At 69.7% G+C, this 57,671-nt stretch carries 52 protein-coding genes and 3 tRNA genes (2 of these 55 only partly in view); 42 read left to right on the forward strand and 13 right to left on the reverse strand.

The window, feature by feature from the left end:
- Positions 1–167, forward strand: the 3' end of a protein-coding gene (locus RIN46_RS04035) for a tyrosine-type recombinase/integrase (RefSeq protein WP_309079860.1). Its footprint begins 250 nt before the window's first position; only the last 167 of its 417 coding nucleotides appear in the window; its start codon lies beyond the left edge, outside the window; its stop codon occupies positions 165–167.
- A 67-nt stretch (positions 168–234) separates the two neighbouring features.
- On the opposite strand, the gene RIN46_RS04040 is transcribed toward RIN46_RS04035, so the two are convergent.
- Positions 235–1,284: an XRE family transcriptional regulator gene (locus RIN46_RS04040; RefSeq protein WP_309079859.1), complete on the reverse strand. Its 1,050-nt coding sequence runs from the start codon at positions 1,282–1,284 to the stop codon at positions 235–237.
- A complete protein-coding gene (locus tag RIN46_RS04045) occupies positions 1,281–1,901 on the reverse strand; it encodes a hypothetical protein (protein WP_309079858.1) in 621 nt (206 codons plus the stop codon). Before RIN46_RS04045 ends, RIN46_RS04040 begins: the two co-directional genes overlap by 4 nt.
- 504 nt (positions 1,902–2,405) lie before the next feature.
- Here RIN46_RS04045 and RIN46_RS04050 point away from each other — a divergent pair.
- Together RIN46_RS04050 and ettA are read left to right on the forward strand one after the other, a co-directional pair.
- Entirely contained in the window at positions 2,406–3,062 is a 657-nt protein-coding gene (locus tag RIN46_RS04050; RefSeq protein WP_309079857.1) for a single-stranded DNA-binding protein, read from the forward strand.
- Positions 3,063–3,189: 127 nt separating this feature from the next.
- The gene (gene ettA / locus RIN46_RS04055) at positions 3,190–4,872 is read left to right on the forward strand and encodes an energy-dependent translational throttle protein EttA (RefSeq protein WP_309079856.1); all 1,683 of its coding nucleotides are present in this window, start codon (positions 3,190–3,192) and stop codon (positions 4,870–4,872) included.
- 80 nt (positions 4,873–4,952) lie between these two features.
- On the opposite strand, the gene RIN46_RS04060 is transcribed toward ettA, so the two are convergent.
- On the reverse strand, positions 4,953–5,906 hold the full coding sequence (locus RIN46_RS04060; RefSeq protein WP_309079855.1) for an acyl-CoA thioesterase II: 954 nt from the start codon (positions 5,904–5,906) through the stop codon (positions 4,953–4,955).
- A gap of 173 nt (positions 5,907–6,079) precedes the next feature.
- On the opposite strand from RIN46_RS04060, the gene RIN46_RS04065 reads away from it, so the two are divergent.
- The gene (locus RIN46_RS04065; RefSeq protein ID WP_309079854.1) at positions 6,080–6,742 is read left to right on the forward strand and encodes a hypothetical protein; all 663 of its coding nucleotides are present in this window, start codon (positions 6,080–6,082) and stop codon (positions 6,740–6,742) included.
- A gap of 90 nt (positions 6,743–6,832) precedes the next feature.
- Here the strand turns inward: RIN46_RS04065 and RIN46_RS14310 are convergent, their stop codons facing one another.
- Both RIN46_RS14310 and pepN read right to left on the reverse strand, forming a co-directional pair.
- Complete coding sequence (locus tag RIN46_RS14310) at positions 6,833–7,744, reverse strand: OsmC family protein (RefSeq protein ID WP_375141829.1); 912 nt, start codon at positions 7,742–7,744, stop codon at positions 6,833–6,835.
- 112 nt (positions 7,745–7,856) lie between these two features.
- A complete protein-coding gene (gene pepN / locus RIN46_RS04080) occupies positions 7,857–10,406 on the reverse strand; it encodes an aminopeptidase N (RefSeq protein ID WP_309079853.1) in 2,550 nt (849 codons plus the stop codon).
- A gap of 132 nt (positions 10,407–10,538) precedes the next feature.
- Between pepN and RIN46_RS04085 the strand changes: the two genes are divergently transcribed.
- The 10 genes from RIN46_RS04085 to RIN46_RS04130 all read left to right on the forward strand — a co-directional run bounded on the left by RIN46_RS04085 (position 10,539) and on the right by RIN46_RS04130 (position 18,567).
- The gene (locus tag RIN46_RS04085; protein WP_309079852.1) at positions 10,539–11,606 is read left to right on the forward strand and encodes a beta-propeller fold lactonase family protein; all 1,068 of its coding nucleotides are present in this window, start codon (positions 10,539–10,541) and stop codon (positions 11,604–11,606) included.
- A gap of 67 nt (positions 11,607–11,673) precedes the next feature.
- Positions 11,674–12,147 (forward strand): ribose-5-phosphate isomerase, encoded by a 474-nt coding sequence (locus RIN46_RS04090; RefSeq protein WP_309079851.1) that lies wholly within the window; start codon positions 11,674–11,676, stop codon positions 12,145–12,147.
- Position 12,148: 1 nt separating this feature from the next.
- Complete coding sequence (locus RIN46_RS04095; protein WP_309079850.1) at positions 12,149–13,036, forward strand: DNA-formamidopyrimidine glycosylase family protein; 888 nt, start codon at positions 12,149–12,151, stop codon at positions 13,034–13,036.
- Positions 13,037–13,138: 102 nt separating this feature from the next.
- Positions 13,139–13,209: transfer RNA gene (locus RIN46_RS04100), tRNA-Gly, on the forward strand.
- A gap of 161 nt (positions 13,210–13,370) precedes the next feature.
- A tRNA-Pro gene (locus tag RIN46_RS04105) sits at positions 13,371–13,445 on the forward strand.
- Positions 13,446–13,536: 91 nt separating this feature from the next.
- Complete coding sequence (gene tig, locus RIN46_RS04110) at positions 13,537–14,901, forward strand: trigger factor (RefSeq protein ID WP_309079849.1); 1,365 nt, start codon at positions 13,537–13,539, stop codon at positions 14,899–14,901.
- Positions 14,902–15,131: 230 nt separating this feature from the next.
- The gene (locus RIN46_RS04115) at positions 15,132–15,725 is read left to right on the forward strand and encodes an ATP-dependent Clp protease proteolytic subunit (RefSeq protein ID WP_309080123.1); all 594 of its coding nucleotides are present in this window, start codon (positions 15,132–15,134) and stop codon (positions 15,723–15,725) included.
- A 40-nt stretch (positions 15,726–15,765) separates the two neighbouring features.
- Entirely contained in the window at positions 15,766–16,431 is a 666-nt protein-coding gene (locus RIN46_RS04120) for an ATP-dependent Clp protease proteolytic subunit (protein WP_375141828.1), read from the forward strand.
- A 163-nt stretch (positions 16,432–16,594) separates the two neighbouring features.
- Positions 16,595–17,890 carry an ATP-dependent Clp protease ATP-binding subunit ClpX gene (gene clpX / locus RIN46_RS04125; protein ID WP_309079847.1) on the forward strand — a complete coding sequence of 432 codons (1,296 nt, stop codon included), beginning with the start codon at positions 16,595–16,597 and terminating at the stop codon, positions 17,888–17,890.
- A gap of 68 nt (positions 17,891–17,958) precedes the next feature.
- Positions 17,959–18,567: a DsbA family protein gene (locus RIN46_RS04130; protein WP_309079846.1), complete on the forward strand. Its 609-nt coding sequence runs from the start codon at positions 17,959–17,961 to the stop codon at positions 18,565–18,567.
- Positions 18,568–18,680: 113 nt separating this feature from the next.
- On the opposite strand, the gene valS is transcribed toward RIN46_RS04130, so the two are convergent.
- Positions 18,681–21,311 (reverse strand): valine--tRNA ligase, encoded by a 2,631-nt coding sequence (gene valS / locus RIN46_RS04135; RefSeq protein WP_309079845.1) that lies wholly within the window; start codon positions 21,309–21,311, stop codon positions 18,681–18,683.
- A gap of 105 nt (positions 21,312–21,416) precedes the next feature.
- Here valS and RIN46_RS04140 point away from each other — a divergent pair, with 105 nt between their 5' ends.
- The 5 genes from RIN46_RS04140 to ndk all read left to right on the forward strand — a co-directional run bounded on the left by RIN46_RS04140 (position 21,417) and on the right by ndk (position 27,641).
- Positions 21,417–21,917 carry a DUF488 family protein gene (locus RIN46_RS04140; RefSeq protein WP_309079844.1) on the forward strand — a complete coding sequence of 167 codons (501 nt, stop codon included), beginning with the start codon at positions 21,417–21,419 and terminating at the stop codon, positions 21,915–21,917.
- 187 nt (positions 21,918–22,104) lie between these two features.
- On the forward strand, positions 22,105–25,380 hold the full coding sequence (gene ileS / locus RIN46_RS04145) for an isoleucine--tRNA ligase (protein ID WP_309079843.1): 3,276 nt from the start codon (positions 22,105–22,107) through the stop codon (positions 25,378–25,380).
- 2 nt (positions 25,381–25,382) lie between these two features.
- Positions 25,383–26,741 carry a folylpolyglutamate synthase/dihydrofolate synthase family protein gene (locus tag RIN46_RS04150; RefSeq protein ID WP_309079842.1) on the forward strand — a complete coding sequence of 453 codons (1,359 nt, stop codon included), beginning with the start codon at positions 25,383–25,385 and terminating at the stop codon, positions 26,739–26,741.
- A gap of 9 nt (positions 26,742–26,750) precedes the next feature.
- A complete protein-coding gene (locus tag RIN46_RS04155; protein ID WP_309079841.1) occupies positions 26,751–27,185 on the forward strand; it encodes a DUF4233 domain-containing protein in 435 nt (144 codons plus the stop codon).
- 39 nt (positions 27,186–27,224) lie between these two features.
- Positions 27,225–27,641 carry a nucleoside-diphosphate kinase gene (gene ndk, locus RIN46_RS04160; RefSeq protein ID WP_309079840.1) on the forward strand — a complete coding sequence of 139 codons (417 nt, stop codon included), beginning with the start codon at positions 27,225–27,227 and terminating at the stop codon, positions 27,639–27,641.
- A 125-nt stretch (positions 27,642–27,766) separates the two neighbouring features.
- Here the strand turns inward: ndk and RIN46_RS04165 are convergent, their stop codons facing one another.
- Positions 27,767–28,366, reverse strand: coding sequence for a vitamin K epoxide reductase family protein (locus tag RIN46_RS04165; protein WP_309079839.1), 600 nt, complete (start codon positions 28,364–28,366; stop codon positions 27,767–27,769).
- Between the two features lie 405 nt (positions 28,367–28,771).
- Here RIN46_RS04165 and RIN46_RS04170 point away from each other — a divergent pair, with 405 nt between their 5' ends.
- The 23 genes from RIN46_RS04170 to nusB all read left to right on the forward strand — a co-directional run bounded on the left by RIN46_RS04170 (position 28,772) and on the right by nusB (position 50,919).
- Positions 28,772–31,624, forward strand: a complete 2,853-nt coding sequence (locus RIN46_RS04170) for an Rne/Rng family ribonuclease (protein WP_309079838.1) — start codon at positions 28,772–28,774, stop codon at positions 31,622–31,624.
- 242 nt (positions 31,625–31,866) lie between these two features.
- The gene (rplU, locus tag RIN46_RS04175; RefSeq protein WP_309080122.1) at positions 31,867–32,175 is read left to right on the forward strand and encodes a 50S ribosomal protein L21; all 309 of its coding nucleotides are present in this window, start codon (positions 31,867–31,869) and stop codon (positions 32,173–32,175) included.
- A gap of 47 nt (positions 32,176–32,222) precedes the next feature.
- Positions 32,223–32,477 (forward strand): 50S ribosomal protein L27, encoded by a 255-nt coding sequence (gene rpmA / locus RIN46_RS04180; protein WP_102161104.1) that lies wholly within the window; start codon positions 32,223–32,225, stop codon positions 32,475–32,477.
- Positions 32,478–32,641: 164 nt separating this feature from the next.
- Positions 32,642–34,213, forward strand: coding sequence for a GTPase ObgE (obgE, locus tag RIN46_RS04185; protein ID WP_309079837.1), 1,572 nt, complete (start codon positions 32,642–32,644; stop codon positions 34,211–34,213).
- A 14-nt stretch (positions 34,214–34,227) separates the two neighbouring features.
- Positions 34,228–35,367, forward strand: coding sequence for a glutamate 5-kinase (proB, locus tag RIN46_RS04190; RefSeq protein WP_309079836.1), 1,140 nt, complete (start codon positions 34,228–34,230; stop codon positions 35,365–35,367).
- Between the two features lie 52 nt (positions 35,368–35,419).
- Positions 35,420–36,718 (forward strand): glutamate-5-semialdehyde dehydrogenase, encoded by a 1,299-nt coding sequence (locus tag RIN46_RS04195; protein WP_309079835.1) that lies wholly within the window; start codon positions 35,420–35,422, stop codon positions 36,716–36,718.
- Between the two features lie 156 nt (positions 36,719–36,874).
- Complete coding sequence (locus RIN46_RS04200) at positions 36,875–37,093, forward strand: hypothetical protein (RefSeq protein WP_309079834.1); 219 nt, start codon at positions 36,875–36,877, stop codon at positions 37,091–37,093.
- Between the two features lies 1 nt (position 37,094).
- Positions 37,095–37,685: a nicotinate-nucleotide adenylyltransferase gene (gene nadD, locus RIN46_RS04205; RefSeq protein ID WP_309080121.1), complete on the forward strand. Its 591-nt coding sequence runs from the start codon at positions 37,095–37,097 to the stop codon at positions 37,683–37,685.
- A gap of 554 nt (positions 37,686–38,239) precedes the next feature.
- Positions 38,240–39,337, forward strand: a complete 1,098-nt coding sequence (locus RIN46_RS04210) for a hypothetical protein (RefSeq protein ID WP_309079833.1) — start codon at positions 38,240–38,242, stop codon at positions 39,335–39,337.
- 50 nt (positions 39,338–39,387) lie between these two features.
- Positions 39,388–39,771, forward strand: coding sequence for a ribosome silencing factor (rsfS, locus tag RIN46_RS04215; protein WP_309079832.1), 384 nt, complete (start codon positions 39,388–39,390; stop codon positions 39,769–39,771).
- 98 nt (positions 39,772–39,869) lie between these two features.
- Positions 39,870–39,942: transfer RNA gene (locus RIN46_RS04220), tRNA-Ala, on the forward strand.
- 184 nt (positions 39,943–40,126) lie between these two features.
- A complete protein-coding gene (locus RIN46_RS04225) occupies positions 40,127–40,495 on the forward strand; it encodes a DUF948 domain-containing protein (protein ID WP_309079831.1) in 369 nt (122 codons plus the stop codon).
- 24 nt (positions 40,496–40,519) lie between these two features.
- Positions 40,520–40,771, forward strand: coding sequence for a hypothetical protein (locus RIN46_RS04230; RefSeq protein ID WP_309079830.1), 252 nt, complete (start codon positions 40,520–40,522; stop codon positions 40,769–40,771).
- 26 nt (positions 40,772–40,797) lie between these two features.
- Positions 40,798–43,491 carry an alanine--tRNA ligase gene (alaS, locus tag RIN46_RS04235; protein WP_309079829.1) on the forward strand — a complete coding sequence of 898 codons (2,694 nt, stop codon included), beginning with the start codon at positions 40,798–40,800 and terminating at the stop codon, positions 43,489–43,491.
- A gap of 2 nt (positions 43,492–43,493) precedes the next feature.
- Positions 43,494–44,006 (forward strand): Holliday junction resolvase RuvX, encoded by a 513-nt coding sequence (gene ruvX, locus RIN46_RS04240; protein WP_309079828.1) that lies wholly within the window; start codon positions 43,494–43,496, stop codon positions 44,004–44,006.
- Positions 44,007–44,012: 6 nt separating this feature from the next.
- Entirely contained in the window at positions 44,013–45,476 is a 1,464-nt protein-coding gene (mltG, locus tag RIN46_RS04245; RefSeq protein ID WP_309079827.1) for an endolytic transglycosylase MltG, read from the forward strand.
- Positions 45,473–46,369: a shikimate dehydrogenase gene (locus RIN46_RS04250; protein ID WP_309079826.1), complete on the forward strand. Its 897-nt coding sequence runs from the start codon at positions 45,473–45,475 to the stop codon at positions 46,367–46,369. Before mltG ends, RIN46_RS04250 begins: the two co-directional genes overlap by 4 nt.
- Before the next feature lie 26 nt (positions 46,370–46,395).
- Entirely contained in the window at positions 46,396–47,595 is a 1,200-nt protein-coding gene (gene aroC / locus RIN46_RS04255) for a chorismate synthase (RefSeq protein ID WP_309079825.1), read from the forward strand.
- 22 nt (positions 47,596–47,617) lie between these two features.
- Positions 47,618–48,277, forward strand: coding sequence for a shikimate kinase (locus RIN46_RS04260; RefSeq protein ID WP_309079824.1), 660 nt, complete (start codon positions 47,618–47,620; stop codon positions 48,275–48,277).
- The gene (gene aroB, locus RIN46_RS04265) at positions 48,274–49,356 is read left to right on the forward strand and encodes a 3-dehydroquinate synthase (protein WP_309079823.1); all 1,083 of its coding nucleotides are present in this window, start codon (positions 48,274–48,276) and stop codon (positions 49,354–49,356) included. Before RIN46_RS04260 ends, aroB begins: the two co-directional genes overlap by 4 nt.
- Entirely contained in the window at positions 49,356–49,856 is a 501-nt protein-coding gene (locus RIN46_RS04270) for a tetratricopeptide repeat protein (RefSeq protein WP_309079822.1), read from the forward strand. Before aroB ends, RIN46_RS04270 begins: the two co-directional genes overlap by 1 nt.
- Positions 49,857–49,945: 89 nt before the next feature.
- On the forward strand, positions 49,946–50,509 hold the full coding sequence (gene efp, locus RIN46_RS04275; RefSeq protein ID WP_309079821.1) for an elongation factor P: 564 nt from the start codon (positions 49,946–49,948) through the stop codon (positions 50,507–50,509).
- Positions 50,506–50,919: a transcription antitermination factor NusB gene (nusB, locus tag RIN46_RS04280; protein ID WP_309079820.1), complete on the forward strand. Its 414-nt coding sequence runs from the start codon at positions 50,506–50,508 to the stop codon at positions 50,917–50,919. Before efp ends, nusB begins: the two co-directional genes overlap by 4 nt.
- Positions 50,920–51,196: 277 nt before the next feature.
- Here nusB and fabF read toward each other — a convergent pair whose 3' ends face one another.
- From fabF to aceE, 6 genes are all read right to left on the reverse strand, one after another.
- Positions 51,197–52,435, reverse strand: coding sequence for a beta-ketoacyl-ACP synthase II (gene fabF / locus RIN46_RS04285; protein ID WP_309079819.1), 1,239 nt, complete (start codon positions 52,433–52,435; stop codon positions 51,197–51,199).
- A 125-nt stretch (positions 52,436–52,560) separates the two neighbouring features.
- Positions 52,561–52,806 carry an acyl carrier protein gene (locus RIN46_RS04290; RefSeq protein WP_309079818.1) on the reverse strand — a complete coding sequence of 82 codons (246 nt, stop codon included), beginning with the start codon at positions 52,804–52,806 and terminating at the stop codon, positions 52,561–52,563.
- A 94-nt stretch (positions 52,807–52,900) separates the two neighbouring features.
- Entirely contained in the window at positions 52,901–53,956 is a 1,056-nt protein-coding gene (locus tag RIN46_RS04295; protein ID WP_309079817.1) for a beta-ketoacyl-ACP synthase III, read from the reverse strand.
- An 8-nt stretch (positions 53,957–53,964) separates the two neighbouring features.
- Positions 53,965–54,888 carry an ACP S-malonyltransferase gene (locus RIN46_RS04300; RefSeq protein WP_309079816.1) on the reverse strand — a complete coding sequence of 308 codons (924 nt, stop codon included), beginning with the start codon at positions 54,886–54,888 and terminating at the stop codon, positions 53,965–53,967.
- Between the two features lie 89 nt (positions 54,889–54,977).
- Complete coding sequence (locus tag RIN46_RS04305) at positions 54,978–56,189, reverse strand: helix-turn-helix domain-containing protein (protein WP_309079815.1); 1,212 nt, start codon at positions 56,187–56,189, stop codon at positions 54,978–54,980.
- A gap of 124 nt (positions 56,190–56,313) precedes the next feature.
- Positions 56,314–57,671, reverse strand: partial view of a pyruvate dehydrogenase (acetyl-transferring), homodimeric type gene (aceE, locus tag RIN46_RS04310; RefSeq protein WP_309080120.1) — the 3' portion only. It continues 1,381 nt past the right edge of the window; only the last 1,358 of its 2,739 coding nucleotides appear in the window; its start codon lies beyond the right edge, outside the window; its stop codon occupies positions 56,314–56,316.

Genomic DNA, 57,671 nt, shown 5'->3' on the forward strand with positions numbered 1-57,671 from the left:
AGGCCATGCTGCAGCGCTACCAGCACGTGCTCGACGAGATGCGCCAAGACGTCGCGGATCGGCTCGACGCGGCGTTCACGGTCGAAGCGCCGGCGCCGCAGCCCACGCCGCCGGCGGGCGAGCAAGTCGTCTCCCTAGCGGACTTCCGCGCGCGTCAGCAGGCATAAAGGCAGCATGGTCCCACACCCCGTGGGGTGCGGGACCATGCTGCCGACGTAGCGCGGGGGACCACGCTTATACGGCTGACAGATGCCGACGCGGTGGCTCGTCCTCAGCTGGAGAGAACGGAGTGCTGTCTCCTCCAATGAGACCGATGATCTCTTTTCGACTGAGGCCGGAGCCCTTCAATTTATTGGCTACGGCATCAGCAAGTTGTGGGACCTCGGGAGGAACATCCTCGCTGAACGGTTCACGTGTCTTCCAGCCACGGCTGTTCAGCTGACGATAGAACTTGTGCCGATCCTCGACGGTCGCTTTGCCCAGCCGGTACGCCCGTTCGAAAATCGCCTGCATCGAGACGCCCCATTCCCGCTTGAGATCGGCCAACTTGCCCAGGGAGAGCGAGTTTAGTTGTGGTCGGATTGCCGGCTCCGGCATCAGGAACTCTGCAGCAAAGGCATTCGCCTGATCCTCAACGTCCGGATCGACGTAAGACGAATGCATCACCAGGTGACCGAGCTCGTGGGCAGCGGTGAGTCGCTTCCGGTCGGTCGGAAGGCCGGCGTTCAGGATGATGACCGCGTGGTCACCAGCCCATTGGGACATGCCATCGATGCGATGGGTACCGAAGTCCTCCTCGACGATAACGACCCCAGCAGATTCGATCCAACGGTACAAACCTCGAACTGGACCGATCGGCATGCGCCATGAAGCGCGCAGCATCGTTGCGGCCTCCTGAGGGGTGTGCTCGAACGGGTCGACCTGAATAACGAAGTTTCTCGGTCGCAGCGGCACGCGCTCAAGCAGGAAGTTTGAGTGCATTCTCAACGCGTTCAGGCGCGATTCAACTCGCTTCCAATCGGAAGGCTTCGTGGTCTTCTGCCGGCGCATATGCGCGTCACCGGCTATCGCGCCTTGCAGGGTGAAGTCGTGCTGCAGGAAGCGCTCCGTTACCCCGAAGACTTTGGCCAGTGCAGCGAGTGCGTCGTCGTCTGGGGCGCGCAGATTGTTCTCATATCGGGACAGCGTCGCCTGCGTGATGTTAAGGCGAGCGGCCAGTTCTTCCTGAGTGATTCCCGCTGCACGTCGGAGCACGAGGATCGCGTCACCGACATTGCTGCTCATGACCCGGTGTCCTCCTCTTCCTCGTTCTCCACCGCGATATCTCCCAGATCGACATCGGGCAGGTCGGGGCTCTCGACGCTCTCCCAGCGGAACCCCAGAGCGTTGTCATCTTCCCGTTCGAGCCGTACTGCCCAAATCGGCGACTCTTGGCCGTCTCGGAAGGAGAGCACGGGGTACTCGACGCTGCGCTGCTCGGCATCCCACATATAGCCCAAGGCCAGACTGAATTGCTCCAGGCCGTCGAAGGTCTGTTCAAAGTTTGTCCAGAACCTTCGATTGCCGACGGTTTGGACGGCGGAGATCCGATCACCGGGCCGATGGCGCTTGACGCGGATCTGGTACTTGATGCCGAAGTGAATCTCCCGCTTGGGCTCGCGGTCGATGATTTCGAACCCCTCCACGCCATCGATCCCACTGACCATACGGGCCCAAATTCGTTCGTGGAGAAACGATGCTGTGTGTCGGCTCGTGTAGGTGCTCGCCCACCCCGGGCGCCATGCGCGGAGCTCCTCGAAGTCCGCTGACGCGCCGTCGACCGACTCGACAAAGATCTTCACGAAGTCAGTTCCAAGGTCCTCGATGACCTCGTCCTCGGTGGGGAATCTACTTGAATTCATACCGGAAAATATACCACCACTCCGCGAGTCGTTGTAAAGCCATCGTCGTAGGCGGCGTGCACCCCTGAACACAGTTCTGAACACAAATACTGGGGACGCACCTCGACCCGGCCCGACCCAGGCGAGACTAGAAAGCCGTCTGACTAGGCCTACCCGACGCACCTCGACGCACGCCGACGCAGACAAGCAGAGCCCAGGAAGCCTTCTAATCTGCCGGTCGCGCGTTCGAGTCGCGCCGGGGGGCACCACAAAGGCCCAGTCAGCGCCGAGTTTCGGTGCCGGCTGGGCCTTCCTGCTCGTCCAGGTCGATGCCGCCTTCGCGGGTCCGCGGCAAGTCGTCCTCCACAGCCCGCAGGCGGACGCGGCGATCTCCACAATCCGCGAGCCCAGCATCGGTCCGTCCTGTCTCCCCTCCGAGACTTGAGGCGGCGGCCTCCTCCGGATGGCGGGTCGCCGCGCAGACCAGAGCACCCGACGGGTGCGCCGAGCAGACAGGAGAGGGACATGAGCGACTACATCACGATCAGCGGCAACCTCGGAGCGGACCCCACCTACAGCAAGAAGAGCGGTACTCCCGTGACGCGCTTCAGCGTCGGATCCACCGAACGCCGGTTCAACGTCGAGAGCGGGAAGTGGGAGGACGGGCACACCAACTGGCACCGGGTCGTCGCTTTCCGCAACCTCGCGGTCAACGCCCACGCAGCCCTGCGCAAGGGCCATCCCGTCGTGGTCCACGGCCGGCTCCGCAACTCGCGCTTCAACAAGGGCGACGAGCAGAACCCGGACTGGGTCTACTTCACGAGCCTCGAGGCGGACCACGTGGGGCACGATCTGGTCGCGGGGCACACGACCTTCTTCAAGGGCGTGCACTCCGAACCGGGAGAATCCGTCTCTACCGGGGACGATGCTACCGTCGGCGCCCCCGACCGCGGGTTCGGCGTCGGCCTGGACCCGGCGTTCACCTCCACCGGCGTTGCTCGGGAAGCGGGGGAGGCCGCCGACGATCCGGAGGCGCGCGACGATGAGCCCGCCGCCGAGGTCGAGGGGTGGCCCGGTGGCGATGGTGGAGCCGGACCGAATGGCGGCCAGCCCGACGACGGCGACGGAGGAGCCCGCGGCGAAAGGACCGCGTGGCGACAGGACCGTCCACTCGTCGCCTGAGGAGGCACCGTCGCGTCCGGTCGCCGCCCCCTGCTCCGAGCCGGCGGGCGGCGACCGGAACTGGCCGGGCGCCGGTGTGGGGACCGCCCAGTATGAACTCTGGGGAGGCACCGACTAGCCTTGGGGTATGGCCGAATTTATCTACACCATGACCAAGGCTCGCAAGGCCGTTGGCGACAAACTCATCCTGGACGACGTCACCATGTCGTTCTACCCCGGCGCCAAGATCGGCGTCGTCGGCCCGAACGGAGCCGGCAAGTCGACCATCCTGAAGATCATGGCCGGCCTCGACACGCCGTCCAACGGCGAGGCACGCCTGTCTCCCGGCTACAGCGTGGGCATTCTTCTGCAGGAGCCGCCGCTGAACGAGGAGAAGACAGTCCTCGGGAATGTCCAGGAGGGCGTGGGCGAGATCTACGAGAAGATCACCCGCTTCAACCAGATCTCCGAGGAGATGGCGCAGCCCGACGCGGACTTCGACGCCCTCATGGAGGAGATGGGCAAGCTTCAGGAGGAGATCGACGCTGCCGACGCGTGGGACATCGACAGCCAGCTCGAGCAGGCCATGGACGCACTGCGCTGCCCGCCGGGCGACGCTCCGGTGACCCATCTCTCCGGTGGCGAGCGCCGCCGTGTGGCCCTCTGCAAGCTGCTGCTGCAGAAGCCCGACCTCCTCCTCCTCGATGAGCCCACCAACCACCTCGACGCCGAGTCCGTCCTCTGGCTCGAGCAGCACCTGGCGTCGTACCCCGGTGCCGTCCTGGCCGTGACCCACGACCGGTACTTCCTCGACCACGTCGCGGAGTGGATCTGCGAGGTCGACCGCGGCCGCCTGTACCCCTATGAGGGCAACTACTCGACGTATCTGGAGAAGAAGCGGGAGCGGCTCGCCGTCCAGGGCAAGAAGGACGCCAAGCTGGCCAAGCGCCTGGCCGACGAGCTCGACTGGGTCCGGTCCTCGTCGAAGGGTCGCCAGACCAAGTCCAAGGCCCGTTTGGCCCGTTACGAGGAGATGGCCGCGGAGGCCGAGCGCACCCGCAAGCTGGACTTCGAGGAGATCCAGATCCCGCCGGGACCGCGCCTGGGCAGCCAGGTCATCGAGGCGACCGACCTGCGGAAGGGTTTCGGCGACCGGATCCTGATCGACGGTCTCTCGTTCTCGCTGCCGCGCAACGGCATCGTCGGCGTCATCGGCCCCAACGGCGTCGGAAAGTCGACGCTGTTCAAGACGATCGTCGGGATGGAGGACCTCGACGGCGGCGACCTGAAGATCGGTGAGACGGTCAAGATCTCCTACGTCGATCAGAACCGCACGGGGATCGACCCCAACAAGTCGCTCTGGGAGGTCGTCTCCGACGGTCTCGACTACATCCAGGTCGGCAACGTCGAAATGCCCTCGCGAGCCTACGTCTCCGCCTTCGGGTTCAAGGGCCCGGACCAGCAGAAGCCGGCCGGCATCCTCTCGGGCGGTGAGCGGAACCGCCTCAACCTGGCGCTGACGCTGAAGCAGGGCGGCAACCTCCTGCTCCTCGACGAGCCGACCAACGACCTCGACGTCGAGACCCTCTCCTCGCTGGAGAACGCGCTCCTGGAGTTCCCCGGCTGCGCCGTCGTCGTCTCTCACGACCGCTGGTTCCTCGACCGTGTGGCGACCCACATCCTGGCCTTCGAGGGCACCGACGAGAACCCGGCCAGCTGGTACTGGTTCGAGGGCAACTTCGACTCGTACGAGGCCAACAAGGTCGAGCGCCTCGGCGCCGACGCGGCCAAGCCGCACCGCGTCACCCATCGCCGCCTGACCCGCGACTAGTCGACGCGGCTCCGCCGCGGAACACGAAGTGCCAGCACCCTGGCGGTGCTGGCACTTCGCGTTCCGGGCAACGATCGTCCTCAGCGCCGCCGTTTGTCGAGCCGACGGACGGCCGCCTTGGCGACAGAGAGCTTCGCGCGCTCCAGCACCGTCGTCTCCCGGAACTCGGGCAGGCGGACCATGCCCTCCTGCGCCACCGAGGCGACGAGCTGCCCCTCCTGGTAGAATCGGCCGGTGCTCAGGCCGCGAGCGCCGGAGGCGCTGGGGCTCTCCTGGACGTAGAGCATCCACTCATCGACCCGGACCGGGCGGTGCCACCACATGGCATGGTCCAGGCTCGCGACGCTCATTCCGGGCGTGACCCAGGAGACGCCGTGGCGCCGGAGGATCGACTCCAGGAGCGTGTAGTCGCTCCCGAAGGCCAGCGCGGCCCGGTGCAGCGCCTGCTCTCCGGGCATCGGTCCGAGCGTCTTCATCCAGACCGCGTTGGTCGCCTGCCGCTCGCCGCCCTCGGGTGCGTGGAGGTAGATGGGCTCCTGCACGTGCCGGATATCGAAGGGCCGGTTGAAGGCCCAGTCCTGAGCGGCCGGGTGGTCGATCCCGCCGAGGATGTCGGCGGTCGTCGGCAGCGTTTCCGGCGCCGGCAGGCCGTCGGGCATCGGCGCCTGGTGCTCCAGTCCCTCGGCCTCCGTATTGAAGGACGCGATCATGGAGAGGATCGGCTGGCCCTTCTGATAGGCGTGGACGCGCCGGGCGGAGAACGACCTGCCGTCGCGGAGGCGTTGGACGCCGAAGGTGATGGGCTCTGACGCATCGCCCGGACGGAGGAAGTAGCCGTGCATGGAGTGGACCGGCCGGTCGGACTCCACGGTGCGGGTCGCTGCGACGATCGACTGGGCGAGCACCTGCCCGCCGAACACGCGGTGGTGCGGCTGCTCGGGGCTGACGCCCACGAAGATGTCCTCGTCAGTCCGGATCCCGTCGCTCTGGAGGTCCAGCAGCGCCTGGAGTCCGGACGAATCACCTATTCGCACCTGGTTGCAACTCCTCGTAGTTTCTGGGCCAGTTGGTCCGGCCCGTCCCACCGGGCGCAAGGCGGCCCGGAATGAGTCAGACAGTATCCGCGCCCCGGGTTACCGACAAGTAGGGCGCATGGCGCGTTGGCCACAGAACGGCTTGACGCGCCCCGGGGTGACAGGATGGTTGCATGCAACGCCTCGATCGTCTCGCCCTCGCCGACCCCGACACCATCACCGACCTGCGCACCCTGCTGGGCCGGGCCCGGACCGTCCAGGACGGAGAGGTCGCCCTGGTCGCCCGCGGTCAGGCGCTGGCCGTCTACGTGCCCGCGCTCGTGCCGGAGGGACTGGGCAGCGGCACGCCGACGGTCCTCGGCATGCGGGCCTTCCGGCTGGCGGAGTCCGCCGAGGGGACCTGGGTGTTCCCGCTCGGCGCGGTGACCGATCGACTCGCGCGCATGAGCCCGCTCGACACGGTGCTGCAGCTGCCCCCTGCCGAGACCCCTGCCTCCTGGGCCGGTGTCCTGCCCCCCATCGGCAGTTGGGAGGACCTGGGGGAGTACGATGCCGAGGCCCTCCGCGCCGTCGCCGAGTCCGGCATGCGCGCCGTCGCCGAGGCGCTTCCCGCCAATTCGGGCCGCCCGGTGGTCGCCTCGGTGCGCTCCCGCGTCTGGGCGGCACCGTGCGAGCTCAAGCCCGTCCCGGAGTTGCCCGCCGGGGCCGCGTTCGCCGCTCAGACCCTCGGATTCCTGCCGCCGGCCGGACCGGTGAAGGTTCTGCGCAGCGGCCTCTGGCACCGGCTCTCCACGGCGGCCGGGCAGGTGCTGGTCCGCCAGGGCGCCGCGCTCTGAGCCAGGCGCGTCGGGGACAGGCAACTCCGAAGGAGGCGCCGAGGGGTGCGCCTCGTCCGTACCGCCTCCCCGGTCCGGGCGCGATGGGGCTCAGAGCAGCCGGAGCCCCTGGGAGTGGGGCTGGTCCGGCGTGTTGACCAGGGAGTGCGCGGCCCGCTCGAGGTAGTCCCAGAGGACCTCGTGCTGCAGAGGGGGCAGCTCCAGCGAATCGACGGCCGTACGCATGTGCTCGAGCCACTTGTCGCGCGCCGCGGAATTGACCTTGTAGGGCATGTGCCGCATGCGCAGACGTGGGTGTCCGCGGTTCTCGGAATAGGTGGTCGGCCCGCCCCAGTACTGCTCCAGGAAGAGCTGCAGCCGCTCGGTCGCGGGCCCCAGGTCCTCCTCCGGGTACATCGCCCGGAACTCCGGGTCGGCGGCCACTCCCTCGTAGAACTTGGCGGCCAGGCGTCGGAAGGTCTCCTTGCCGCCCACCTGGGCGTAGAACGTCCCGGCGTACTCGTCGGCTCCGGCCGCGGCGTCGTCCGCTGCGGTCTCCGCGGCGACCGGCTCGTGCTCCACCGGGAAATTCACGCTCCGGGCGATGAAGCAGACGCGGTTCGCCTCGGCGTGCAGAGAGTCGGCCAGCTCGCGCTGGCCCTCGTCCGCGAGCACGACGCGGGGCCGCAGCACCGCCCCTGTGAACTCGCCGCTGCCGTCCCGGTTCAGCCGCAGCGTCCCCGCGGCGTCGTCCGAGTAGCCGGTCACGACCACCTCGTGCTTCACCGCGATATGGAGGTAGGAGAGCATGTGGCACTGGCTCAGGGCGGCCAGCAGCAGCTGCTCCGGATTCCACCGGTCCTTGTCACCGTGGAAGGTCGGGTCGGCGGTGCCGGGGAGGTCGGGCAGGCCCGCCGCGCGGACCACGTGGTCCCGTCCGTACGAACGGTAGTCCCTGGTGCCTGCCTCGCGGGCGCCGGTCCATTCGAGGCTGATCTCGTAGGTGTGCTGGCTCAGATCCATGCCTTAAACCTACGCCGGATGGGCCCGCCTGGTCGCGGCGGCGCGTCACGGCGGTTCCGCGCGCGCCGCCGGTCCAGACGTCCGGTGGCAGTGGTCCCGGTGCCGGCCGCCGCTACTCGCCGCGGTCGGCGCGCCGTGCCCGCAGCGCCCGGGCCACGGCGTCGCGGTTCTCGAGCATCAGCCGGCGCAGTGCGGCCGAGTCGTCGTCGAGGCGGCCGAGGAACGCGTCCGTGGCCTCCAGGGTCGATTCGGAGACCTGCGCCGCCGGGTAGAGGCCCACCACGATCTGCTGGGCGATCTCGTAGCTGCGCTCCTCCCAGACCTTCCCGGCCGAAGCGAAGTACTCGTCGGCGAAACCGGCGATCAGGGCGGCGTCGTGCACCCGGTTGAAACCGGCGATCGCCTGCCGCTGGTGCGTGTTGGACAGCTCCCGGCCGTGCACGACGGCGTCGAACGCAGTGCGCTTGGCCTCCGGCGTCGGGACGGCGGCGCGGGCGAGCGCGGCGTTCAGGGCCCCATTTGCGGTGTCGTCCCGCTTCAGCTCGGCGTCGATCTCCGCCGTCCCGGCGCGGGCGCCGGCGACCAGTGCCGTGAGCAGCTCCCAGCGCAGGTCCGCATCGATCTCGAGACCCGCCAGGGGCGTCTCGCCCGAGAGCAGCGCCGCCACGGCGTCGAGCTGGTCGGCCGAACGGGATCGCAGGGCGAAGGCCTTGGCGAGCTGGAGCTGGTGATCGGAGCCGGGGGCGGCCGCGCGCGCCAGCGCCCACAGCCGATCCGCAGCCTCGACCGAGGCGGCCGGGGCGTGGTCAGGGTCGAGGTAGTAGTCGAGCACCGTGCCGAGCTGGCGCAGCAGGACCAGGACCACGGACGAGTCGGATTCCTCGGCGATGTTGTTCAGCACCAGCTCGACGAAGTCGCGTCCGCGGGTCTCCCCGTCGCGGGCCGCGTCCCAGGCGGCACCCCACACCAACGTTCGCGGCAGCGACTCGCGGAAATCCTTCAGGTGCCTCAGCGCCGTGGCCTGGGAGACTTCGTCGAGCCGGATCTTGGCGTAGGCCAGGTCGTCGTCGTTGAGCAGGATGAGATCCGGGCGCCTCCGGCCGACCAGACCGGGCACCGGCGTGGACTCCCCGGCGACGTCCAGCTCCTCGCGGTGCGTCCGCACCAACTCGCCGTCCACGAGGTCGTAGAAGCCGACGGCGAGGCGGTGGGGGCGGATCGTGGGGTGCTCCGCGGGCGCGGACTGCTCGATCGAGAACGACGCGAGGACGCCGTCGTCGTCCGTCTCGAGACGGGGGACGAGCTTGTTCACGCCGGCCGTCTCGAGCCAGAGCCGGCTCCACTCAGTCAGCTCGCGCCCGGAGGCGTCCTCCAGCTCGGTCATCAGATCGGCCAGCTCCGTGTTGCCGAAGGCGTGCTTGCCGAAGTAGGCGCGCACGCCGGCCATGAACTGCTCCTGGCCCACCCAGGCGACGAGCTGGCGCAGGACCGAGGCTCCCTTGGCGTAGGTGATCCCGTCGAAATTGACCTGCACGTCCTCCAGGTCACGGATCTCCGCGACGATCGGGTGCGTGGTCGGCAGCTGGTCCTGGCGGTAGGCCCACGACTTCTCCATGGACGCGAAGGTGGTCCAGGAGTGCGTGAACTCGGTGTTCTCGGCCGCAGCGAGGGTGGACATGAACTCCGCGAAGGACTCGTTGAGCCAGAGGTCGTTCCACCAGCGCATGGTCACCAGGTCGCCGAACCACATGTGCGCCAGCTCGTGCAGGACCGTGATCGCGCGGCGCTCCACCATGGCGTCGGTGGGCCGGGAGCGGAAGACGTAGTTCTCCAGGAACGTGACGGCCCCGGCGTTCTCCATGGCCCCGGCGTTGAACTCCGGGACGAACAGCTGGTCGTACTTCGGGAACGGGTACGGCGTGCCGAACTGGGCCTCGAAGAACTCGAAGCCGCGCCGGGTGAGCTCGAAGATGTTCTCGGCGTCGAGGTGCTCCATGAGCGAGGCGCGGGCGAAGACCCCCAGGGGGATGGTGCGGCCGTCGGAGCTGGTCAGCTCGCTGCGGACTGCGCGGTAGGGGCCGGCGATCAGCGCTGTCACGTAGGAGGACATGCGCAGCGTGGGCTCGAACCGCCACGTGCTGGCGCCGTCTGCTGCGGCCTCGGGCTCCGGCGTGGGGGAGTTGGACACCACGTCCCAGTGCGACGGCGCGGTCACGGTGAACTGGAACGTGGCCTTCAGGTCCGGCTGCTCGAAGACGGCGAACATGCGCCGGGAGTCCGGGACCTCGAACTGCGTGTAGAGGTAGACCTCGTCGTCGACCGGGTCGACGAAGCGGTGCAGGCCCTCGCCCGTGTTCGTGTAGAGTCCGTCGGCGACGATCCGCAGCTCGTTCTCCGCGGCGAGGGCGGGCAGCTGAATGCGGACGCCGTCGGAGAGCTCCGCGGGGTCCAGCTCCACGTCGTTGAGCGTGATCGAGTGGACCGCGTCGGTCACCGCGTCGATGAACGTCGAAGCGCCCTCGCGTGCGGCGAACCGCACCGTGGTGGTGGACCCGAAGACGCGGTCGCCGCGGGTCAGGTCCAGCTCGACGCTGTACGCGTCGACGGAGACGAGGCCGGCGCGCTCGCGCGCCTCCTCGCGGGTGAGATTCAATCCGGGCACGGTGCCTCCTGGTCGGCGGTGTCTAGCAGCAACGATCTGAAAGAGTCGTTGGATAACAGCCCTAGTCTGTCACCTGTGGAGTCTATTGGCCTAGGGTTGTCGTGAAATGGACGCCCCCGAACAGGAGCCCGGATGAGCACCCCCTTCACAGCGACGCACGACCTCTACATCGCCGGTGCCGGTGCCGGCGCGGTCGATCGGTTCGAATTCGACGCCGCGACGGGCCGTTTCTCCGATCCGGGGGAGAGCTATCCGGCCGCCAAGGTCCGTGCCCTGGCCGCGACCGCGGACGGCCGCCTCCTCTACGCGGGCCTGACCACCGACCCGCCCGTCGCGCAGGCGTTCACCCGGGGCCCCGACGGTGCGCTGAGCCCGCTCGCCACCGCGAGGCTCGGTGACAGCACCGCGTACATCGCCCTCGCCGCCGACGACTCCGCGCTGTTCAGCGCGTCGTACCACGCGAGCTCGGTCCACCTGCTGGAGATCGACGACGACGGCGTTCCAGTCCCGCCGCCGGTCGAGGCGCCCGCAGTGGGGGAGAAGGCGCACTCTGCGCTGCCCTCGCCGGACGGCCGCCACGTCTACGCGGCCTCCCTCGGCTCGGACGCCGTCGTCGTCTACCGGCGTGCCGCGCGGGGACTGGAGGAGGTCCAGCGCGTCGCGGCCCCGGCGGGGTCGGGGCCGCGGCACTCCCGGTTCGATCCGGCCGGCCGCCGCCTCTACGTCCTGCACGAGATGTCCGGCCTCGTCGCGGTCTACGACCGAGACGCCGAGTCCGGCGAGCTCACCGAGCGCCAGCAGATCTCCTCGATCCCGGACGAGCTCGGACTCACCCCCGGGTTCGCCCGGGAGCCCGGCGGGCCGACCCCGGGCCCCGATGCCATCTGGTGCGCCGACCTCCACTTCGGCTGCGCCGGACGGTTCCTCTACACCACCGAGCGGTCCAGCTCGACGGTGACCGGCTTCGCCGTCGATCTCGGGAGCGGCGAGCTGGCCTACGCCGGCACCTGGCCGACGCAGCAGCAGCCGCGCGGGGCCGCCGTGGTCTCCGCCGAGGACGGCGACTACCTCCTGGTCGCCGGAGAGGCCTCGGCGACGCTCGGCGCCTACCGGCTGGAGCCGTCGACCGGGGCCCCCGCCGAGACGGACGCGACCCGTACGAGCGAGGGGCCGCTCTGGGTCACGCCGGTCGCCCGATAGGCCCGGCCCGCGGGTCCACTCGGTAAGGTGGTGGGGACCCGCCCACGCACCGAGAACGAAGAGGACTATGCGCGTACACATCGCCACCGACCATGCCGGCATGGAGCTGAGCGCCCACCTGGTGGAGCATCTGGCCGCCCAGGGATACGAGATGGTGGACCACGGCCCCCGGGAGTACGACGCCGAGGACGACTACCCGGCGTTCTGCATCGACGCCGCGGAGGCCGTCGTCGCGGACCAGGCGGACGGTGTGCAGGCCCTCGGCATCGTGCTCGGCGGCTCCGGCAACGGCGAGCAGATCGCGGCGAACAAGGTCAAGGGCGTCCGCGCGGCGCTCGCCTGGAACCTCGAGACGGCCAGGCTCGCGCGCGACCACAACGACGCGAACGTCGTGGCGGTGGGGGGACGCCAGCACAGCCTGGAGGAGGCGACGGCGATCATCGAGGCCTTCCTGGCGGAGCCGTTCTCCGGTGCCGCGCGGCACGCACGGCGCATCGGCAAGATCGCCACCTACGAGCAGACCGGCGAGATCGTCCGCTAGCGTGCCCGAAGGACATTCGATCCACCGCCTGGCCCGCCAGTTCACCGACGTCTTCGGCGGCCGGCGCGTCGCCGTGACGAGCCCGCAGGGCCGGTTCGCCGACGGCGCGGCACGGTTGGACGGGCGCACCCTCCTGCGCGGCAGCGCACATGGCAAGCAGCTGTTCGTCGAGTTCGACGGCGGGCTCCACCTCCGCGTGCACCTCGGCCTCTACGGGGCCTTCAGCTTCGGTGGCGACGAGCAGTTCGCCGGCGCGTCGAGCATCGGTGCCCCGCGCCGGATCGGCGAACGCGAGGACCTCCCGGCCGAGCCGGCGGTCTACCGCGGCCCGCCGGAGCCCGTCGGGCAGGTCCGGGTCCGGCTCGTGACCGAGCACGGATGGGCGGACCTGCGCGGTGCCTCCGTGTGCGAGGTGCTGACCCCTGCGGAGGTCGACGCCGTGCGCGCCCGGCTCGGGCCCGACCCGCTGCGGACCGCCGACGAAGGCCGCGCCGCCGCGTTCCACCGCCGCCTGCGCACTCGGACGGGCATCGGCGTCGCACTGATGGATCAGTCGCGCGTGGCGGGGGTGGGCAACATCTACCGGGCGGAGAGCCTCTTCCGGTGCCGGATCGATCCCCTGCGGCCGTCCGCGGAACTGGATTCCGGGCAGCTGGACCGGCTCTGGGACGACCTCTGCGAGCTGATGGCCGCAGGCGTGCGGGAGGGCCGGATCGTCACGACCGACCCGGCGGACCGGCCAGACCCGCAGCTCCCGGTCTGGCCGGAGCAGGCCTACTACGTCTACCAGCGGGCCGGGCGGGAGTGCCGGCGCTGCGGGAGTGTCGTCCAGGTGGCCGAGGTCGCCGGCCGGAAGCTCTACTGGTGCCCCGGCTGCCAGGGCGACTGAGCGGCGGGACCGCAGTTACGACGCGACGACCGGCGATTTGGCGGCCATCTGCGGCGACTGCTAATCTTCTGCAGTCGGAACCGGGAATCACCGGTTTCTCGCGGGGATGTAGCTTAATGGTAAAGCCTCAGTCTTCCAAACTGATGACGCGGGTTCGATTCCCGTCATCCCCTCGCATTTCCTGACCACGCAGCACCAGAAGCGGGGCGCCCCCGCGGCCCGCAGCTGGCGGTTGAGGCCGGACCTCTCGACGGCCCCGCCCCCTGGGCTCGCGCGGCACCGATGATTCGCGGATGGCGCGAGTGTCTGCGTAGACTGGCTCTTGCACTAAATTCGGGGTGTAGCTCAGCTTGGCGAGAGCGCGCGCTTTGGGAGCGTGAGGTCGCAGGTTCAAATCCTGTCACCCCGACTCTGTATATGGTCGTCCCCTCCGGTTCCGCGAGGGGCGGCCGTCGACCAGAGCCCCCACGACACCGAATCCATTTCAGGAGAAATACGCTGTGAAGAGCGCCGTCGAAAATCTCAGCCCCACCCGGGTCAAGCTCAACGTCGAGGTTCCGCTGGCCGAGCTTCAGCCAAGCATCGACGCCGCCTACAAGTCGATCTCGCAGCAGATTCAGGTGCCGGGCTTCCGCAAGGGCAAGGTCCCCAACGCGCTCATCGATCAGCGCGTCGGCCGCGGCTATGTCATCGAGACCGCCGTCAACGAGTCGCTCAACGGGCTCTACCAGAAGGCCATGACCGAGAACGAGCTCGTGCCGCTCTCGCGCCCGGAGGTCGAGGTCAACGAGCTCCCCGGCCTCGAGAAGGACGCCGAGGGCCAGCTGACCTTCGCCGTCGAGGTCGACATCCGCCCGAGCATCGAGCTGCCGGACTACGCCGGGCTCGAGGTCCAGGTCGACGCCGCCGAGGCGGGCGACGAGGACGTGCAGAAGGCCCTCGACGAGCTGCGCGGCCGCTTCGGCACGCTGAAGTCCGTCGATCGCCCGGCCGGCGACGACGATTTCCTGACGATCGACCTCACGGCGACCGTCGACGGCGAGGAGGTCGACTCCGCTGCCGACCTCTCCTACCAGGTGGGCTCCGGCACCATGCTGGATGGCATGGACGAGGCCGTGAAGGGTCTCTCCGCCGGCGAGGACGCCATCTTCGAGACCACCCTCGCCGGTGGCGAGCACTCCGGCGAGACCGCCGAGGTCAAGGTGGTTGTGAAGGCCGTCAAGGAGCGCGAGCTCCCCGAGGCGAACGACGACTTCGCGCAGCTGGCCTCCGAGTTCGACACCATCGACGAGCTGAAGGCCGACCTCGCCAAGCAGGCCGCCGAGGGCAAGATCACCGAGCAGGGCGTCCAGGCGCGCGACCTGGTCCTGGACAAGCTCCTCGACCTCGTCGAGGTCCCGGTCCCCGACTCCGTCGTCGACGACCAGGTCGAGCAGCACTTCTCCCAGGGCGAGCACAGCGAGGGCGACGAGCACGACACCGAGGATCACCGCGCCGAGGTCCGCGAGAACACGGCCAAGGCCTTCAAGAACGAGCTCGTCCTCGACGCCGTCGCCGAGAAGGAGGAGGTCACGGTCGAGCAGTCGGAGCTGATCGACTACATCGTGCAGACCGCCTCCCAGTACGGCATGGACCCGAACCAGTTCGCGCAGATGCTCGACGGCGCCGGCCAGGTCCCGATGATCGTCGGCGAGGTCCGCCGCCGCAAGGCGCTGGCCAAGGTGCTCGAGCTGGCCAAGGTCACCGACACCAACGGCAACGAGGTCGACCTGACCTCCTTCGTCCGCCCGCAGGGCGAGGACGCAGCCGAGTCCGCCTCGTCGTCGTCCTCCGCTTCGTCGGCGTCCGCCGAGAGCGCCGAGTAGCACCCACCACCACTGCGGCGACCGGCCGCAGCCCGGGCGGGCCCGGAACGCAGACCGCGTTCCGGGCCCGCCCGCGGCGTTTCCGGCGGCGCCCCCGCGCCGATGCGCCCACAGCGAACTACCGGCCGGGCCGCCACCGGGCGCGTGCGCCAGGCAGTAATGTCGGAAACGAGTTCAAGCGATCCACGGAGAGGCATTCGAGCATGACTGAGGAATCCCTGACCCCCGCAATGTCGTCGGTCGACCCGGCGAGCCGGGACGACTACATCTACAACCGGCTCCTCAAGGAGCGCATCATCTGGCTCGGCTCCGAGGTCCAGGACGAGAACGCGAATGCGATCTGCTCGCAGCTGCTCCTGCTCTCGGCCGAGGACCCGGACAAGGACATCTACCTCTACATCAACTCGCCGGGCGGCTCCATCACGGCGGGCATGGCGATCTACGACACGATGCAGTTCATCCCGAACGACGTCGTGACCGTCGCGACCGGCCTCGCCGCATCGATGGGCCAGTTCCTGCTCTCGTCGGGCACCAAGGGCAAGCGGTACGCCACGCCCAACGCCCGGATCCTCATGCACCAGCCCTCCGGCGGCATCGGCGGCACGGCCTCCGACATCCGGATCCAGGCGGAGCTGATCCTGCACATGAAGAAGGTCATGTCCGAGCTCACCGCGGAGCAGACCGGGCAGACCGTCGAGCAGATCCTCAAGGACAACGAGCGCGACAAGTGGTTCACGGCGAAGGACGGCCTCGAGTACGGCTTCTTCGACCACATCGCCGAGCACTCCTCCTCCGTCTCCGGCGGCGGCGGGATGACCAGCTGACCACCGCGCGCACTGCCCGTCTGACACAGATCCCCAGGAGATGAATATGAACTTCAATGGCTACGGCGGCGCCGGCGAGATGCCCTCCGCCCGTTACATCCTGCCGCAGTTCGAGGAGCGGACCCCCTACGGCTTCAAGCGCCAGGACCCGTACGCGAAGCTCTTCGAGGACCGCATCGTGTTCCTCGGCGCGCAGGTCGACGACGCGTCCGCGGACGACATCATGGCGCAGCTGCTCGTCCTGGAGTCCATGGACTCGGAGCGCGACATCACGCTCTACATCAACTCGCCCGGCGGATCCTTCACGGCGATGACCGCCATCTACGACACGATGCAGTTCATCCGCCCCGAGGTGCAGACCGTGTGCCTGGGCCAGGCGGCCAGCGCCGCGGCGGTGCTCCTCGCCGCAGGCGCCCCCGGCAAGCGGCTGGCACTGCCCAATGCGCGCGTCCTGATTCACCAGCCCGCCCTCGGCGGCGGCGAGCGGGGGACGGCGAGCGACCTGCAGATCCAGGCCGAGGAGGTCATGCGCATGCGCACGTGGATGGAGCAGGTGCTGTCCCAGCACAGCCACAAGACGCCGGAGGAAGTGTCCCGGGACGTCGAACGGGACCTCTACATGACCGCGGCCGACGCCAAGACGTACGGACTCGTGGACGAGGTGCTGGACTCCCGCAAGATCAAGCCGCAGGCCATCCAGAGCTAGCAGTCACCGCCGGCCGGGAGGCGAGGCAGGGGGCGGACCGTCACAATGCACCACGGTCCGCCCCTTGCCTCTTTCTGTGGGGGCCAGGACTTACAGTTGAAGGAATGCAACGATGCGTCAGGCGGCGCACGGGCGAAGGACAAGAGCGAGGGAGTAGAGCTCCATGGCACGTATGGGCGAGAGTTCCGAGCTGCTCAAATGCAACTTCTGCGGCAAGAGCCAGAAGCAGGTGCGCAAACTCATCGCCGGCCCCGGCGTCTACATCTGCACCGAGTGCATCGAGCTGTGCAACGAGATCATCGAGGAAGAGCTCGTCGAGGTCAACGAGAGCGAGGAGCTCGATCTTCCGCGGCCCCGCGAGATCTTCGAGCACCTCAACGAGTACGTCATCGGTCAGGAGGCGGCCAAGCGGGCGCTGTCCGTCGCCGTGTACAACCACTACAAGCGTATCCAGAACGGGACCTCGCACCGTCCTGGCAGTGCCCTGAACGAGGCCGGCCACCCGCTGGACGACATCGAGGTCTCGAAGTCGAACATCATGCTCCTCGGCCCCACGGGCTGCGGGAAGACCTACCTCGCCCAGACGCTCGCCAAGCGCCTGAACGTCCCGTTCGCCGTCGCCGACGCCACGTCGCTCACGGAGGCCGGCTACGTGGGCGAGGACGTGGAGAACATCCTCCTCAAGCTGATCCAGGCTGCGGACTACGACGTCAAGAAGGCCGAGCAGGGGATCATCTACATTGATGAGATCGACAAGATCTCACGCAAGAGCGAGAATCCCTCGATCACCCGCGACGTCTCCGGCGAAGGGGTGCAGCAGGCCCTCCTGAAGATCCTCGAGGGCACCGTCGCCCAGGTCCCGCCGCAGGGCGGCCGCAAGCACCCGCACCAGGAGTTCCTCCAGATCGACACGACGAACGTGCTGTTCATCGTGGCCGGCGCTTTCGCCGGACTCGAGGAGATCATCTCCTCGCGGGCCGGCCGCAAGGGGATCGGCTTCGGCGCGCCCCTGACGGCGCTGAAGTCGGAGGCCGCCTCCTACTCGGACGTCCGGCCGGAAGACCTGCTGAAATTCGGTTTGATCCCGGAGTTCATCGGTCGCCTGCCCGTCGTGACGACGGTGGAGAAGCTGGACCGAGGGGCACTGGTGTCCATTCTGACCGAGCCGAAGAACGCCCTGGTCAAGCAGTACCAGAAGATGTTCCACCTCGACGGCGTCGAGCTGCAGTTCGAGCGCGACGCGCTCGAGGCGGTGGCGGATCTCGCGATCGAGCGCGAAACCGGGGCGCGGGGCCTGCGTGCCATCCTCGAGGAGACGCTCGGCCCGGTGATGTTCGAACTCCCGGGGCGGGACGACGTCGCGGAATGCGTCATTACGGCCGACGTGATCGCCGGTCGCGCCGAACCGACCCTCATCTCCCACCAGGTTGCGGCAAAGCGTCGCAACAAGTCGGCCTGACCGGAACCGGCAGGCCCGCCCGCGGTCGGCGACCTGTCGGCTGCGCATCGATGACCGAAGGAGCACCTATGAGCGAGACGACCACCGTCGACTTCTGGTTCGACCCGATCTGCCCTTTCGCCTGGGCGACTTCGCGATGGATCCTCGAAGTCGAGAAGGTCCGGCCGGTCCAGGTCAGCTGGCACGTCATGAGTCTCTCCGTCCTCAACGAGGGGCGGGACCTCCCCGAGGACTACCGCCGCAGCATGGACGATGGCTGGGGTCCGGTGCGGGTCATCACGGCGGCGGCCGAGCAGCACGGGGCGGACGTCGTGCCGCGGCTGTACACCGCTATGGGGGAACTCCTGCACTTCGAGCAGCAGCGCGACCGCGCGGAGGTCATCCGGCTGGCTCTCGAGAAAGTCGGGCTGCCGGCGGACCTCGCCGCGGCCGCCGGCACCGACGCGTACGACGAGGCGCTGCGGGCCAGCCACCAGGACGGGATCGACAGGGTCGGTCAGGACGTCGGAACGCCGATTCTCTCGCTGAACGGCACCGCATTCTTCGGCCCCGTGATCACCCGCGTGCCCTCGGGCGAGGAGGCCGGGGAACTGTTCGACGCGTCGGTGAAGCTCGCCGGCTTCCCCTACTTCTTCGAGCTCAAGCGCACGCGGACCGAGAGTCCCACTTTCGACTGAGCACCGCTCCGAGCGCCGAGAGGCCGGGCCAACCCTGCGGTTGGCCCGGCCTCTCTCGCATTCGGCGGACGTGGCCCGCTCCGGCACCTCACGAGGCCGGGGCGGGCAATGCGTCACGCGTTCTGGGTGACCTCCTCGGGGGCGGCCAGCTCGACGTCGACCACGGACATCTCGCCCTCGCCGACGACGAGCTCGAGGTTCCGCGCGTTCGCTGCGGCGAGCAAGTCCGAGAGGCCCTGCCGCAGCTGCTCGAGCTGCGCCTCCGGAGCCGTCACCGTGCCGTTGAGGACCTCGGTGCGCTGCTTCACCTTCGCTTCCGACTTCGCCTTGCGGATGCCGCCGAGAGCCGCGCCGACGACCGGCAGAACGGCCGGGTCGGCGTCGGCCAGGACCCCCGAGAGGGCCTCGGAGGAGGGCCACTCCGCGCGGTGGACCGAACCGGCACGCCACCATCCCCAGACCTCCTCCGTGGCGAAGGGGAGGAACGGCGCGAACAGGCGCAGCGCGGCGTCCAGCGTGGTCGCCAGGGCCGCCAGGACGGACGCCTTCTCAGCGTCGCCCTGGCCGCCGTAGGCCCGGTCCTTGACCAGCTCCACGTAGTCGTCCGTGAAGGACCAGAAGAACGATTCCGTGATGTCCAGCGCCCGGGCGTAGTCGTAGGCCGCGAACGCGCGCGTCGCATCGTCGATGACCGTCTTCAGGCGGGCCAAGAGGGACCGGTCGAGGCCGTTGGTCACCACGGAGGCGTCCTCGCGGATGACGTCGTCCTGGGTGGCACCGAGGTTCAGGACGAACTTGGAGGCGTTGAGGATCTTGATCGCCAGACGGCGCCCGATCTTCATCTGCGCCACCTCGTAGGCGGTGTCCGCACCGAGCTTCGCCGACGCCGCCCAGTAGCGCACGGCGTCGGCCCCGAACTGCTCGAGGACATCCGTCGGCACGACGACATTGCCCTTGGACTTGGACATCTTCTTGCGGTCCGGGTCGAGGATCCAACCCGAGATCGCCGCATTCCGCCAGGGCACCGACGACTCGAGGGCATCGGCGCGGACGACGGTGGAGAAGAGCCAGGTGCGGATGATGTCGTGGCCCTGCGGGCGGAGATCGAACGGGAAGACCTTCGAGAAGAACTCCTCGTTGCGTCCCCAGCGGCCGACGATCTGCGGGGTCAGCGAGCTCGTGGCCCACGTGTCGAGGACGTCCGCGTCGCCGGTGAACCCGCCGGGCTGGTCCCGCTGGGCCTCGTCGAAACCAGGAGCCGGCTCGGCCGCCGGATCGACCGGGAGCTGGTCCTCGCTCGGAACGAGCGGGTTCGCGTAGTCCGGCTCCCCGGCTTCGTCCAGGCGATACCACACCGGGATCGGCACCCCGAAGAAGCGCTGTCGGGAGACCAGCCAGTCGCCGTTGAGACCGGAGACCCAGTTCTCGAAACGGGAGCGCATGAACGACGGGTGGAAGTCGATCTCGCGTCCGCGGGAGATCATCCGCTCCCGCCGCTCCTCGTCGCGGCCGCCGTTGCGGATGTACCACTGGCGCGAGGAGACGATCTCGAGGGGCTTGTCGCCCTTCTCGTAGAAGTTCACCGGGTGCTGGATCTTGCGCGGCTCGCCGTCCAGCAGGTCGGACTCGGCGAGCATCTTCACGACAGCCTCCTTCGCGGAGAACACCGTCTTGCCGGCCAGCTCGGCGTAGGCGGCGACGCCGGCCTCCGAGGTGATCCACTCGGGGGTCTCGGCAGCGATCCGGCCGTCGCGGCCGATGATGGTCCGGGTCGGCAGCTCGAGCTCGCGCCACCAGGTGACGTCGGTGAGGTCGCCGAACGTGCAGACCATGGCGATCCCGGCACCCTTGTCGGGCTTGGCGAGCGGGTGCGCCTTGACCTCCACCTCGACGCCGAAGATCGGTGAGGTGACCTTCTTGCCGAACAGGGACTGGTAGCGCTCATCCTCGGGGTGGGCCACCAGGGCCGCACAGGCCGGCAGGAGCTCCGGGCGCGTGGTCTCGATGTGGACGGCCGTGCCGTCCTCGGTGAAGAACGGGTACCGGTAGTACGCGCCGGGGACCTCGCGGTCCTCGAGCTCGGCCTGGGCCACGGCCGTGCGGAACGTCACGTCCCAGAGGGTGGGCGCCTCGGAGAGGTATGCGTCGCCCGCCGTGAGGTTGCGCAGGAACGCGGCCTGCGACGTCGCACGGGAGGCGTCGTCGATGGTGCGGTAGGTCAGGTCCCAGTCGACGGAGAGCCCGAGGGTGGAGAACAGGTGCTCGAAGACCTTCTCATCCTCGACCGCGAGCTGCTCGCAGAGCTCGATGAAGTTGCGGCGGCTGACGGCGTCCCAGTCGCGCTGGTTCTTGGCCGGCTGCGCCGGGGGCTGGTAGCCCGGGTCGTACGGGATCTTCGGGTCGCAGCGGACCCCGTAGTAGTTCTGGACGCGCCGCTCGGTGGGCAGGCCGTTGTCGTCCCAGCCCATCGGGTAGAAGACATTCTTCCCGCTCATGCGCTGGAAGCGCGCGAGGACGTCGGTCTGCGTATAGGAGAACATGTGCCCGACGTGCAGCGAGCCGGAGGCCGTCGGCGGGGGAGTGTCGATCGAGTAGACCGCATCGCGCTCGGTGTCGTGGTCGAACGCGTAGGTCCCCTCGGCGCGCCAGCGCGCGCTGAGCCGGGCCTCGAGGCCCTCGAGGGCGGGTTTGTCCGGGACGGAAACGGAAACGGGCGTGTCTGTGCCCAAGGTGTCATCAGCCATGTCGGCCATTCTTCCACGTCGGCGCCCCCGGGACGCGCCCGCCGGGACACTGCCGGCGGGCGCGGGCGGGACGAGCGCGGCCTCCGCAGGCCTTAGGATCGCCGCATGGGCGAGATCAGACTGAGACGCGCCTACGACCCGCCGGACGGTGGCTACCGGATCCTGGTCGACCGGCTCTGGCCGCGCGGCGTCTCGAAGGCCGACCTCGAGCTGGACGAGTGGGCGAGGGACGTGGCGCCGTCGAAGGAGCTGCGGGCCTGGTTCGACCATCGGGAGCACCGATTCGAGGAGTTCCGGGAGCGCTACTGGACCGAGCTCGAGGACGGTCCCGCGGCCGCGGCGCTCGAGCGCCTGCTGGACGCCATTGGCGGTCACGACGAAGTCGTGCTTGTCTACGCGACGCGGGACCGGGAGCACAACAATGCCGTCGCGCTTCTGGACTTCCTCCGGGGGTCGTCGACCACGGGTGATCTGTGCGACGGGGCCGGGGATGGCGCACATCGCGGGGCCGGAACCGGTAGACTGAACCCACCAGCGTCGACCCGGCCATCACCGGCGAGCTTCCGGAAGAACAGCCCCCAGGGCCCAGTAGAACCGGACGGGTAAGCCCGTCACAGCAGCGAAACAAGCGGCCACGGCCGTCCGTCCCCGCGGAGCGCAGCTCCAGCGGCCACGGTCGAGCGTGTGCAAGCGGGGTGGTACCGCGAGCCTGGCGCCCATGCGCCCGGTGTCGTCCCCGCATCGAGACACCGCAGCCGCTCGGCTGCACCGACCGATGCCAGGACTGCCGCAGATGACGATTTATCCCAAGGCCTCCACCGATCCCGGTGCGAGCACGCCCGCGAGCCCCAGCTTCCCCGCCATCGAGAAGCGCATCCTCGATCTCTGGAGCCAGGACGGCACCTTCCAGGCCTCGATCGACCAGCGTCCGGCCGGCGCCAACGGCGAGGGCGAGTTCGTCTTCTACGACGGCCCCCCGTTCGCCAACGGCCTGCCGCACTACGGCCACCTGCTCACCGGCTACGTCAAGGATCTCGTCGCCCGCTATCAGACCCAGCGCGGCAACCGGGTCGAGCGACGCTTCGGCTGGGACACCCACGGCCTGCCCGCCGAGCTGGAGGCGATGAAGCAGCTCGGCATGACCGACAAGCGGCAGATCGAGTCGATGGGCATCGAGAAGTTCAACGATGCCTGCCGCACCTCCGTCATGAAGTACGCCGGCGAATGGCAGGACTACGTCACCCGGCAGGCGCGGTGGGTCGATTTCGAGAACGACTACAAGACGCTCAACGTCGACTACATGGAGTCGGTGATCTGGGCCTTCAAGCAGCTGCATCAGAAGGGCCTCACCTACCAGGGGTTCCGCGTGCTGCCGTACTGCTGGAAGGACGAGACGCCGCTCTCCAACCACGAGCTGCGCATGGACGACGACGTCTACAAATCCCGCCAGGATCCCTCCGTCACCGTCGCCTTCCCCGTGACCGGCGGCGGCCGGGTGGGCGACGAGCTGGCCGGCGTCAACCTCCTCGCCTGGACCACCACGCCCTGGACGCTGCCCACGAACTTCTCGATCGCCGTCGGACCCGAGATCGAGTACGTCGTCGTGGAGGCACCGGCCGACGGGCCCCACCCGGGTCGGCACCTCCTGGCCGCCGAGCTGGTCGGCGCCTACGCCAAGGATCTCGGCTTCGTCGATACCGACGACGTCCCGGCCGCCGAGGCAGCGCGCATGGCGGTCGTCGCCCGGTACCTCGGCGCCGACCTCGCCGACGTCGAGTATGCCCCGCTGTGGGACTACTACGCCGACACGGAGAAGTGGGACACGCAGCACGCCTGGCGCATCCTCCCCGAGGACTACGTCACCACCACGGACGGAACCGGCCTGGTCCACCAGGCCTCCGCCTACGGTGAGGAGGACCAACGCTCCTCCGAGGAAGCCGACATCCCGGTGATCCTCTCCGTGGACGAGGGCGCCCGCTTCCTGCCGATGTTCGCCGAGCCGACGCCGACCGGCGCCGCGCCGCTGGCCGAGATCGCCGGCGTCCAGGTGTTCGAAGCGAACCGGACCATCATCAACACGCTCAAGACCGACGGGCGCCTCGTGCGCGAGCAGTCCTACGAGCACTCGTACCCGCACTGCTGGCGCTGCCGCACGCCCCTGATCTACAAGGCCGTGACCAGTTGGTACGTGGCCGTCACCGAATTCAAGGCGCGCATGCTCGAGCTCAACGAGCAGATCAACTGGATCCCCGGGAACGTCAAGCACGGCCAGTTCGGCAAATGGCTCGAGAACGCCCGCGACTGGTCGATCTCCCGCAACCGCTACTGGGGCAGCCCCATCCCGGTCTGGGAGTGCGACGCGCCCGGCTGCGAGCACCGCGAGGTCCACGGCTCGCTCGCGGATCTCCAGGCCGCGTTCGGCCGACTGCCGCTGAATCACGACGGCGAACCGGACCTGCACCGCCCGTTCATCGATGATCTGACCCGCACCCACGAGGGCTGCGCCGGCGGCGGCACGATCCGCCGCGTCGAGGACGTCCTCGACGTGTGGTTCGACTCCGGATCGATGCAGTTCGCGCAGGTGCACTACCCGTTCGAGGCGGCGGAGTGGTTCGAGGACCACCACCCGGCCGACTTCATCGTGGAGTACATCGGGCAGACCCGCGGCTGGTTCTACACCATGCATATCCTCGCGACGGCGCTGTTCGACCGGCCGGCCTTCAAGAACGTCATCAGCCACGGCATCGTCCTGGGCTCCGACGGGCAGAAGATGTCCAAGTCGCTGCAGAACTACCCGGACGTGACCGAGGTGCTGGACCGCGACGGCTCCGACGCGATGCGCTGGTTCCTCATGGCCAGCCCGATCCTGCGCGGCGGGAACCTGGTCGTCACCGAGCAGGGGATCCGCGACGGCGTCCGGCAGGTCCTCCTGCCCCTGTGGAACGCGTGGCACTTCTTCAGCCTCTACACGAACGCCGCCAACGACGGCGCGGGCTACGAGGCATCGCTCCGCCACTCGTCGTCGGACCCGCTGGACGAGTACATGCTCGCCGCGACCGGCGATCTGGTGCGCGAGGCCCAGGCCGCCCTGGACGCCTACGAGATCTCCGACGCCTGCGACGCCGTGCGCCGCTACATGGACACGCTCACCAACTGGTACATCCGGCGCTCGCGCCAGCGGTTCTTCGACGAGGACGAGCAGGCCTTCGACGTCCTCTACACGTGCCTCGAGACGCTCACCCGGGTCGCGGCGCCGTTGCTGCCGCTGGCGGCGGACGAGATCTGGCGCGGGCTCACGGGCGGCCGCTCGGTGCATCTCACCGACTGGCCCGACGTCGAGCAGTTCCCGCACCGCCGGGAGCTCGTCGAGCGGATGGAGCTGACCCGCAGGGTCTGCTCGGTGGGCTCGTCCCTGCGCAAGGCCGCGAACCTGCGCGTGCGCCTGCCGCTGAACAAACTGACCGTCGTCGTCGACGGCGCGGCCGGCCTGGACGGGACCTTCGCCTCGATCATCGCGGACGAGCTGAACCTCCGCACGGTCGAGCTGCGCGACGCCGCCCAGACCCAGGCGAGCGACTACGGCATCAGCCAGCGGCTGGTCGTCAATGCGCGCGCCGCCGGACCACGTCTGGGCAAGGGCGTCCAGCAGGCCATCAAGGGCTCCAAGAGCGGGGACTGGTCCGTCGGACCGGACGGCACCGTGACCGCCGGCGGACTCGTGCTCGAGCCCCACGAGTACACTCTGGAGACCGTCGTCGAACAGGGTGAGGACGACGCCGTCGCGGCGGCGGTCCTCTCCGGCGGGGGATTCGTGGTCCTGGACACCCGGGTGACGGATGAGCTGGCGGCCGAGGGTGCAGCGCGCGACATGATCCGGTCCATCCAGCAGGCCCGCAAGGATGCCGATCTCGTGGTGCGCGATCGGGTGCGCACGACCGTCACCGGTGACCCAGCCACCCTGTACGCGCTGCGCGCCAACGCGGAGCTCGTCAAGGGCGAGACCCTCACGGTGGACCTGGTCCTCGTCGAGGGCGAGCCCAACGTCGTCGTCGAAGTAGTGGAGGCCTGAACGTGACCGACATCGATGCGTTCTCCGTGGAGAGCGTCTACGCGGAGCTGCTCGGGCGAGCGCCCGAGAACAAGATCGAGCCGCGCATGGAGCCCATGCTGCGCGCCATGGAGATCCTGGGGGAGCCGAACAGGGCCTGCCCCGTCATCCACATCACCGGCACCAACGGCAAGACGTCGACGGCGCGCATGCTCGAGTCGCTCCTGCTGGCGCACGACCTGCGCGTCGGCCGCTACTCGAGTCCGCACCTGGCGAAGGTGACAGAGCGGATCTCGATCGACGGCGAACCCGTCGCGGACGACACGTTCGTGCGGATCTGGGACGAGATCCGGCCCTACGTCCTCATGGTCGACGAGGAGCTCGAGGCCCGCGGCGAGAACCGGATGACCTACTTCGAGGCCCTCACCGTCCTCGGGTTCGCCGTCTTCGCCGACGAGCCGGTCGACGTCGTGGTCCTCGAGGTGGGTCTCGGCGGCATCACGGACGCCACGAACGTCGCCGACGGGCAGGTCTCGGTCGTGACCCCCATCTCCCTGGACCACACCGACCTCCTGGGCGACCGCGTGGAGGACATCGCCGCCGAGAAGGCGGGCATCATCAAGCCCGGCGGCTTCCTCGTCTCCGCCGTCCAGCCGGCCGAGGCCGCACAGGTCCTGCTCGAGGCCGCCCGGGCGATGGACGTCCCGTTCCGCTTCGAGGGCGTCGAGTTCGGCGTCGAGCAGCGCGCGTTGGCCGTGGGCGGGCAGCAGCTGACCATCCGATCCCTCGCCGGCCGCTACGAGGACCTGCTGCTGCCGCTCCACGGCGAGCACCAGGCCCAGAATCTCGCGGTCGCCATCGCGGCGCTGGAGGCCTTCCTCGGCGGGGGCGAGAAGGAGCTCGATCTGGAGACGCTCCAGCGCGGGCTGGAGAAGGTCTCGAGCCCCGGGCGGCTCGAGACGGTGCGCACGTCGCCGACCATCATCGTCGACGCGGGCCACAACCCGGACGGCCTGCGGGCCAGCGCGGACGCGGTGAAGGAGTCCTTCGGGTTCTCGAAGCTGGTCCTCGTGGTCGGCATCCTGCGCGAGAAGGACGCCGAGGCCATGCTCGTGGAACTCCGCGAGCAGTACGGCGACCTGGTCGATGACATCTGCCTGACCCAGTCCACCTCGCCGCGCTCCATCCCGGCCGGGGAGCTCGGCCAGCTGGCGCTCGACGCCGGCTACGCCGAGGAGGACGTGTACGTCACGGAGAAGCTCGACGAGGCGCTGGACTGGGCCGTCGGCCGGGCGGACTCGACGGACGACTTCGGCGGCGGCGTCCTGGTCACGGGGTCCATCACGCTGGTCGCCGAGGCCCGCACGCTGCTGGGGAAGTAGGGGACCGCGATGGCACGACTCACCAAGGCCCAGCGCGAGTGGCGCCCGGGGATGAAGAAGCAGCGGCGCTCCGTGCGGATCATGTTCGCCTCCACGGTGCTGACGCTCGAGGCCTTCGTCTTCCTCTTCGCCACGATGTCGATCGCCGGCCTGCACGGCGACCAGTACGGCAAGCCTGTCGTGTGGACCGTCGGGCTGGCGCTGGCCGCCGTGGCGGTCCTGACCTGTGCTCTGCTCCGGAAGCCGCTCGGCTTCTGGATCGGCTGGGCGCTCCAGGCGGTCCTGGTGCTCGCCGGCTTCCTGGACTACTACATGTTCGTCATCGGTGCGCTCTTCGCCGTCGCCTGGTGGTACGCCGTCACCAAGGGCGGCGAGCTGGACGCGGAGAACCGTCGGCGTGATGCCGCCCAGGAGGAATGGGAGCGCCAGCACGGCGCCGACTAGACTCGATCCGGAACCGAACAACCACCCGAAGGGGAATCAATGTCTGTGGAACGCAGCCTCGTCCTGGTCAAGCCGGACGGCGTGCAGCGCCAGCTGACCGGAACGATCCTGGCCCGCATCGAGGCCAAGGGGTACCGGATCGTGGAACTCAAGCTCGTCGAAGCGACGCGCGAGATTCTCGAGAAGCACTACGAGGAGCATGTAGGGAAGCCGTTCTACGAGCCGCTCGTGGAGTTCATGCTCTCCGGCCCGAGCGTGGCGGTGGTCCTCGAGGGCGACCGCGTCATCGAGGGCTTCCGCTCGCTGGCGGGGACCACCGATCCGACGACGGCCGCGCCCGGCACCATCCGCGGCGACTTCGGCCGCGACTGGGGCGAGAAGGTCCAGAAGAACCTCGTGCACGGTTCCGACTCCGTGGAGTCGGCCGAGCGCGAGATCGGCATCTGGTTCGGCTAGAGCCGCCGGTCCTGAGGCACGAGTGCCGCCGCCCCGGCAGGGGTCGGCGGCACTCGCTCCTTCGGGGTGGCGCGGTCCCGGGCCGGGGACGACGGCGGAGGACTCGGCGGCCGCCCCGGCGTCGCCTAGCCGAAGAAGACGCCGGAGAAGCTAATCACGACCGAGGCGGCGCACAGGACGAGCAGCCCGGCCGCGACCACCCAGCCCCACTCCGCGGCGGCGGCGCGGACGCGCCCGCTCCCGCCGAAGACGCCGGCGGCGATGTTCCGCGCCGTCGTCATGACGAAGAGGGGGATCATCATGGCCCACACGACCATGCAGTAGAGGCAGAGGATGTGGATGCTGTACAGCGCCTGCGACCACAGCCAGACGATGAAGGCGAAGGCCAGGGTCAGGCCGATCTGCAGCCCGACCCAGAACCAGCGGGGCAGCCGGGCGCCCGCGACCAGCGTGACGCCGATGGTCATCACCACGGCGAAGCCGACCACGCCGATGAACGGGTTGGGAAAGCCGAACAGCGCTGCCTGCCACTCCTGCATCACCGCGCCGCAGGAGACCCACGGATTGATGTCGCAACTGGTGGTGTGGTCCGGGTCCTTGTAGATGGCCAGCCGTTCGAGCGTCAGCGTGACCGAGGCCAACCAAGCGACGGTGCCGGCGATGGCGAGGAACCAGCCGAAACGGACGGGACGCGTCAGGCTCGACGCAGACTGCGTGTCAGACATAGGGGCCAGTCTACGGGCCGGACCCGACCGTGCCCGCTGGGTCCGCCGCGTGGTGTGAGACAATGGCAACGGCCGCACATGGATCCACAGTCCCTGCGCGGCCCAGCGACAGGCTTCCCGGCCCGCTGGCGATGTTTCCTCCGGACGTCCGGAAGTGGTGCGTAAGACGGCACCCTCACGTGACGCCGCGAATTCCGCCACCGGCCGCCGCAACAGAAAGCGGCATGCCAGGAAAAGCGCCGCTGGTCCGTCGAATCGGACACGCCCGGCAGCACGAGCGGGCGGACTCGGCGGATACCCACTGACTTCCGGTCCGCGGGACGCGCCGAGAACGGCAGCGACGGCGGATCGACCGAGCGCCCGGCGGCGTCGCTGTGGAGAACCGTCGGCGAGGAGCATGACGCCATGAGCGAGAACAACGAGAATACCGGCGGGAACACTGCCGAGGTCTCGGTCGACACGACCGACGAGAACACCAGCGGGAAGGGCGCGGAAGGGGCCGCCGGGAGCGAGCAGGGCACCACGTCGCCGGAGAGCCCCCAGGCCTCGGCCGACAGCGACGCGGCGGGAGCCGCGGGCATCGGTGAGACCGAGGAGGATGCCGCCGCGGAGTCCTCCGTCCCGGCCTCCGGCACCGACCCCTTCGCGGTCCCGCCGTCGCCCACCTCCGTCCTGTTCCACGCCCCGGACTTCAGTGCCGTCGTCGCGCCGACCGCCGACGCCGAGGACGACGACAGGGACGAGGACGAGGAGTCCGAGGGCACCCGGGGCCGGCGCTCCCGGCGTCGTCGCCGCCAGCGGGGAGGCGAGGAGGCGGGCGCCGACAATGCCGGGTCCGACGAGGAGACCGAGGAGGCCGTCAGCTCCCGCAGGCGCCGCCGCCGCCGTCGCGGCGAGGCAGACCTGGAACTCGCCGGCGGCTCGGACGAGGATCCGCCCGGCACGGTCACGCGCGTCCGCGCGCCGCGGGCGGCCGAGGCACCGCCGAGCAACAAGGTCACCAGCGTCAAGGGGTCCACCAGGCTCGAGGCCAAGCGCCAGCGCCGCCGTGAGTCCCGTGACTCCGGGCGCCGCCGCCAGGGCATCACCGAGGCGGAGTTCCTGGCCCGCCGCGAGTCGGTGGACCGCAAGATGATCGTCCGCCAGGGCGAAGGCCGGATTCAGATCGCCGTCCTCGAGGACGGCATCCTCGCTGAGCACTTCGTCTCCAAGACGCAGCAGGACTCGCTGATCGGCAACGTTTACGTCGGCAAGGTCCAGAACGTGCTGCCCTCGATGGAGGCTGCCTTCGTCGACATCGGCCGCGGGCGCAACGCCGTGCTCTACGCCGGGGAGGTCAACTGGGACGCCGCGAACCTGGACGGCAAGCCGCGGCGGATCGAGAACGCGCTGAAGTCCGGCGACTCCGTGGTCGTCCAGGTCACCAAGGACCCGGTCGGGCACAAGGGCGCCCGGCTGACCAGTCAGGTCTCCCTGCCGGGCCGCTACCTGGTCTACGTCCCGGGCGGCTCCATGACGGGCATCTCCCGCAAGCTCCCCGACGTCGAGCGCAACCGCCTCAAGAAGATTCTCAAGGACCACCTGCCGGAGAATGCCGGAGTGATCGTCCGCACCGCCGCCGAGGGGGCGAGCGAGGAGGAGTTGATGAACGACATCAACCGCCTCCGCGCGCAGTGGGAGGACATCGAGGGCAAGTCGAAGTCCACGAAGACACTGCCGCCGGAGCTCCTGTACAGCGAGCCCGATCTGACCATCAAGGTGGTCCGCGACGTCTTCAACGAGGACTTCACCGAGTTGATCGTCCAGGGCGACGAGGCATGGGACACGATCGAGGCGTACGTGACCTATGTTGCGCCGGACCTGCTGGAGCGACTCCAGAAGTGGACGAAGGACGAGGACATCTTCAGCGCGCACCGGATCGACGAGCAAATCACCAAGGCCCTCGACCGCAAGGTCTTCCTCCCGTCGGGTGGCTCGCTCGTCATCGACCGCACCGAGGCCATGACCGTCGTCGACGTGAACACCGGCAAGTTCACCGGCTCCGGAGGCAACCTCGAGGAGACGGTGACGAAGAACAACCTGGAGGCGGCCGAGGAGATCGTCCGCCAGCTGCGGCTGCGCGACATCGGCGGCATCATCGTCATCGACTTCATCGACATGGTGCTGGAGTCCAACCGCGATCTGGTGCTCCGCCGCCTGATCGAGTGCCTGGGACGCGACCGGACCAAGCACCAGGTCGCCGAGGTCACCTCCCTGGGCCTGGTCCAGATGACCCGCAAGCGCATGGGCACGGGCCTGCTCGAGGTCTTCAGCGAGCCGTGCGAGCACTGCGCCGGCCGCGGCGTCATCACGCACGAGGAGCCCGTCGACCAGCGACGGGCGCACAACGCCCAGGGTGAGCCGCTGCAGGAGCGGCCCGGCCGCCGTCGCAAGGGCAAGCAGGACAAGCCAGCGGAGAAGCAGGAGCAGCACGCGGCCCCGGCGGCGACGGAGAGCGACGCCGAGCGCGAGGCGAAGGCCAGCGCGGCCCGGGAGGCGCTCGCGAAGGTGGCCGCCGCGGCCCACGCCGCGCACGAGCACGAGCACGAGAACCCGGAGCCCGGGAAGGGCGGGACGGAGCCGGCCTCCGGGCAGTCGGCCGCCGAGGCCGACTCGGAGGCAGTGCTGGATATCGCGGGAGAGAAGGTCAAGCTCCCGCGCGGGCGCAAGGCGCGTCGACGCGCCAGCACTCCGGCACCGGACCTCACGCTCGAATCCCTGACCGCCGCCTTCGGGGTGGACGGCGAGCCCGAGGCGTCGGCGGACTCCGCTCAGGTGCCCGAGCCCGCACGGCGGGAAGCGAACCCGTCCACTGCGGAGAAGTCCGAGCCCGCACGGCCCTCCCGCCGCGGTGGCAGGAGGGCTACCTCGGCACAGGGGGCGCCGGAGAAGGCGGCGGCCGGAGCGAGCACGCCGACGAAGCCGACGACCGGGGGCGGGGCGTCCGTCGAAGAGGAGCAGGCTCAGCAGCCGACCCAGGCGCCGGCCGCATCCGCGTCCCCTGCGCCGGCACCGCGAGGGCGGCGCAGGGGTGGCCGCGTCGCCACCAGTGCGCAGGGATCGGGGGAGACCCCGATCGAGCGCGGCGGACCCGTGGAGGCCACCGGCACGGCGTACCGGGCGGAGGCTCCTGCCGGCCGTCCGGACTCCTCCCGCGAGGCCGGCGCCGGCCCCGGGCCGACCATTCTGGGCGTGGGCGTCCCGGCGTCCGAGCTGTAGGCGTGTGACCCGCGTTGCAGGGCCCCTTGACGACTCGCCGGGGAGGGCTGTATTTGCCCCGGCGGGGCGGACTAGCGTAATCTAGTTCTTCGGTGCGAACGCCGCTCATCGGATCTTGTCCAATCGGCGTGAGAAGCACAGCGCATTCCCCGGGGCTGTTAAGAGGTCACATTCGTGAACCTCTGGGGTCACCTGCAGCGCAGTAATTGAGATAAGAACTGTCGAGAGAAGTGAGTACCAAAGTGGTGTACGCAATTGTCCGCGCTGGCGGCCATCAGGAGAAGGTCTCCGTCGGAGACTTCGTGAACCTTGACCGCGTTCCGGTAGCTGCTGGCGGCACCATTGAGCTTCCGGCCCTGCTGCTGGTCGACGGCGACAAGGTGACCTCGGATGCCAACGAGCTGGCCAAGGTAAAGGTGACGGCCGAGGTCGTCGAGTCCTTCCGCGGTCCGAAGATCGTCATCCAGAAGTACAAGAACAAGACCGGTTACAAGAAGCGCCAGGGCTTCCGCTCCGCTCTGACCAAGGTCAAGGTCACCTCGATCGCCTAAGGCGTCGAGCGACCAGCAACCCCCTGATCTGAAGGTAGGCATATTCAATGGCACATAAGAAGGGCGCGAGCTCCACTCGCAACGGCCGCGACTCCAACGCTCAGTACCTGGGCGTGAAGCGCTTCGGCGGCCAGGTCGTCTCCGCTGGTGAGATCCTGGTCCGCCAGCGCGGAACGCACTTCCACCCGGGCGCCAACGTCGGCCGCGGTGGCGACGACACCCTGTTCGCCCTCGCAGCCGGTTCGGTCGAGTTCGGTACTCGCCGCGGCCGTCGCGTGGTGAACATCGTCTCGGCCGACTAGGCATCGGCAGACGGTCCTCGTCAACGAAGACCTTTATTAGACTGGAGGGTGGGCTGCGGCCCGCCCTCCAGTCGTTTTTCCGGACCCCGCCGGGCCGGCCGCTTGCGGCCTCCCGTCGAGGGCCCGACCAGCAACACCGATCCCACCGAATAAGGAGCCCACTCGTGGCAGCTTTCATTGACCGAGTCGTCCTGCATGTGTCAGGGGGCACGGGCGGGCACGGGTGCGTCTCCATCCACCGGGAGAAGTTCAAGCCCCTCGGCGGCCCGGACGGCGGCAACGGCGGCAACGGCGGCGACGTCGTCCTCCGTGTCGACCACCAGACCACCACGCTCCTGAGCTACCACCACCTCCCGCACCGCAGCGCCGGCAACGGCGAGGGCGGCAAGGGCGGCCTGCGGCCCGGCAAGCACGGCGAGACGCTCGTGCTCCCGGTCCCCGAGGGGACGGTCGTGAAGGACCGGCAGGGCAACATCCTGGCCGACCTCATCCACGAGGGCGCCGAGTACGTGGCCGCCGCAGGCGGTCTGGGCGGTCTGGGCAATGCCGCCCTCGCCAGCCGCAAGCGCAAGGCGCCCGGCTTCGCCCTGCTCGGGATCGAGGGCGACAAGCGGGACATCGTCCTCGAGCTCAAGACCGTCGCGGACGTGGCCCTCGTCGGATACCCGTCGGCCGGCAAGTCCTCGCTGATCGCCGCCGTCTCCGCGGCGCGCCCGAAGATCGCCGAGTACCCGTTCACCACCCTGGTTCCCAATCTGGGCGTCGTGGAGGCGGGGGAGACCCGTTTCACCGTGGCCGACGTGCCGGGTCTGATCCCCGGTGCCAGCGAGGGCAAGGGGCTCGGGCACGAGTTCCTGCGCCATGTCGAGCGCTGCGCGGCACTCGTTCACGTCCTCGACTGCGGGACGCTGGAGCCGGACCGGGATCCGATCAGCGACCTCGAGGTCATCGAGCGCGAGCTCGAGCAGTACCAGGTCGACTCCTCCTATGCGGGAACCGACGGGCAGATCATCCCGCTCAATGAGCGGCCGCGACTGGTCGCGCTGAACAAGGTCGACATGCCGGACGGCGAGGAGATGGCCGCCTTTGTTCGCCCGGAGCTGGAAAAACGGGGCTACCGAGTCTTCGAGATCTCGGCCCTCGCGCGCACTGGGCTCCGTGACCTGACCTTCGCCATGGCCGCATTGGTCGCGGAAGCACGGGCCAGAATCGAAGAGGCCCCCCCGGTCGTCCAGGCGCCCGTTATCAAACCTCGCGCCGTGAATCAACGACCATTCACAATCCGGCGGGAAGAGCGGAATCTCGAGCCGCTCTTCCGTATTATCGGTGAGAAGCCGGTTCGCTGGGTCAAGCAGACGGACTTCCGCAATGATGAAGCGGTCGGGTACCTTGCCGACCGCCTCGCCAAGCTCGGTGTCGAGGACGGGCTGTTCAAGGCCGGCGCGAAGCCGGGCGATGCAGTGGTCATCGGCGACGAGGACGACTCGGTCGTCTTCGACTGGGAGCCCACCATGGCCGCTGGCGCAGAACTCCTGGGTTCGCGCCGCGGCAAGGATGTGCGGCTGAACGAGTTCGACCGCCCGACGCGTCAGCAGAAGCGCGACGACCACCTGGCTCGCAGGGAGGCCAAGCAGGCCGCTCGCGACGAGCTCGAGTTCGAGCGCAAAGCTGGGATCTGGACGGAATCGGCCAACTACAAGATGCCGGACCCCGAAGGAGACAGCGACAGAGGATGAAGCAACGGCTGAGGATGAAACAGACCCGAAAACCATCGGCGGTGAACGAGCGGTCCCAGATCGCGCGGGCCGGCCGGATCGTCGTCAAGGTCGGATCGTCCTCCCTGACGACCGTTGACGGCGGGATCAGCGAGGACGCGCTCCTCGCCCTGGTCGACACCCTGGGCCGTGCCCGCGCCGCAGGCACGGAGATCATCCTCGTCTCCTCCGGCGCTATCGCAGCCGGCATCTCGCCGCTGGGCCTGAAGCGTCGTCCCAAGGACCTCGCCACGCAGCAGGCCGCGGCCAGCGTCGGGCAGGGCCGACTCATGGCCCAGTACACGGACGAGTTCGCCAAGTTCGACGTCACCGTCGGCCAGGTGCTGCTGACGGCGGAGGACCTGATCCGGCGCGAGCAGTACGGCAATGCGTTCCGGACGCTGAATCGCCTGCTGGACCTGGGCGTCCTGCCCATCGTCAACGAGCACGACACCGTGGCCACCCATGAGATCCGCTTCGGCGACAACGACCGACTGGCGGCGCTGGTCGCCGACCTGACCAAGGCCGACGCGCTGGTCCTGCTCTCCGACGTCGACGCCGTCTACGACGGGCCGCCCTCCAAGGGGGCCAAGCGCATCCCGCGCGTCGACACCCCCGCCGACCTCGACGGAGTGGAGATCGGCGGCTCGGGCGCGGCCGGCGTCGGGACCGGCGGCATGGCCACGAAGGTCCAGGCCGCCACGATGGCCTCCGAATCCGGGATCCCCGCCCTCGTCACCTCTGCCGCCAACGTCGCCCGGGTGCTCCGCGGCGAGGACGTCGGCACCTGGTTCTCGGCCCGCGGCCTGCGCCGCTCGGCCCGCATGCTCTGGCTCGCCCACCTCGCCTCGGCGAACGGCCGCCTGGTGATGGACCCAGGCGCCGTCCGCGCCGTCGCCGGTGGCAAGAAGTCGCTGCTGCCGGCGGGCATCGTCGAGATCAGCGGCGAGTTCGAGGCGGGCGACGTCGTCGACCTCACCGACCGCAAGGGCCGGATCGTGGCCCGCGGCATCGTCAACTTCGCCAGCGACGAACTGCCGGCCATGCTCGGCCGGAGCACCCGCGAACTGTCCAAGAAGCTCGGAAAGCGCTACGCACGCTCGGTGGTGCACGTCGATGATCTCGTGGTGATCTAGCGCCGCACGGAGTCCACGCACCGCTGAGCGAACATCCCACGAAGGGGGAGTCATGACTGAGACCACCGAGACCACCGCAGGAATTTCCCAGAACGACGACGTCGCCGCCGCCATCGCGGCCAAGGCCGACCGCGCGCGGAGGGCGGCCCGCGTCCTGGCTCAGGCCGACCGCGACTGGAAGGACCGCGCGATCACCGCGATCGCCGAGAAGCTCGACGCGAACCGGCCCTCCATCGTCGCCGGGAACGGCCGCGACCTGGAGCGGGGCCGAGCGAACGGCACCACCGAGGCGCTGCTGGACCGGCTGCGGCTCGACGACCAGCGCATCGACGGCCTGATCTCTTCTCTCGAGGACTTGCGCGGCCTGCCCGACCCGGTGGGTGAGGTGATGCGTGGCGAGACCCTGCCGAACGGACTCCGGCTGCGTCAGATCCATGTCCCGATCGGCGTCGTCGGCGCCATCTACGAGGCTCGGCCGAACGTAACCGTGGACATCGCGGGCCTGGCGCTCAAGAGCGGCAACGCCGTGCTATTGCGCGGCGGTTCCGCCGCCGAGGAGAGCAACAAGGTGCTCATCGGCCTCATCCGGGAGGCACTGGACAGCGTCGGACTGCCCGCGGACACCGTCCAGGGGATCGACGAGCTCGGTCGCCCGGGCGCCACGGCGCTGATGGGCGCGCGGGGCAAGGTCGACCTGCTGATCCCGCGCGGCGGCCGCAACCTCATCCAGGCGGTCGTCAACAACGCGACCGTGCCGGTCATCGAGACCGGTGAGGGCAATGTGCACCTCTTCCTCGACGCGTCGGCGCCGGACGAACTGGCCGTGCCGATCATCGTCAACGCGAAGACCCACCGCACCTCCGTCTGCAATGCGGCGGAGACCCTGCTCATCCACAAGGACGCCATCGCGGCGCGCAGCGTACTCGAGGGCCTGTCCGGGGCCGGGGTGCGACTCCACGTCGACGAGCGTGCAGCCGAACTCGCACGAGGCCTGAACACGGTCCCCGCGACGGACGAGGACTGGAGCACGGAGTACCTCGACCTGGACATCGCGGTGGGCGTCGTCGACTCGCTCGACGAGGCCGTCGAGCACATCCGCCGTTACTCGACCGGGCACACCGAGGCCATCATCACCAACGACCTCGCGAACTCGGAGCGCTTCATTCGTGAGATCGATTCGGCAGCCGTCATCGTCAACGCCTCGACGCGCTTCACGGACGGGGGACAGCTCGGTCTCGGCGCCGAGGTCGGCATCTCCACCCAGAAGATGCACGCCCGCGGTCCGATGGGACTTCGCGAGCTGACCACCACGAAGTGGATCGTCCAGGGCGACGGGCACATCCGGGGCTAGCGCCGTCGATCCGCGCGGCTGTCGCCGAGCGACAGCCGCGCGGGGTTCGTGGCTCGGGCCCGCCCACGGGTAACATGGGGTGCAAACCTCAGGCCCCCGGCTCTGCCAGCGTCCGCGCGTGGTGCCGGTTCCTTTCTCGAAGACCAAGGGAGACCCATGCTCAACCAGCTCATCGCAACCGGTACCGTCGCTGCGGCGGCGGAGGAGAGCGGCTCGGCCGATCTCGCGCTGATCATCGGCGGCGCCATCATGGCACTGTTCCTCGTCATGCTGCTGATCACGGTCTCCTTCTCGAACCGCGGGCTCGGCCACGCACCGCACTCCGAGGTCGCCGACCCGCACCGCCAGCACCCGAACAAGCACGGCCATCACTAGGCTGGAGCAGGGCCGTCCGCTCCGGCTCGGAGTCATGGGCGGCACGTTCGACCCGATCCACCACGGGCACCTGGTCGCGGCCAGCGAGGTCGCCGCAGAGTTCGACCTCGACGAGGTCGTGTTCGTGCCGACGGGCGAACCCTGGCAGAAGCAGCACCGCAAGGTCTCGCCGACGGAGGACCGCTACCTGATGACGGTTGTGGCGACCGCCTCGAACCCCCGCTTCACGGTCAGTCGAGTCGATATCGAGCGCGGCGGCCCCACCTACACGATCGACACCCTCCGGGACCTGCGCCGGGACCGCCCGGATGCGGAACTGTTCTTCATCACCGGTGCCGACGCCCTGGCCCAGATCATGTCCTGGAAGGACGTGGGAGAGCTGTGGAGCCTCGCCCACTTCGTCGGGGTGACCCGGCCCGGGCACGATCTCCCGGATCTCGGACGCAACGACGTTAGTCTTTTGGAAGTACCCGCCCTCGCGATCTCCTCGACCGACTGCAGGGAGCGGGTACGGACCCGGCACCCGGTCTGGTATCTGGTGCCGGACGGCGTGGTGCAGTACATCGCCAAGCACGGGCTGTATCTGGACTGAAGCCGACCGGACTGCGGACGTGGTCCACAACGGCACAACGAATGGTTCACGACTGGGGAATGGATAGCATGAGCAACGATGGAGAGCCTGTACTCACCAGGCGGGCTCTGCGCGAATTGAGGCGAGCGCAGGAGGAGGCCCGTCGGGCGTCGGGTGAGGGCTCGCCCGCGGCGTCCACTGCCGGTGCCGACGGCGATGCCTCCACGCCGGTGCGCAAGCCGGAGGAGCAGACGCCGACGGGCCCGACGGACGCCGTCCAGCCTGCTTCCCGCCCCGCCGACCCGCCGGCCCCGGACCCGGCCGGCGGCTCGTCGCGCCCGGCCGCTCGTGCCCCCGAAGCCACTCGGACACCCGCAGCTCGGCCGGCGCCAGAGCCAGCGGGGCAGCGAGCCGCAGCCAACCACGGCAAGCGCGCGGCGTCCACCCGCCCGGCCGACGCCGGAATTTCGGGCACGGAGCCCACAGAGGCGACCCCTGCAGACGGCGAGACGACTACCGAGCGTGTCCAACGGGCGAACCGGAGCCGACGTGCCGCCGAGGCTCCCGTCGACGCCGTGCCCCAGCGATCCGAACGCTCGTCGCTTCAGCGTGCCCGCGACCGTGAGGCCCTGCGCCGGCGTCGTGCCGCCGAGGAGGCAGCCGCCCAGCCCAAGTCCGCCGGCGAGGAGGCTGCGCCCTTGACGCGCCGGCAGCTCCGCCTCCAGGCGCTGGCCGCCGCGAAGGCAGCCTCAGGTCGCGATGCGGCCTCCGAGGCGGCCGAGGTCCCCACCGCGGCCTCGGCCGAGGAAGCGGCGCATCTGGACACGGCGCCCAAGCCCGTCGTCCCCGGCGGTCCCCGGCCGCGCACCGGCGGACTGGGCGCGTCGTCGGCCCGCTCGGACCAGGCGGGTCCGGCGAAGACCGACGCGGAGATGAGCGTCGAGGAGGCGCTCCGGGCCCGACAGGCTGCGCGGCCGCCTCAGGCTCCGGCAGGGGAGCGCTCCCGGCCGCGGACTGCGCCGGCTACTGCTCCCGCGCACGGTGCTGCCTCCGCTACGCCGAGCGAGGACACCGGGCTGGTCGATCTCGAGACGCTGGCCACTCAGCGCGAGCGCGCCGCCCGTGCGGCCATCATCAACCGACGCATCGCGGAGCGGCGCCGGCTCGAGGCGGAGAACGCGCAGCGACTCAACCAGGTGAGCGCCGACCCGTTCACCGGCGCCATGAACCAGTTCGTCGATCCCGAAGCCGAGAAGCGTCTGGTCAACACCGGCATCTCGGGCCCGCCGACGAGCGGCGTCGAACTCGACCTGACCGCGGCCGGCGGCCCGGGGACGGGTGCGCGGACCGCCCGTCGGAGCACCAAGTCCGTCCCTCACGGCAGTGCCTCCGCCGATCAGCTGCGCCAGACCGCCGCACGGCACGATGCCCTGGCCGCTGCCGGGGCGCCCGGCGAGATGCCCGCCGCCGCTCCGGGCCCGGCCGCGGCGTCCGACGACGCGGCACAGCGGTCGCCCCTGGCGGCGACCAGCGCCCAGGGGCTCGACCCGCTGGACTCGGTCACGGCCGGTATCCGCCGCGCCAACCAGTGGTTCTACATCTCATTCGGTGCTCTCGGCGTCGGCGTGGGGACCTTCGTCGCCGGGCTCATCATGATCGTCAACAGCAACTAGACTGGCCTGCGGGGGCGTCCGCTCCCGTCCGCTCACGCTAAGGGAGACACGTGGCGCTCAACGAGCACACTCGCAGCATCATCGAGGTGGCCGCCCGCGCGGCCGACGACAAACTCGCCGAGAACATCTCAGCCGTCGACGTCGGTGACCGGCTCGGCATCACCGATGCCTTCCTCATGGCCTCCGCCGAGACGGAGCGCCAGGTCAACGCCGTCGTCGACGCCATCGAGAAGGCGCTCTCCGAGGAGTTGGGACTCAAGCCTGCACGCCGGGAAGGCCAGGGCGAGGGCCGCTGGGTTCTTCTGGACTACCTCGACGTCGTCATCCACGTCCAGCATCAGGAGGACCGCGAGTTCTACGCGCTGGACCGCCTCTGGAGCGATTGCCCCGCTGTGGAACTGCCGGATCTCGGCTCCAAGGATGGCGCCGCCTAGCCCCGGTCGGGGGGACAGGCGGATTTTGCTCCGCTGCCGGCCCTCCCGTATGATTGACGAGTTGCTTCGGCCCCGGTCATCCGGATAACGAAGCCCACGGGGGTATGGCGCAGTTGGTAGCGCGTCTGCATGGCATGCAGAAGGTCAGGGGTTCGAATCCCCTTACCTCCACCGCTGGAGAAGGCTCGGGACCGACGGTCCCGGGCCTTCTCTGCGTCCGCCCGGCTGCGTTCCCCACATCGGCGCGGTCGCGGCCCGGGGACGCGCCGCGGCGTCGTGACGGACATCGTTAGGTAGGGTTGGGTACCGGCGCCGCGACCCGCGGCGGCCGAACACGTCGAATGAGGAGCTCAACATGACCGGGGCCGATATCGCCGGGCTGATCGCAGCCGGAGTCTTCGCCATTCTGGTAGCACTGCTGGCCGTTCCGATCCTCAAGCTGGGCAGGGTCTTCGACGAGCTGCGTGCCGCGGTTCGCGAGATCTCGGACGGTACCAGCCCCCTGCTGCAGGAAGTCACCACCACGGTGACCACGACGAACGAGCAGCTCCGCAAGGTCGACGGCATTACCACCAACGTCTCCGACGCGTCCGCCAACGTCACCGCGGTCAGCTCGCTCTTCGCCGCCGTCGTCGGGCGCCCCCTCATCAAGGTCGCCGCGTTCAGTGAGGGCGTCCGCGCGGCCGTGAACCGCCCCGCCAAGCCCGCCCGCCGCAGCCGCTGACCCCTAGGGAAGAGGACACACGTGATGAAGAAGATCTTCTGGGTCGGCATCGGCATCGCCGTCGGATCGCTGGCCTACCACAAGCTCACCCAGGCCCGCGCGCAGGCCACCACCGCGGAGGGCTGGAACCGCACCATCGGCCGGGTCGGCGATTCGATCGCGGACACGCTGGACGCCTTCCGCGAGGGCATGAGCGCCAAGGAGTCCGAGCTCCGCGACGCCCTCGGCCTCGATCAGCCGCAGCGCGGCCGCCACGCCGGCGGCCAGAACCACTAATCCACCCGAAGGATCGAAGAAGCACCATGAAATCGCAGGACATCGCCCGGACCTGGGTCGAATTCTTCTCCAAGCGCGGCCACACGCCCGTCCCGAGTGCATCCCTCGTCTCCGCGGACCCGTCCCTGCTGTTCACGGTGGCCGGCATGGTGCCCTTCATCCCGTACTTCACCGCCCAGCAGGAACCCCCGTACAGCCGCGCCGTCAGCATCCAGAAGTGCATCCGCACCGCGGACATCGAGGAGGTCGGGCAGACGTCCCGGCACGGGACCTTCTTCCAGATGGCCGGCAACTTCTCCTTCGGCGACTACTTCAAGGCCGAGGTCATCCCCTGGGCCTGGGAACTGCTGACCACGCTGCAGGACGCGGGCGGCTTCGGCCTGGACCCGGACCGGCTGTGGGTCACCGTGTACGAGGAGGGCGACGAGCGCGACGACGAGGCCCGCCGCATCTGGGAGGACGTCGTCGGCGTCCCGCACGAGCGCGTCGTCGGCACCGGCAAGGCGGACAACTACTGGAACACCGGCCAGCCCGGACCGGGCGGTCCGTGCTCCGAGATCTATTACGATCGCGGCGCCGAGTACGGCCAGGAGGGCGGCCCCGCCGTCGACGAGACGCGGTACATCGAGATCTGGAACCTCGTGTTCATGCAGTACCGGCTCTCCGCAGTGCGCTCCAAGACCGACTTCGACGTCGCCGGCGAGCTGCCGAAGAAGAACATCGACACCGGGCTCGGCCTCGAACGCCTTGCGATGATCCTGCAGGGCGTCGAGAACATGTACGAGACGGACCAGGTGCGCCCGGTGCTCGACAAGGCCTCCGAGCTCTCCGGCAAGGAGTACACCTCCACCGAGGACCCGAGCGACCCGAACCACGCCAACGACGTGCGTCTGCGCATGATCGCCGACCACGTGCGCAGCTCGCTCATGCTCATCTCCGACGGCGTGGTCCCCGGCAACGAGGGCCGCGGCTACGTCCTGCGCCGCCTCATCCGCCGCGCCGTGCGCGCGATGCGCCTCATGGGCGTCGAGACGGCCGTCCTCCCCGAGCTCCTGCCCGCGTCGCGCGACGCGATGAAGGGCGTCTACCCGGAGGTGGAGGCCGACTTCGAACGGATCTCCCGCGTCGCCTACGCCGAGGAGCGTGCGTTCCTGCGCACGATCGCCTCCGGCACGGCACGCCTCGAGGAGGCCATCGGCGAGGCCCGGCAGGGCACCGGCGCGCTCTCGGGCGACGTCGCGTTCAGCCTGCACGACACCTACGGCTTCCCGATCGATCTGACGCTCGAGATCGCCGCCGAGGCCGGCCTGTCCGTGGACGAGGGGCAGTTCCGCTCGCTGATGGCGGAGCAGCGCGAGCGCGCCCAGCAGGACGCCCGCGCCAAGAAGGCCGGCCACACGGACCTGACCGTCTACTCCAAGCTCCACGGCGGCCGCGACGTGCGGTTCACCGGCTACGAGACGCTCAGCGGGGAGTCGCCCGTGCGCGGCATCGTCCGCGACGGGGAGCTCCTCGACGTCGCCGAGCAGGGCCAGGAGATCGACCTCGTCCTGGACGAGACGCCGTTCTACGCGGAGGCGGGTGGCCAGGCAGGCGACGTCGGCCTCATCACGGGCGACGGCTTCGTCGTCGAGGTCCTCGACGTGCAGGCGCCCATCCGCGGCCTGAACGTCCACAAGGCCATAGTGCGCGAGGGCGAGCTGCCGGCATCCGCCCGGGTCCTCGCTAACGTGGATCGGCAGCGTCGCCTCGCCGGCGAGCAAGCGCACTCGGCGACGCACCTCGTCCATGCCGCGCTGCACGAGATCCTCGGGCCGGAGGCCATCCAGTCGGGTTCCTTCAACAAGGCCGGCTACCTCCGCTTCGACTTCGCCTGGTCCGATTCCCTCTCGGGCGCCGCCAGGGCCGAGGTCGAGGAACTCGCCAATCTGAAGATCCGCGACAACCACGACGTCGTCACGAGGATCATGTCGCTGGACGAGGCCAAGGCGATGGGCGCGATGAGCCTCTTCGGCGAGAAGTACGGCAGCACCGTCCGCATGGTGGAGATGGATGGCGCCTGGTCGCGCGAGCTCTGCGGCGGCACGCACGTCGGTGCCACCAGCCAGATCGGCACCCTCACGCTCCTGGGCGAGCAGTCGGTCGGCTCCGGCAACCGGCGCGTCGAGGCCCTCGTGGGCATGGAGGCCTTCCGGCACGGGGCCGCCGAGCGCGCCCTGGTCTCCGACCTCGCCGAGATGTTCCGCGTTCCGGCGGCCCAGGTCGGCGAGCGCGTCCAGGCCACCGTCGCGAAGCTCCGCGCCGCGGAGAAGGAGATCGAGCGTCTGCGCCGGGAGCAGCTGGCCGCCCAGGCCGCTGGTCTCGTGGCGAGCGCCCGCGACATCGCCGGCGTCCGGGTCATCGCCCACGACGCCGGCGACGTGGCCGCCGCTGACGACCTGCGCTCGCTCGCGCTGGACCTGCGTGGTCGGCTCGGCGCCGACGCCGCGGTCGTCGCCCTCACGGGCGTGGCCAACGGTCGCCCGCTGGTGCTGGTCGCCACGAACGAGGCGGCCCGCGGGAAGGGCATCAAGGCCGGCGCGCTCGTGCGCGTGGCGGCCGGCATCCTCGGCGGCGGTGGCGGAGGCAAGGACGACGTCGCACAGGGCGGAGGCCAGGACTCCTCCAAGCGTCCCGAGGCGCTCGCGGCCGTCGAACGCGAGATCGGCGACGTCGCCTGACCATGGCGGAACGCGGCACACGGCTCGGCGTGGACGTCGGGCAGGCTCGCGTCGGCGTCGCCTCGAGCGACCCCGACGGCCTGCTGGCGACCCCGTGGCGGACCCTCACGCGCGACGAGAAGAAGGACTCCGACATCCGGGTCCTCGTCCGCCACGCGTGCGAGACGGGGGCCACGGTCGTCTACGTCGGCCTGCCCCGCAATCTCAAGGGCCACGACACGGCCTCGACCCGCATGGCGCGCGACTACGCTGTTCTTGTTGCGGACGGGCTCGCCGCAGCCGGGAGCCGCGCCGTCGTGCGGCTGGTGGACGAGCGGCTGAGCACGGTCACGGCGCACCGGAGCCTCCACGAGGCAGGCGTCGGTAGCCGCCAGCACCGCGCCGTCGTCGACCAGGCGGCGGCGACCGCTATTCTGCAACATGCGCTCGATATGGAAAGATCGCTCCGACGCGACGTCGGAGACGCCGTGGAGCCGAGAACCGGCATGGACGGTTCCCCAGGACAAAAGGACTAGCCGCAGGTGAACGAGACACACGACACCCGGGGCGGCGAGAAAGACGAGGACCTCCTCCACGACGACGCCGGGGCGCCGTACCGACATCTACCCTCCGGACGGCGCCGCCGGGAGCCCTCGGCTCCGCTCGATCTGCACGACGCGGGCGGTCCCCGCCTGCCCGACCCCACGCGGTCCGACATCCGCCGGGGCGCCGTTCCCGCGCCCGCACCGGCCCCGGCCGTGCCGGTTCCCCCCGTCGAGGTGCCGGCGACGGAGCCCGTCGCGCCCGAGGAGGAGTCCCGCGCCTCCGCCGCCGCCGTCGCCGGGGCGCACGCCGCCCGCACGGAACCCCGCGTCAGGACGTTCGAGGAGGTGGTCATCCCGCCGCGGGACGACAAGCTCGAGGCCGCCCTGCAGGCCCGCCGCCGCCGGCGGCGCCGCCGCAACATCGTCATGGCGTCGGTCTTCGGCGTCTTCGTCGTCCTCCTGACCGTGGGCGCGCTGTTCCTGAACTCGCTCTTCAACCTCGAGCCGGAGGACTACGAGGGCCCCGGCGAGGGCGAGGTCACCTTCGCCGTCGAGTCCGGCTGGGGCGCCAACCGGGTCGCCAGCGAACTCGTGCGGCAGGAGATCGTCGCCTCGGAGGAGGCCTTCCTCCAGGCGCTGGCCGAGTCCGACGTCGAGAACAAGGAGATCCACCCCGGCGAGTTCCCCCTGCAGCGGCGCATCCCCGCGGTCGAGGCCGTGGAGGCTCTCGTCGGCAGTTCCGAGGCGCCCGTGCACTACGTGGCGATCCGGCAGAACATGCGCCTCGGGGCCGCGCTCGAGGCCATCGGCGAGGGCACCGGCGCCTCGGTCCAGGAGCTCACCGAGCTCTCGACCCAGCCGGCGGCATTCGGCCTGCCCGACTCCTACCCGAACATCGAGGGGTTCCTCCACCCGGGCGAGTACCGCTTCCCGGTCGGGACGGAGCCGAAGGAGGTGCTCCAGCAGCTCGTCGATGCGACGGTCGCGACGCTCGACGGGTTGGGCGTGGAGGATCCCCAGCAGCGCTACCGCGCGCTCACGATCGCGAGCATCCTCCAGGGCGAGTCCCGCCCCGGGGACTACGAGGCCGTGGCGGGAGCCATCGAGAACCGCCTCAACCCCGCCAACACGGAGACCGGCGGGTTCCTCCAGGTCGACTCCGCCGTTATCTACGGCCTGGACCGCTACTCGCTCGAGTTCACCGCGGAGGAGAAGGCCGATGCCTCGAATCCGTACAACACCTACCAGCACCCCGGCCTGCCGCCGACCCCGATCGGCTCCCCGGGCGATGCCGCGATCGAAGCCGCGGTGAACCCGCAGGAGAACGACTACTACTACTGGGTCACCGTCAATATCGAGACCGGCGAGACGAAGTTCGCGACCACGTACGAGGAGCACCAGCGCAACCAGCAGGAGTACCGCGACTACTGCTCTGCGAATCCGGAGGCCTGCGGACGATGACGGACGAGACCCAGCAGCCTCGGGGGCGCGCCGCCGTCATCGGGAACCCGATCGGGCACTCGAAGTCCCCACGTCTGCACGCCGCCGCCTACCGCGCCCTCGGTGCCCGGATCGACTACGACGCCATCGAGGCCGACCCGCAGGACGCGAGGACGCTGGCCGGGCGGCTGCGCACCGAGCCCGGCTGGCGGGGGCTGTCCTGCACCATGCCGATGAAGGCCGCCATGGTGCCGTACATGGACGACGTCTCCGACCGGGTCCGTCGCCTCGGAGTGCTCAATACCGTGGTCGTCGACGACTCGGGCGACCGCCCCCGTCTGCTCGGCGAGAACACCGATGTCGACGGGATCATCCGGGCGCTCGCGGCCGGCGCGCCCGGCGGCCGGGACTCCTTCGCGGGCGGGCGACTGGCCGTCCTCGGGGCGGGCGGGACGGCCTCTGCAGCGATGGAGGCCGCCGCCTTGCTGGAGATCGCGACGGTCGACCTCGTCGTCCGTCACGCCGGCCGGGCCGCCGGCACCGTCGCGCTCGCCCGGGAGCTGGGGCTCGCCGTGCGGGTGCTGGACGCACCGGCCGCCGGTGCGGCGCTGGGGGAGTACGACGTCGTGGTCTCCACCCTGCCGCCGCGGGCGGCGGACCCGATCGTCGAGACGCTGCTCGCCTCGGACCCCCGAGCCGGTGCCCCGCTGCTCGATGTGGCGTACGACCCCTGGCCGAGTCGCCTCGTCGAGGCCTGGGGGAGCGCAGGTGGGCGGATCGTCGACGGGCTGGACATGCTGGTGCACCAGGCGGTCGAGCAGGCCCTCCGGTTCGCCCGGGCGGACCCGGAGGCCCGGGCCCTCGTCACAAACGTGATGTGTGACGCAGTGGGCACCCCGCGTCGTCGGGGTTGATCCGGAAGCGTGGCAGTATTGAGTCCATGTTGCGTTGGTTGACTGCGGGCGAATCCCATGGCCCGTCCCTCGTCGGAATTCTGGAAGGACTGCCCGCCGGGGTGTCGCTGACCACCGAGGAGGTGCAGGCCGCACTCGCCCGCCGGCGGCTCGGCTACGGTCGTGGCGCGCGGATGAAGTTCGAGCAGGACCAGGTCACCTTCGTGGGCGGCGTGCGCCATGGAGCCACTCAGGGCGGTCCCGTGGCGATCGAGGTCGGCAACACCGAGTGGCCGAAGTGGGAGAAGGTCATGAGCGCCGATCCCGTGGAGCAGGAAGTGCTCGACGGTCTGGCGCGCAACGCGCCGCTGACCCGCCCGCGCCCCGGCCACGCCGACTTCGCGGGCATGCAGAAGTACGGGTTCGACGACGCCCGTCCGGTCCTCGAGCGCGCCAGCGCACGCGAGACGGCCGCCCGCGTCGCCCTCGGCACGGCCGCGGCGAAGTTCCTGCAGCACCTGGGCATCCGGCTCGTCAGCCACACGGTCGCGGTCGGCACCGTCGCGGTCCCGCAGGGGACCGAGGTGCCGCGCCCGCAGGACGTCGTGGCCCTGGACAGCGACCCGTTGCGCTGCTTCGACCGGGAGACCTCGGAGGCCATGGTCGCGGAGGTGGACGCGGCGCACAAGGAGGGGGAGACCCTCGGCGGCGTCGTCGAGGTCCTCGCCTACAACCTGCCCCCGGGCGTCGGGTCCTACGTGCACTGGGACCGGCGGCTCGACGCCCGGCTGGCCTCCGCGCTCATGGGGATCCAGGCCATCAAGGGTGTCGAGGTCGGAGACGGCTTCCTGACTGCCGCCCGGCGCGGATCCCAGGCCCACGACGAGATCCTGCGCGACGAGGAGGGGCGGATCATCCGCACCACGAATCGCGCCGGGGGCGTCGAGGGCGGCATGAGCATCGGCACGCCCCTGCGGGTGCGCGCCGCCATGAAGCCGATCGCCACCGTGCCGCGCGCCCTGCGGACGGTCGACGTCGCGAGCGGCGAGGACGCCAAGGCGCACCACCAGCGCTCCGACGTCTGCGCGGTCCCGGCCGCCGGCGTCGTGGCCGAGGCCATGGTCGCCCTCGTGATCGCGCAGGGCATGCTCGAGAAGTTCGGCGGCGACTCCGTCGCCGAGACGCGCCGCAACCTGGACGCCTACCTGGACGCCATCCCGGCGGCTCTGGCGACGCCGCGGGCCTGACCGCCACCGGAGCCGCATCGACGTGACCCCAGATCCATCGGAGCCCTCCTCCGGGGAGGCACCCCGCTACGCGACCCCTCGCGACGCCTGGGACGGCCACGCCCGCAGCGTCATCTGCCTCATCGGCCCCATGGCGTCGGGCAAGTCGACCCTCGGGCGGGCCGTCGCTCGTGAGCTCGGCGTCCCGTTCGCGGACACCGACGCGCTCGTCGTCGCCCAGCACGGCCCCATCGCGGAGATCTTCAGCGAGCGGGGGGAGGCCGACTTCCGTCGCCTCGAGACGGAGGCGCTCCGCGCGGCCCTCGCTGCCGCCTCGGTCCACGGCGGCGTGATCGCGACCGGCGGCGGGGCCGTCGTCGTACCGGAGAACCGCGAGTTGCTCGCGGGCGTCTTCACCGCCTACCTGACCATCACCCGGGAGGCGGTCGCGCCCCGGATCCTCCGCGACCGGCACCGACCCCTGCTGGCCACCCGGGCGAGCGCGGGCGACGCACCGCCCGCCGAGGAGGAGACGGGGCCCGTGGAGCGCTGGGCCCAGATCCTCGCCGAGCGGGAGCCCCTGTACCGCGCGGCCTCCCACGTCGTCGTCGACGTCGGCACCGAGCCAGTCGCCACCAATGCGGCCCGCATCCTCAGCGCCTACGCGCGCTACACCCAAGCCACGGAGGAACAGCAGAAATGACCACCACCATCGAGGTCACCGGAAGCACACCCGACGCGAACTACAGCGTCGTCGTCGGCAACGGGCTCCTGGACCGACTGCCCGGGATCCTCGGCGAGCGGGTGCGCAAGGTGCTCGTGATCCACCCGCGCGCCCTGCGAGCGACCGGCGACGCCGTCAAGGCCGAGCTCGACGGCGCCGGCCTGACGGCGCTGACGGCCGAGATCCCCGATGCGGAGGAGGGCAAGCACATCCAGGTCGCCGCCTTCTGCTGGCAGGTCCTGGGCCAGAACGACTTCACCCGCTCCGACGCCATCGTCGCCGTCGGCGGCGGCGCCGTGACCGACGTGGCCGGTTTCGTGGCGGCGACCTGGCTGCGCGGCGTGCGCGTGGTCCACTTGCCCACGACGCTGCTGGGCATGGTCGACGCGGCCGTCGGCGGGAAGACCGGCATCAACACCTCGGAGGGCAAGAACCTCGTGGGTGCCTTCCACCCGCCGGCCGCGGTCCTGGCCGACCTCGACTCGCTGCAGACCCTCCCGCGGAACGAGTTGGTCACCGGACTCGCCGAGTCCGTCAAGTGCGGCTTCATCGCGGACCCACGGATCCTGGAGATCATCGAGGCGGACCCGGCGAAGGTATCCGAGCCCGGGAGTCCCGAGCTGAGGGAGATCGTCGAGCGCTCGATCCGCGTCAAGGCGGAGGTCGTCTCCGAGGATCTCAAGGAGTCCGGCCGCCGCGAGATGCTCAACTACGGCCACACGCTGGCTCACGCGATCGAACTGGCGGAGCGCTACCAGATGCGCCACGGCGCGGCGGTGTCCATCGGTCTGGCCTTCGCTGCAGAGCTCGCCCGCTCGGTCGGACGCATCGACGACGAACTGGCCGACCGGCACCGGGCGGTCCTGGAGTCCCTGGGCCTGCCGACCACCTACCGCGGTGACCGCTGGGCCGCGCTCCTGGACGGGATGAAGCGGGATAAGAAGGCCCGGGGCGATCTGCTCCGGTTCGTGGTGCTGGACGGGCTGGCCCGCCCGGGTATCCTCGATGTACCCGATACATCCCTACTCTTCGCCGCATACCAGGAGATTGCAGACTGATGCAGGAGACTCACTGGATCGAAACCGGCATGCCGGGGATCAAGCGAGATCCCGAGACGCTGCTGCCGGTCATCGTCGATGAGGAGGAGGCGGAAGGGCTCCTCCGAGGGGAGGACCCGTGCGACGCCGTGGTCGTCCTCATCGCCCGCGGCCAGCTCCGGCAGGCGGCCGAGCTCGTGGCGGACGTGCGGCTGAACGAGCCGCAGAACATCCGGATGCGGCTGCTGGACACCGATCTCCAGCGGGCCATGGGCAACACCGAGGCCGCGATCCAGCGGCTCCGGGCCCTGCTGGAGGAGTTCTCCGGCACATCCCACGAGGCCACCATGCACCAGTACCTCGGCATCCTCTACTACAACGCGGGCGATCTCACGGCTGCCCGCCACCGCTTCGAGAAGGCCCTCGAGCTCCACACCCGCGCCAACGCCCTCGAGCGTCGGACCGAGCTGGCCCGCCGCTCGCTGGAGGCCGTCGAACGACACGAGCACCTCGTACGCTAAAATTGCTGAGGATCTTTGACAAGAGCCGGAGCTCGCCCGCGCCATCGGCGCACCGACGGGCACCGGCGCCCATACAGGAAGAGTAGTTCGTGGCAGATACCACCGATATCAAGAACGGCGTCGTCATCAAGATCGACGGCCAGCTGTGGCAGATCGTCGAATTCCAGCACGTCAAGCCGGGCAAGGGTGGTGCATTCGTGCGCACCAAGATGCGCAACATCATGTCGGGCAAGGTCGTCGACAAGACTTACAACGCCGGCGCCAAGATCGAGACCGCGACGGTCGACCGCCGCGACTACCAGTACCTGTACCAGGACGGCGAGGACTACGTCTTCATGAACCTGTCCGACTACGACCAGATCACCGTCCCCGGTGCCCTGGTCGGCGACGCCGCCGGGTTCATGCTGGAGAACCAGGAGCTCGTCATCGCGATGCACGACGGCTCGCCGCTCTACGTGGAGCTGCCGCCGTCGGTGGTGCTGGAGATCACCTACACCGAGCCGGGCCTGCAGGGCGACCGCTCCTCCGCTGGCACGAAGCCGGCGACGCTGGAGACCGGCAAGGAGATCCAGGTGCCGCTGTTCGTCGAGCAGAACACCCGTGTGAAGGTCGACACCCGCACCGGCGACTACCTGGGGCGTGTCACCGAGTGAGTGCCCGCAGCAAGGCCCGGCTCCGGGCTCTCGAGGTGCTCTTCGAGGCCGACCAGCGCGGCGTCACCGCGCTGTCGGCCCTGCAGCAGCGCCGCGAGGCCAACGCGGACTGGACCGTCAATCCCTACACGATGACTCTCGTGGAGGGCGTGGTGTCGCAGCAGGAGCGGATCGACGAGATCCTGAGCACCTACGCGCGCGGCTGGACGCTGGACCGCATGCCGGCCGTCGACCGCGCCGCCCTGCGCCTGGGCACGTGGGAGATCCTGTTCAACGACGAGGTTCCCGACGGCGTCGCCGTCGCCGAGGCGATGTCGCTCGCCAAGGAACTCTCCACCGACGAGTCGCCGGAGTTCATCAACGGCCTGCTCGGCCGCATCCAGCAGATGAAGCCGACGCTCCTGGCCTAGCGCCGCGGCTCCGGCCCAGACGCTCGGCGTCGGACTGTGGACCGGTCGGCGCCTCGAGGGCGCCATCCCCGCCGAATACCGGCGGGGATGGCGCCCTCTGTCGTCCAGGGGAGATCCTCGCCGGGTGCGGACCTGCGCAGGACCGATGTCGCTCTCCCGGAACGACAGGAGAGCCGACAGGAAGGGGCCGTGCTCGCGCCATCCCCGGAGGGTGGCGCGAGCACGGCCCCTTCGAGGGCGCGTCGCCGCGGCCGGCGTCGCGGTGCTGATGCTCCGGCTAGACGCTGCGGATGGCGACGACGGCATTGTGGCCGCCGAAGCCGAACGAGTTGTTCAGCGCCACGATGGAGCCGCCGGGCAGCTCGCGCGGGGTACCGGTGACGACGTCGAGCGGGATATCGGGGTCCTGGTTCTCGAGGTTGATGGTCACCGGGGTCTTGCGGTGGTACACGGCCAGGACGCTCAGCACCGACTCCACGGCGCCGGAGGCGCCGAGCAGGTGCCCCATCTGCGACTTGGTGGCGGAGACCGCCACGTTGTCGACGTGCTGGCCGAGAGCGGCCTTGAGCGCGGTGTACTCCGGCTTGTCGCCGACGGGGGTGGACGTCGCGTGGGCGTTGACGTGGACCACGTCCTCCGGCTGGATCAGACCGTCGAACATGGCCGCCTTCAGGGCGCGCGTCGCGCCCAGGCCCTCCGGATCCGGTGCGGTGATGTGGTGCGCGTCGGCGGTCACGGCCGTGCCGGCGAGCTCGGCGTAGATCCGGGCGCCGCGGGCGAGCGCGTGCTCCTCCGCCTCGAGGACCAGCGCGCCGGCGCCCTCGCCCATGACGAATCCGTCGCGGTCGAGGTCGTAGGGCCGGGAGGCGTGCTCCGGGTCGTCGTTCCGGCGCGAGAGCGCCTGCATGGAGGCGAACGCGGCGAGCGGCATCGGGTGGATGGCTGCCTCGGCGCCGCCGACCACTACGACGTCGGCGCGGCCCGACCGGATGATCTCCAGGCCGACGTCGACGGCCTCCGTGCCGGAGGCGCACGCGGACACCGGGGTGTGGGCCCCGGCGCGTGCGCCCAGGTCGAGGCTGACGGCCGCTGCGGGGCCGTTCGGCATGAGCATGGGGACCGTCATCGGCAGAACGCGGCGCGGTCCCTTCTCGCGCAGGGTGTCCCAGGCGTCGAGGAGTGTCCAGACGCCGCCGATGCCCGTGGCGAAGGCGACGCCGAGACGGTCCTGGTCCATCTCCGTGAGTCCGGAGTCGTTCCAGGCCTCGCGGGCCGCCACGACCGCGTACTGGGTGGAGGGATCCATCCGCTTCATCTCGACGCGGGAGAGCGTCTCGCTCGGGGGCGTGGTGACCCGGGCGGCGAAGGTGACCGGGAGGTTGAACTCCTCGACCCAGTCGTCGGTCAGCGTGTGCGCACCGGAGACGCCCTTGAGGGCGTTCTCCCACAGGGTGGGCACGTCGCCACCGATGGGGGTTGTGGCACCTAGACCGGTGATTACGACTTTGCGGGCCATCAGCACATCTCTCTTTACACGAGGAAGACTACGTAGTGGGAGGCAGGTACCCGGCCGGGGAGGGATCCCCGCGGCCGGGTGGTAACGCGCCGCCGCCTGCCCGACGGCGGCGCGTTGGCAGGCGCTTAGGCCTGGGCGTTCGCGATGTAGCTGACTGCGTCGCCGACCGTCTTGAGGTTCTTGACTTCCTCGTCCGGAATCTTCACGTCGAACTTCTCCTCGGCGTTGACCACGATGGTCATCATCGAGATGGAGTCGATGTCCAGGTCATCGGTGAAGGACTTGTCCAGCTGAACGGCGTCGGTGTCCAGTCCGGTCTCTTCGTTAACAATCTCCGCCAGACCGGCCAGGATCTCTTCGTTGCTCGCCATGAGGGCTTTCCTTTCTCGTTGTGCCGGGTGGTCCCGACGTTGTGTCCCGTCCGCAGTGGACGGGTAACCATTGGAACGTTCGTCCTAGGCAAGCCTAGGGCAGAACGACGACCTGGGCGCCGAACACCAGTCCGGCACCGAAACCGATCTCGAGGGCAAGCCCACCGGACAGGCCGGGGTTCTCCTGCAGGAGCCGGTGCATGGCCAGGGGAATCGACGCCGCGGAGGTGTTGCCCATGTCGGCGATGTCTCGCCCGACGGCGACGGACTCGGGGAGCTTGAGCTGCTTGACCATCTCGTCGATGATCCGCATGTTCGCTTGGTGCGGGATGAAGGCGGCCAGATCCTCGGGGCCGACGCCGGCGGCATCCATGGCCTGCTGGGCGACCTTCGCCATCTCCCAGACGGCCCAGCGGAACACGGTCTGCCCGTCCTGGCGGAGAGTGGGCCAGAGCTTGGCCTCGGTCTCCGCGACGAGCGCGCTGCCCTCGGGGTCGGCCTCGGCCGCCAGGGCGATCTCGCGCAGGTCGAGCATCGAGTGGGTCATGCCGATCGTGGACCACTTGGAGCCGTCTGAGCCCCAGATCGACGGCGCGATGCCGGCCGTCTCCGAGGGGCCGATCACGACGGCGCCGGCGCCGTCGCCGAGCAGGAAGGAGATCGTGCGCTCGTGGTTGTCGATCACGTCGGAGAGCTTCTCCGCACCGACGACGAGGACGTAGTCGGCGGCTCCCGAACGGACCAGCGCATCCGCCTGGGCGACGCCGTAGCAGTAGCCCGCGCAAGCCGCCGAGATGTCGAACGCGGGCGCGGGAGTGGCGCCCAGCCGGTCGGCCAGCGCGGCCGCCGCCGACGGCGTCGCGTACGGGAACGTGACCGTGGAGACGATCACGGCGCCGAGCTGCGCGCCCTCGATGCCGGCGGCCTCCAGGGCCTCGCGGCCGGCCGTCTCGGCCATGTCCAGGAGCGAGACGTCGGCGGACGCGCGGCGGCGCGTGACGATCCCTGTGCGCTGGCGGATCCACTCGTCCGAGGAGTCGATCCACTGGCAGACGTCGTCGTTGGTCACCACGACGTCGCCGCGATATGCGCCGAGGCCGAGGAACCGGCTGCCGGCGTTCGTCGGCGCGAGCTTGAGTTCGGTGGGCATGGTGCTCCTTAGGCGGTGTGCTCGGCGACGAACGCGCGGGCGGAGTCGAGGTCTTCGGGGCTCTTCAGCGCGAGGGTGGCGACGCCCTTGAGGCCGCGCTTGGCGAGCCCGGCGAGGGTTCCGGCCGGGGCGAGCTCGAGCAGGCCCGTGACGCCGAGGTCGGCGAGCCGCTCCATGCACAGGTCCCAGCGGACGGGGCGGGAGACCTGCGCGACCAGGCTGGCGAGGTTGGCCCGCCCGTCGACGACGACTCCGCCGTCGTAGTTGCTCAGGAGGGTCAGTCGCGGGTCGTCGGGGGAGAGCTCGGGAGCGAGCCGCTCCAGGACCGAGACCGCCGGTGCCATGTGCCGGGTGTGGAAGGCGCCGGCGACCTTCAGCGGGATCACGCGCGCCTTCGCGGGCGGAGCCGCGGCGAAGGCGTCGATCTCCTCGAGCGTGCCCGCGGCGACGGTCTGACCGCCTCCGTTGGCGTTCGCGGCGGCGAGGCCTGCGGCGTCGATGGCGGCGCGGACCTCGTCCGGGTCCCCGCCGAGCACGGCGGCCATGCCCGTGGGCGTGGCCGCTGCCGCCTCCGCCATCGCGTTGGCGCGCTCGCGGACGAAGACCATCGCATCCTGCTCGGTCAGGGCGCCGGCGATCGCGGAGGCCGTGATCTCGCCGACGGAGTGCCCGGCGACCACGGTGCGGTCCGGGACGGCGCCGTCGGAGAAGAGGGCTCGAGCCGTGACGAGTCCAGCCGCCACGATCAGCGGCTGGGCGACGGCGGTGTCCTTGATCGTCTCCTCGTCGGCGGCTGTCCCGAAGTGCGTCAGATCGCGCCCGGTCAGCTCCGAGAGCTGGGCGAGATGGTCGGCGACGCCGGGCAGCTCGAGCCAGGGCGTCAGGAAACCGGGGGTCTGGGAGCCCTGTCCGGGGCACACAATTGCAAGCACGTTTCCAGCTTTCCAATAATCGAGGGCCGACCCCGGTGTTCCGGTGCACCAAGCTCACCGAGGCGTCTTGTAGGGATCCTACAAGAGGATCAGAGCGGAGGGCTGTCCTCGAGGCGTCCGACCACCAGGGCGGTCTGCAGGACGAATGCCTCGCGGGGGATCAGCGGATCCCACCCGGTGAGCTCGCTGACGCGCTTGAGGCGGTAGCGGACGGTATTGGCGTGGACGAAGAGCTGGCGGGCCGTCCCCTCGAGCGAGTGGCCGAGCGCCAGATAGCTGGTGAGGGTCTGCACGAGTCCGTTGCCGGCCTTCTCCAGGGGGCGGTAGATGTGCTCGACCAGCGCGCGGCGGGCCAGCGAGTCACCGTTGATGACGCGCTCGGGCCACAGGTCGTCGGCGGCGGCCGGGCGGGGGGCCTGCGTCCAGGCGTCCGCGGAGGCCAGACCTGCGAAGGCCGCCTGGGCGGAGTCGGTCGTGGCGCGCAGGGAGTCGGCACGCGGGCCGTAGACTACCGGGCCCTCGCCGAAGAGCTCCGCCAGCCGGTCGAATCCGGCGGCACCGTTCTCGCGGATGCCGCCGAGCATCACGATCAGGCGTTCGCCCTGGATGCCCACGAGGCAGTCATGGGCGTAGCGCAGGGCGGTGCGGCGCAGTTCGGCGACGAAGTGGGCGCTCGCGACGTCCGGGGCCCGCCCCGCCATGACGTGGATGCCGGACTGGGACTTCCAGCCCACGGCGGCGAACCGCGAGCGCAGCGAGTCCGTGTCCTCGCCGCGCAGCACGGCGTCGACGACGAGCGCCTCGAGCCGGCTGTCCCAGGCGCCGCGGGACTCGGCGGCGCGCGCGTAGACATCGGCCGCGGCGAAGGCGACCTCTCGCGAGTAGCGCAGGACCGCCTCCCGCAGCTGTATCTGCTCGGACTCCGCAGCTAGCTCGGGGACTCGGTTCTCGACGACCTCGACGATGGTCCTGATGAGCTGCAGGGCCCGCTGGAGACTGATCGACCGGGTCAACTCGGTAGGAGCCGCCCCGAAGACGTCGTTGAGGACCCATTGCGGGCTCGTCGGCCGTTCGTACCAGCCGACGAACGAGGCGATGCCTTTCTGGGCGACCAGACCGAGTGCGGCGCGTTCGTCGGGGTTCAGAGCGCGGTACCAGGGGAGGGACTGCTCCAGATGCTTCAGCGCCGCGGTGTAGAGGACGCCCTGGTGCGACTTCAGGCGGGCCAGGGTCTCCGAGCCTCCGGGCGGCTGCTTGGAGAGCAGCGGACTCGGATCGTGCGCCGGGGCCGTGTCAGTCATGGGCGCAACACTACTCGGATGGTGCCCCTGGGGCACCTTACCCATGAGTACCCGTTTGTCGACTTCATACAAAGGAGCGGCCCCCGAGATGCTCGGGGGCCGCTCCTCTGTCATGCGCTGTCGGTCAGCTGTCGCCGCCGGCGTTGCCGCTGGTGCCGGCGTTGACGTCGTCGAGGCGGTAGCGCTCGAATGCCTGGGCCGGCGCCTCGGCGGGGACCTCGCCGCGGCGGGCGAGCAGCTGCAGGGCCCGGACCACGATGCTGTGCGCGTCGATCTTGAAGAACCGGCGCGCCGCGGCACGGGTGTCCGAGAAGCCGAAGCCGTCGGCCCCGAGCGTGGCCCACTCGTTGGGCACGTACTGCCGGATCTGATCCGGCACCGCCTTCATGTAGTCGCTGACGGCGACGACCGGGCCCGTGGCTCCGGCCAGCTGCTGCGTGACGAACGGCGTGCGGGCCTCGGCGCCGGGGTTGAGGAAGGCCTCCTCCTCGGCTTCGATGGCGTCACGGCGCAGCTCGTTCCAGCTGGTCACGGACCAGACGTCCGCTGAGACGCCCCACTCCTCGGCCAGGATCTGCTGGGCCTCGATAGCCCACGGCAGGGCCACACCCGAGGCCAGCAGTTGCGTCCGCGGACCGTCGACCTTGGCCGGCGCGGCGAGGTAGATGCCCTTGAGCAGGCCGTCGACGTCCAGCTCCTCCGGCTCGGCCGGCTGGAAGATCGGCTCGTTGTAGACGGTGAGGTAGTACATGACGTTCGGGTCCGGGTGGTTCCCGCCGTACATGCGCTCGAGGCCGGCCCGGATGATGTGCCCGATCTCGTAGCCGTAGGCCGGGTCGTATGTGATCACGGCCGGGTTGGTCGCGGCGAGGATCGGCGAGTGCCCGTCGGCGTGCTGGAGGCCCTCGCCGGTGAGCGTGGTGCGTCCGGCGGTCGCGCCGATGACGAAGCCGCGCGTCATCTGGTCCGCGGCGGCCCAGAAGGAGTCTCCCGTGCGCTGGAACCCGAACATCGAGTAGAAGACGTAGACCGGGATCAACGGCTCGCCGTGCGTCGCGTAGGACGTGCCCGTCGCCGTGAAGGCTGCGACGGCTCCGGCCTCGTTGATGCCCGGGTGCAGGATCTGGCCCGCCGGGGACTCCTTGTAGGCCAGGACCAGGTCCCGGTCCACGGACAGGTAGTTCTGGCCCTTGGGGTTGTAGATCTTCGCCGTCGGGAAGAACGAGTCCATGCCGAAGGTGCGTGCCTCGTCCGGGACGATCGGCACGATCCGGTGGCCCAGCCCCTTGTCCCGCATGATGTCCTTGAGCAGGCGGACGAAGGCCATGGTGGTGGCGGCCTGCTGCTTGCCGGAGCCGCGCTTGGCGATCGCGTACGTCTTCTCGTCCGGCAGCGCCAGCTCGGTGTGCTTCGTCCGGCGCTCGGGCAGCGAGCCGCCGAGCTTCTTCCGGCGGTCCAGCATGTACTGGATCTCCGGGGCGT

Origin of the sequence: Zhihengliuella sp. (genome assembly GCF_031178195.1) — a bacterium.
Classification (GTDB): domain Bacteria; phylum Actinomycetota; class Actinomycetes; order Actinomycetales; family Micrococcaceae; genus Zhihengliuella.

Bases quoted from the DNA above. Each gene is read 5' to 3' on its own strand.
- RIN46_RS04040 (WP_309079859.1), bottom strand. From the start codon at position 1,284: ATGAGCAGCAATGTCGGTGACGCGATCCTCGTGCTCCGACGTGCAGCG.
- RIN46_RS04045 (WP_309079858.1), bottom strand. From the start codon at position 1,901: ATGAATTCAAGTAGATTCCCCACCGAGGACGAGGTCATCGAGGACCTT.
- RIN46_RS04050 (WP_309079857.1), top strand. From the start codon at position 2,406: ATGAGCGACTACATCACGATCAGCGGCAACCTCGGAGCGGACCCCACC.
- ettA (WP_309079856.1), top strand. From the start codon at position 3,190: ATGGCCGAATTTATCTACACCATGACCAAGGCTCGCAAGGCCGTTGGC.
- RIN46_RS04065 (WP_309079854.1), top strand. From the start codon at position 6,080: ATGCAACGCCTCGATCGTCTCGCCCTCGCCGACCCCGACACCATCACC.
- RIN46_RS14310 (WP_375141829.1), bottom strand. From the start codon at position 7,744: ATGGATCTGAGCCAGCACACCTACGAGATCAGCCTCGAATGGACCGGC.
- RIN46_RS04085 (WP_309079852.1), top strand. From the start codon at position 10,539: ATGAGCACCCCCTTCACAGCGACGCACGACCTCTACATCGCCGGTGCC.
- RIN46_RS04090 (WP_309079851.1), top strand. From the start codon at position 11,674: ATGCGCGTACACATCGCCACCGACCATGCCGGCATGGAGCTGAGCGCC.
- RIN46_RS04115 (WP_309080123.1), top strand. From the start codon at position 15,132: ATGTCGTCGGTCGACCCGGCGAGCCGGGACGACTACATCTACAACCGG.
- RIN46_RS04120 (WP_375141828.1), top strand. From the start codon at position 15,766: ATGAATATGAACTTCAATGGCTACGGCGGCGCCGGCGAGATGCCCTCC.
- clpX (WP_309079847.1), top strand. From the start codon at position 16,595: ATGGCACGTATGGGCGAGAGTTCCGAGCTGCTCAAATGCAACTTCTGC.
- RIN46_RS04130 (WP_309079846.1), top strand. From the start codon at position 17,959: ATGAGCGAGACGACCACCGTCGACTTCTGGTTCGACCCGATCTGCCCT.
- valS (WP_309079845.1), bottom strand. From the start codon at position 21,311: ATGGCTGATGACACCTTGGGCACAGACACGCCCGTTTCCGTTTCCGTC.
- RIN46_RS04140 (WP_309079844.1), top strand. From the start codon at position 21,417: ATGGGCGAGATCAGACTGAGACGCGCCTACGACCCGCCGGACGGTGGC.
- ileS (WP_309079843.1), top strand. From the start codon at position 22,105: ATGACGATTTATCCCAAGGCCTCCACCGATCCCGGTGCGAGCACGCCC.
- RIN46_RS04155 (WP_309079841.1), top strand. From the start codon at position 26,751: ATGGCACGACTCACCAAGGCCCAGCGCGAGTGGCGCCCGGGGATGAAG.
- ndk (WP_309079840.1), top strand. From the start codon at position 27,225: ATGTCTGTGGAACGCAGCCTCGTCCTGGTCAAGCCGGACGGCGTGCAG.
- RIN46_RS04165 (WP_309079839.1), bottom strand. From the start codon at position 28,366: ATGTCTGACACGCAGTCTGCGTCGAGCCTGACGCGTCCCGTCCGTTTC.
- RIN46_RS04170 (WP_309079838.1), top strand. From the start codon at position 28,772: ATGAGCGAGAACAACGAGAATACCGGCGGGAACACTGCCGAGGTCTCG.
- rpmA (WP_102161104.1), top strand. From the start codon at position 32,223: ATGGCACATAAGAAGGGCGCGAGCTCCACTCGCAACGGCCGCGACTCC.
- proB (WP_309079836.1), top strand. From the start codon at position 34,228: ATGAAACAGACCCGAAAACCATCGGCGGTGAACGAGCGGTCCCAGATC.
- RIN46_RS04195 (WP_309079835.1), top strand. From the start codon at position 35,420: ATGACTGAGACCACCGAGACCACCGCAGGAATTTCCCAGAACGACGAC.
- RIN46_RS04200 (WP_309079834.1), top strand. From the start codon at position 36,875: ATGCTCAACCAGCTCATCGCAACCGGTACCGTCGCTGCGGCGGCGGAG.
- RIN46_RS04225 (WP_309079831.1), top strand. From the start codon at position 40,127: ATGACCGGGGCCGATATCGCCGGGCTGATCGCAGCCGGAGTCTTCGCC.
- RIN46_RS04230 (WP_309079830.1), top strand. From the start codon at position 40,520: ATGAAGAAGATCTTCTGGGTCGGCATCGGCATCGCCGTCGGATCGCTG.
- alaS (WP_309079829.1), top strand. From the start codon at position 40,798: ATGAAATCGCAGGACATCGCCCGGACCTGGGTCGAATTCTTCTCCAAG.
- ruvX (WP_309079828.1), top strand. From the start codon at position 43,494: ATGGCGGAACGCGGCACACGGCTCGGCGTGGACGTCGGGCAGGCTCGC.
- RIN46_RS04250 (WP_309079826.1), top strand. From the start codon at position 45,473: ATGACGGACGAGACCCAGCAGCCTCGGGGGCGCGCCGCCGTCATCGGG.
- aroC (WP_309079825.1), top strand. From the start codon at position 46,396: ATGTTGCGTTGGTTGACTGCGGGCGAATCCCATGGCCCGTCCCTCGTC.
- aroB (WP_309079823.1), top strand. From the start codon at position 48,274: ATGACCACCACCATCGAGGTCACCGGAAGCACACCCGACGCGAACTAC.
- RIN46_RS04270 (WP_309079822.1), top strand. From the start codon at position 49,356: ATGCAGGAGACTCACTGGATCGAAACCGGCATGCCGGGGATCAAGCGA.
- fabF (WP_309079819.1), bottom strand. From the start codon at position 52,435: ATGGCCCGCAAAGTCGTAATCACCGGTCTAGGTGCCACAACCCCCATC.
- RIN46_RS04290 (WP_309079818.1), bottom strand. From the start codon at position 52,806: ATGGCGAGCAACGAAGAGATCCTGGCCGGTCTGGCGGAGATTGTTAAC.
- RIN46_RS04295 (WP_309079817.1), bottom strand. From the start codon at position 53,956: ATGCCCACCGAACTCAAGCTCGCGCCGACGAACGCCGGCAGCCGGTTC.
- RIN46_RS04305 (WP_309079815.1), bottom strand. From the start codon at position 56,189: ATGACTGACACGGCCCCGGCGCACGATCCGAGTCCGCTGCTCTCCAAG.